The following is a 44,381-nucleotide window of genomic DNA, read 5'->3' as shown; positions in this document are numbered from 1 at the left end:
GGTGCGTCTCCCTCAAACAGACCCCCCCCGGGGCGGGCGGGGGGCCCCGGGGCGGGGGGGCGCCCGCCCCCCCCGGCCCCCCCCGGGGGGGGTCCCCCCCCCGGGGGCGCGGGGGCGGGGTGCCCCCCCCACCACAGCACCGTCCAGCAGACCGTGACGCCCAGGCAGGCCCCGGCCGTCATGGTCAGGTACAGCGGGTCGGTGGAGTGCCGGGCCGCGCTCAGCCGCCCGCCCACGGCGATCACGGCGCCGAAGTACACGAGGTTCAGCGCGAACGCGACGACGCCGTGTCCGGTCTGCTCCAGCAGGGTCAGCGCGGTCAGCGCCAGCGCCGTGCAGCCGAACGACGGCCCGGCCAGCTGGAGGAAGCGCACGGCCTGCCCGGCGGTGGCCGGGTCGTCGGAGAGCCGGGCGGCCAGCGGCGCGCCCGCCGTCCACAGCGCCGCCGTCACGGCGAGGTAGCAGCCCGCGGTCAGCAGGCCGCCGGACCGCACGGCCCGCCGGGCGGCGGTCCGGTCACCGGCCGCGGCCGCCCGGTTGACCAGGATCGCGATCGCGGAGCCGAACCCCACGGCCGGGACGATCACCGCGCTCTGCAGCGTCGAGCCGAGGGTGAACCCGGCCACCGCGCCCGGGCCGAACGGCGAGACCACGCGCAGCAGGGCCAGGTTGACGGCGCAGAGCAGCAGGAACGAGGCAGCGACCGGAACCCCGACGGACAGCGCCGCCGCCCGCACCTCGCCCCGGCTCCCATCGCCCCGGCCCCCGTCGGCCCGGCGCGGCCATGCCGCCCGCAGCAGTCCGGCCCGCAGCAGTCCCGCCCGCCGCAGCAGCACCGCGCCGAGCAGCAGCTCCACCACCCCGGCCACCAGGGCGGAGACCGGCAGCGCGGTCAGCCCCCAGCCCGCCCCGAGCCCCAGCCCGCCGACCCCGGCCAGCAGCAGACCCGCCGAGGTGAGCGTCAGCAGCATCCCCCGTCCGGTCGCGCCGGAGCCCCGCAGCACGGCCGCGCACAGCTCGCCCAGCGCGCCGACGGCGTTCACCGCCACCATCGCGGCCAGCAGGGCGAGGAACGGCGTCCGGTCGGCGGCGGGTACGTCGAGCAGCGCCCCCAGCGGCCCGGCGCCCGCCGCCACGACGGCGCCGCACACCAGGTAGCAGCCCGCGCCGAGCCGGGCCGTGGCGGCGAGGTGGCCGGGCAGTTCGGCACGCCGCCCGCTCCCGGCGGCGCGCGCGGCCACCACCTGGAGCGCGGTCGAGAGGCCGACGTTCAGCGCCACCAGCAGGAAGGCGACGGGCGTGTAGAGCGACCGCAGGTAGAGCGCGTGCCCGCCGGCCGCCCCCAGCATCGCCGCCACCGCGAACTGCGCGCCGAGCGCGATCGCCTCGCTCAGCGCGACGGGTGCGGCGAAGCCCGCGATCCGGCGGACGGTCGGTGGTGGCACGGTCGGTGGTGGCACGGTCGTCTGTGGCATGGCTCCCCCGCCCGTTCGCACGATTCGCACGTCGTCCGCCGACCATGCCAAATTTCCGGCCCCGCACGGAAGCCCGGACGCGCCCGCGGCCCGCCTCCGGAGCGCCCGGCGCCGAGGTGGGAAAAGATGTCGGGAAATCTTGCCGATGGATGTCGAGGCCCGGCGGCCCGCTCCGACCGAGGGGTGAGAGCGCGCCGCGAGGGGCACGCGGGACGGGAGGACACCCGAGATGAAGTACGTCGCCATGATCTACGGCAACCAGGCGAAGTGGGACGCGTTCCCGGCCGAGGAGTGGCCGGCCGCGATCGCCAAGCAGGAGGCGTTCAACACCAAGTACCGGGAGACCGGCGAGCTGTTCGGCGCCTACGGCCTGGCGGACGCCGCCGCCGCCCAGCTGGTGCGGCGCGCGGACGGTCTGCCGGCGGTCACCGACGGGCCGTACCTGGAGACCAAGGAGTACATCGCCAGCTTCTACCTGCTGGACTGCGAGAGCCTGGAGCGCGCCCAGCAGATCGCCGCCGACATGCCGTTCGCGGACGTCGAGCCGGTCGAGCTGTGGCCGATCCTGCACGAGTCCCCGGCCCCCTCGGCGGACGTGTGAACGGCGGCCGACCGCCCGGCCCGGGGGACCTGGAGGGCCTGTTGCGCGATCTCGCGCCACAGGCCCTCGGGGCGTTGGTGCGCCGCCACGGGCGGGGACGTTTCGACGCCTGCGAGGACGCCGTCCAGGAGGCGCTGCTGGCGGCCGCCACCCAGTGGCCGGCCGAGGGGATGCCGGAGAACCCGCGGGGCTGGCTGGTGACGGTCGCCGGACGGCGGCTGACCGACGCCGTGCGCAGCGAGGCGGCCCGTCGCCGCCGCGAGGACGCGCTGGCCCTCGCCACGCCGCAGTCCGCGCTGCTCGGCCCCCCGCCGGACGCGGCGCCCGCCGCCGACCGGGACGACTCGCTGCACCTGCTCTTCCTCTGCTGCCACCCGGACCTGTCCGCACCCAGCCGGATCGCGCTCACCCTGCGGGTCGTCGGCGGCCTCGGCACGGCGCAGATCGCGGCGGCGTTCCTGGTGCCGGAGGCGACGATGGCGCAGCGGATCAGCCGGGCGAAGCAGACCGTCCGGACCGCCGGGCTGCCCGCCGGGCAGCTCGTGGAACGGCTCGCCGAGGTCCGCCAGGTGCTCTACCTGATCTTCAACGAGGGCTACACGGCGAGCAACGGCGACGACCTCACCGCGCCGGAACTCTCCGCCGAGGCGATCCGCCTGACCCGGCTGCTGCTCCGGCTGGTCCCGGACGACGCCGAGACGGCGGGCCTGCTCGCCCTGATGCTGCTCACGGACGCCCGCCGTCCGGCGCGCACGGGGCCGGGCGGGGAGCTGGTGACACTGGCGGAGCAGGACCGCTCGCGGTGGAACCCCGCGCTGATCGAGGAGGGGGTGGCGCTGATCAGCCGTACCCTCCCGCGCGGCCAGGTGGGTCCGTACCAGCTCCAGGCGGCGATCGCGGCCGTCCACGACGAGGCGCCGGACGCCGGGTCGACGGACTGGCCGCAGATCCTGGTGCTCTACGACCTGCTGCTGGCCCGGTTCGGCGAGAACCCCTTCACCGCCCTCAACCGGGTGGTGGCGCTGGCGATGGTCGGGGGACCGGAGGCCGGGCTGGCCGCCCTCGCCCCGCTGGAGGCGGACAAGCGGTTCGCCCGTCACCACCGCCTGTTCGCCACCCGGGCCCACCTCCTGGAACTCCTCGGCGACCCGACGGCGGCGGACGTCTACCGCGAAGCCGCCCGCCGTGCCCCCAGCGCCCCGGAACGCCGCCACCTGACCGAAAACGCCCGCCGGCTGGAGGCCGGCGCAGATCGGAGGAACACATGAGTCAACTACTGCGGGTCCAGAACTTCAACGTCTCGGCCGACGGCATCGGCGCCGGCGAGGACCAGACCCTGGAGCGGCCGTTCGGCCACGTCCGGCCGGAGAGGCTGTTCTCCTGGGCCGGTGCCACGGCGAGCTGGCCGATGCGCACCGACCCGGGCGGCAGCCGGGGGCTGGACGACTACCTGACCCGCGACTACCCCCGCAACATCGGTGCCGAGATCATGGGCCGCAACAAGTTCGGCCCCCAGCGCGGCCCCTGGGAGAACCTGGAGTGGCAGGGCTGGTGGGGGGACGAGCCGCCGTTCCGCACCCCGGTGTTCGTCATGACCCACCACCCGCGGCCCTCGATCACCCTCTCCGACACCACGTTCCACTTCGTCGAGGGCGACCCGGCCACGATCCTGGACCGGGCGAAGGAGGCGGCCCGGGGCAAGGACGTCCGCCTGGGCGGCGGGGTGACCACGATCCGGCAGTTCCTGGACGCCGACCTGGTCGACACCCTGCACGTGGCGGTCTCGCCGGTGGAGCTCGGGACCGGGCTGAAGCTCTGGGAGTCCCCGGACGAGCTGCGCGACCGCTTCCACCTGGACGTCGTGTCCAGCCCGAGCGGGGTGACGCACCACCTGTTCTGGCGGAAGTAGGACGGACGTCGGGGGCCCCGGGCAGTCCGGGGCCCCCGCGCCACCGTGGCCGGCGGGGCGCTACGCCCTCGGGCGGGTGCGCCGGTGGACGCTCCCGCCGGGGACGTACCAGCCGGCCACCTTCCGGACGGTCGGGCTGGGGTCGTGGGCCTGCGCCGAGCGCAGGGCCGCCAGGGCGTCCGCGCTGGTGTGAACGAACTTGCCGACGAGCTCGACGGCCCTGGCCCGGACGTGCGGATCGGGATCGGCGGCCAGATGCCGGATCCCGGGCGCGAGAACCCGGTCCGCGCCCGGCGCACAGGTGTCGCCCTTGCAGCGGTCACAGGCCAGCGCATGGAACGCGGCGATCCGGACGCGGGCGTCGGGATCGTCGGCCATGGTGATCAGCTGGTCCATGGAGTCGACGTCGACCAGGTGGTCGAGGAGCCGGCAGCACCCTTCGCGGACCGCGGCGTCCTCGTGGGAGAGCCCGCCGCGGATCGCGTCGAGCGCGTGGTCGCCGCGGCGCAGCAGTTCCCGGTACGCCGCCACAGTGCGTTGTGCATCGCCCAAGCACGAGACGAGGGCTTCGTTGTCCGTTCTGACGAATCCCAGCATCCCCCCAGGGTGACGACGAACGGTGCTCCCGGCAAAGGGTTTTGGGCCCGCCGGCTTCCTGCGCCGCCACGGCGGGGATAGCGTGATCATCATGACGGAGCTGGAAGAACTGGTCCTGACCCCTGACGAGCGCGCCCGAGGGGTCCGGGTCGACGGCGTGATGTTCGGCATGGACTGGTCCGGGGAGGAGACCCCGGGCGAGCTGGCGGCGTTCGTGGCCGGCCGGGTACGGGCCTTCGGGGTGGATCCGGTGGGCGTCGACACCGGCGGCCTCTACCGCGCGGCCGAGGCCGATCCGACGCCGAGCCGTGGTGACTTCCCGGTCCGCCAGCTCGATCATCTGTCCGCGGTGCTGGCGGAGCTCGGCTGCACGCTCGCGGTGCGGGAGAGCGGCACCGACACCTACGAGCTCCTGGTCGCGGCGACGGGTGAGGGCGAGCTGACCGGGCTGACGCACGAGGACCTCCCGGTGAGGGCCTGGGGCTCGGCGCCCGAGGAGACCCTGATCAGCCTGAACTGCCCGGACTGCGCGCAGATGCTGGTCTGGCAACTGCCGCCGGGCGAGACCCCGGCCGGCGAACACTGCGAGTGCGGGACCCCGCTGTTCGACGCCGTCGGCGGCCCCCTGCCCGGCGTCACGCTCCACGACTGAGCCGGTCCACCCCGACCCGGGCCTACAGCTCCACCCGCCGCCAGCCCTCGCCGGCGCCGTCCGGCTCCACGGGGAGGGCGGCGAAGTCGTAGCGGACGGTCCCGGCGCCGAGGGCCAGCAGCGAGACCGAGGACGAGCCCCAGATCCGGCCGTCCCCGAACTCGCGCCGCTGGACCAGCGCGGCGGGGTCGTCGAGCGCGAGCCCGTCGCCGGTGGCGATCGGCAGCCAGCGGCCCCACGCCTGCTCGGCGCTCGCGGCGCCGGGGTGCGGCTGCGGCCGGGGTTCGGCGGCGAAGCGGGCCCGGAAGTGGGCGGCGCGGGCGGCCATCAGGGTGCGGATCCGCTCGGAGGCGGTGCGGTTCTCGGCCAGCCCCTCCGGCCCGTCGTTGAGGACGACGCTCAGGCCGGTCGGCAGCTCCACCTCGGCGAGCCGGCCGCCGCTCCCGCCCCAGCTCAGCACCCGGGCGCCGGTGGGCCGGACGACCACCAGGTGGAACGGGTCGTAGCGGTCGAGGTCCAGGTCGCCGACCCGGCCGCCCCGGACGGCGAGCAGCGGCAGTTCACCGCGCGACAGCCGCGCCCGCGCCGGTGCCAGGGTGCCGAAACCGTTCAGCAGGCATGCGGCGACGGGCTCCGAACCGCCCGGCCGCACCGCGAGCCAGGTCCCGCCCGCGACCAGGTCCAGCCCGCCGACGGCCGACGGCTGCGCGGGCCAGTGCCGCCCGGGCGGCGCCCACTGCCGCCCGGCGTACTCGTCCCGCACCGACAGCAGCAGCACCGGCACCGCCGCCGCCGGCTCGATGCTCACGAACGCCGTGCACACGTCCCGTCCCCCTGACCTCGTCCGCACCACCCTCCCCGCGATCCTCGCACGCCCGTTCGCCGACCGGGAGTGGTGCGCGCTCTTCCGTCCGGTCGTGCCGGACTCGCCGCCCGCACCCCGGACGTCGGGCCTGAAGTGGCCCATGATTCCGGTGGCCGAACGTACCGGGACAGTGGGCCGCCGGGTTCCTAGGCTGGTGGTCATGACGACGACGAACGACAGCACCGAAACCACCGTGTCGGCCCCGGCGCAGCGGATTTCCCTTCCCGATCTGGCGCCCGAGTACTACAAGGCGATGATCGCCGTGGAGCGCGCCGCCCGGATCGGCCTGGACCCGGTGCTCGCCGAGCTGGTCAAGGTGCACGCGTCGATGATCAACGGCTGCGCGTACTGCATCGACATGCACTCCACCGACGCGCTCAAGAACGGCGAGCAGCAGCACCGGCTGCTCTCCCTCCCCGCGTGGCGCGAGACCTCCTGGTTCACCGCCAAGGAGCGCGCGGCCCTCGCGCTGACCGAGTCGGTCACCCTGCTCACCCAGGGGCACGTGCCGGACGCCGTCTACGCCGAGGCCGCCGCCCACTTCGAGCAGGGCGAGCTGGCCCAGCTGATCGCGATGATCACCACCATCAACGCCTGGAACCGGATCGGCGTGACCTCCAGGCTCAGCCCGGCCGCGAAGTAGGGGCCGCCGCGATGAGCGCCGAACAGCGCGACAAGGCCCGCCGCCTGCACGAACTCCACCGCCCCGGAGCACCGCTGGTGCTCGCGAACGTGTGGGACGCGCTGGGCGCCCACCTGGTCGCGGCCGCCGGGGCGCCGGCCCTCGCCACCGCCAGCGCGAGCGTCAGCTGGGCGCTCGGCTGCGCCGACGGCGACGCCGCCGACCGGGACGCGGTGCTGGCGCAGACCGCGCTGGTGGTCCGCGCGGCCGGGTCGCTGCCGGTCACCGCGGACCTGGAGAGCGGGTTCGCCGACACCGCGGCCGGCGTCGGCGGGACGGTCGCCGAACTGCTGGCCACCGGCGCGGTGGGCGTCAACCTGGAGGACGGCGACCGGCCCGCGGCCGAGGCGGCCGAGCGGATCGCGGCGGCCCGGGCGGCGGCGGACGCGGCCGGCGTGCCGCTGTTCGTCAACGGCCGCACCGATGTCTTCCTGCGGCGGCTCGGCGCGCCGGAGGGGCGTCCGGACGAGGCGGTGGCCCGGCTGCGGGCCTACGTCGAGGCGGGCGCGGACGGTGTGTTCGTGCCGGGGGTGGCCGACCCGGCGGTGATCGCCGCGCTGGTCGAGGCCGTGCCGGCGCCGCTGAACGTGCTGGCGGGCCCGGGCTCGCCGTCGGTGCCGGAGCTGGCGGCGCTGGGCGTGGCCCGGGTCAGTCTGGGGCCGGGCCTGGCGAAGGCGGCGTACGCGGCGGTGCGCCGCGCCGCCGAGGAGGTGTACACGGGCGGGACGTACACCGGGCTCGACGGCGGGCTGGACTACGGGGAGCTGCAGCGGCTCTACGTCACCGGGTGAGCGAGCCCACCGTGCCCGCGACGTGGTCGAGCGCGGTGCCGTCGGCGCAGTGGGTGGGTCCGGCGGCGTGGCTGCCGAGTGCCGGGACGACCGCCACCTCCTGGAGGCAGGTCGCGGCGGCGGTGAAGTCCGGTGCGGGCGCGGGCGTGTCCGCGGGCGCGGAGGCGAACGCGGGCGCCGGCGCGACGGCCAGCGCCAGCGCGCCCAGCACGAGCGCCGCGGGCCGCCGCACGCCGGTCACAAGCCCTGCCCGATCTGGCCGCTGAGGCCCGGGTGGGTCATCTGACCGGTGCCGATGGCCTCGATCTCGGTGGCGGCCTTGCCGACCAGCGGCAGGTCCTTCGCCTTGTGGATGACGAGGTCGGCGGGGGACAGGGTGAGCCCGTTGGACAGGCCGCCGAGCGCGTCGGGGGAGGACGCGGTGGAGGTGGCGGCGGAAGCGGCGGGCGCGGCGGCGGCGAGACCGGCCAGGGTGAGGGCGGCCAGGGTGGCGAGTTTCTTCATGAACCCCCCAACGACCCGGGCCGCCCTCGGTCACTCGGCTGCGACGGGGCTCAGACGGTCACCCGCAGCGTCCGCACGCTGTTGCTGACGAACGAGCCGATCGGCTCCGGCTCCGGCCCGTCCGCGAGCGCCAGCGCGGGGAAGCGCTCGAACAGCAGCCGCAGCGCCGTCTCGGCCTCCAGCCGGGCGAGCCCGGAGCCGAGGCAGAAGTGCGGGCCGTGCCCGAAGGACAGGTGCCGGTTCGGCTGCCGGGTGAGGTCGAAGCGGTCCGCGTCCGGGAAGTGGGCGTCGTCGCGCCCGGCGGCCGCGTAGGAGGCGAGCAGCGCCTCGCCCCGCCGGATCACCGTGTCGCCGACCGGGATGTCCTCGGTCGCGTAGCGGAGCGGGAACTGGCCGACCGGCGAGTCGTAGCGCAGCGTCTCCTCGACGGCCGCCGACCACGGCACCGTGCCGTCCAGCACCAGCCGCAGCTGCTCGGGGTGGGCGAGCAGGGCGCGGACGGCGTTCGTGATCAGGTTGAGCGTGGTCTCGTGGCCGGCCACCAGCATCAGCAGCAGGGTGCCGACCAGCTCGCTCTCGCTGAGCCGGTCGTCGTCCTCGCGGGCGGCGATCAGGGCGGTGGTGAGGTCGTCGCCGGGCTCGGCCCGCTTGGCGGCGACCACCGAGGCGAGCAGCGCGAACAGCGAGCGCTGCGCGGCGACGGCGGCCTCGGGGGTGGCGGAGCTGGAGACCAGGGTGTCGGAGAGCTCGTGCAGCTCGTCCTGCTGCTTGGGCGGCAGGCCGAGCAGCTCGCCTATCACGTGCATCGGCAGCGGGTAGGCGAAGTGCTCGCGCAGATCGAAGCCACCCTCCGTCCCGGCCCCCGACCCGTCGGCAGACCCGCCCACCAGATCGGCGATCCGGTCGAGCAGCGCGGTGGCCCGGGCCTCGACGGCGGGCTGCAGCGCGGCGACCCGGCGCGGGGTGAACGCCTGGGTGACCAGGCCGCGCAGCCGGCGGTGGTCCTCGCCGTCGGCGGTGATCATGCCGGGGACGGTGACGAAGGTGAGCAGCGGCCAGCCCTCGGGCAGCCGCCCCTCCCGGAACGTCGTCCACAGCCGCGGGTCCTTGCCGACCCGGGGGTCGGCGAGCAGCTCCTGCAGGGTGTCGTGGTGGGTCACTGCCCAGACCACCACCCCGCCAGGGAGCTCCACCAGGACCGCCGGACCGGCTTCCCGGAGGCGGGCGTTCTCCCCGTGCTGGTCGCGTCCGAGGGCGTCGAGCCGGACGGGCCCGAACCGGCCGCCGTCTCCTCCACCGAGGCCGGGCCCACCGGGACCGGATCGCTCGGGTCCAGGTCTTCCGGGGGCGGGTACGGCAGCTGCGGCGGTGTCCATGCGGAGGGCCTCTCGGGGGCTGGCGGGCGGGGCGGGGTGAAGGCGCTGTAGAGCACCGGAAGGCTGACCAGGGCGCGCGACCAGGGCGACGGCCGCCAGGCCAGCTCATGGGCCGGTACGGCCAGTTGGAGGTCCGGCAGGCGGTGCAGCAGGGTCTCGACGGCGGTCTCGACGATGATCCGGGCCGGGTGCTGGGCCGGGCAGACGTGCTTGCCCGCGCCCCAGGCCAGGTGCGCCCGGTTGCTGCCGAGCGCGGCGTGCCCGGCCGCCCCGGGAGCCTGGGCGGCCGGGTCGGCGTTGGCAGCGGCCAGGCCGAGCACGAGCATGTCGCCCCGGCTGATGTACTGGCCGCCGAGCACGGTGTCGGCGGTGGCCCAGCGGCCGGGGAAGTTCTGCGTCGGCGGATCGCGCCAGAGCACCTCCTCCAGCGCGTCGGCGACGGTCAGCCGCCCGCCGGTGAGGGTGGCCCGGAACCGGCGGTCGGTGAGCAGCAGCCGCAGCGTGTTGCCGGTCCAGCAGATGGTGGTCTCGTTGCCGGCGACCATCATCACCACCAGGTGGTGCACGGCCTCCTCGTCGGTCAGCGCGGCCGGGTGGGCCAGCAGCCAGGAGGTCAGGTCGGCGCTGGGCGTGGCCCGGCGGCGCCGCACCAGGTCGACCACGATCGCCTGGAACTCCTGGTTGGCGCGCACCGATTCGGCGCCGCTGTCGGCGATGTGGCTGATCAGCCGGATGAGGTGCGGACCGGCGTCGGCGGGCAGGCCGAGCAGCTGGGTGAAGACCAGCAGCGGCAGCCGGCGCGCGTACTGGGTGACCAGGTCGGCGGTGCCGTCCGGACCCCAGCTGTCGATCAGCGCGTTGGCGGAGGCCTCGGTGGTCCCGCGCAGCTGCCGGTGGTCGATCTGGGCGAGCGTGTCGGCGACGGCGGCGCGCAGCCGCTGGTGCTCGGCGCCGTCCAGGTTGAGCAGGGTGGGCCGCCAGGCGGTCATCGGCTGGAGCCGCGAGTCGGGGGACAGCCGGCCCTCGGCGGGCACCCGCCAGCGGCGCGAGTCCTTGGAGAACAGTGCCTCGTTGCGGGTGAGTTCGAGCAGCTCGGGGTAGCCGAGGACGAGCCAGGCCTCCACCCCGGGCTCCAGCTCGATCGGCGCCACCGGGCCGTACTGGGCGCGCAGCCGGGCGTACAGGCCGTGCGGGTCGTCGGCGACGGCGGCGCCGTACAGCGGGGTGAGCGGCACCCCGACGGGCAGCCCGCCGGGCAGCGTCCCGTGGTGGGTCGCCGCGCCGCCGGGGCCGCCCGCGTGGACGGGGCCGCCCGCGTGGGCCGGGCACCCCGGCGGCGGGACGGCGGCCGTGCCGGCGGGCTCGGGAACGGTCATCCGTGCAGCTCCAGTACGGCGGTGCGGTGCAGGTGGTCGACGAAGTCGATCAGCAGGTCGTACGCCGCCCGCCGGTCCCGTGCGTCGCAGTGCAGGATCGGCGCCCCGGGCAGCAGGTCCAGCGCGGCGCGCAGCTCCTCCTCCGGGTAACTGGGCGCGTCGGGGAAGGTGTTGACCGCGACCGCGAACGGGATCTGCTGCTCCTCCAGCCGCCCGAGCACGTCGAAGCTCTCGTCCGGACGGCGCAGGTCGACCATCGCGATCGCGCCGAGCGCGCCGCGCGACAGGTCGTCCCAGAGCGGCCAGAACCGCTGCTGGCCGGGCGTGCCGAACAGGTACAGCGCGAGCCGCCGGTTGAGCGTGATCCGCCCGAAGTCCAGCGCCACCGTGGTGGTGGTCTTGTCGCCGCGCCCGGTCAGGTCGTCCACCCCGGCGCTGGCGGCCGTCATGGTCTCCTCGGTGCGCAGCGGGGTGATCTCGCTGAGCGAGCCGACCAGCGTGGTCTTGCCGACCCCGAAGGGGCCGGTGACCAGGATCTTCACCGCGCCCTGGACGGACGGCGGCAGGTACTGGGGCTCGGCGGGCGGGCCGAAGGGCTCGGCGGCGGGCGGCCCGGCGAGCGCGTCAGCGGAGTTGGCGGAGGCCAACGAGCACCTCTTCCAGGAGAGTGGTGGGCAGGCGCTCGGCCTGCGGGACGGGCGGGAGCACCTGGACGGCGCCGAGGTCCCAGAGGTCGCCGACCAGCACCTTGACGACGCCGAGCGGCAGCCCCAGGTGGGCCGCCACCTCGGCGATCGACAGCAGGCTGCGGCAGAGGTCGACGATCCGCTGGTGCTCGCGGTTGAGCAGGGCGTCCTCGGGCAGTTCGGGCCGCTCCGGTAACGCGCTGACCAGGCTCTCGATCGCGAGCTCGGGGCGGGTGGAGCGGCTGCGGCCGCCGGTGATGACGTAGGGGCGGACCGGGCCGCCGCTCACCGGTGGCCCCCCGCCGCGAGGTCGGCGCGCGGCGGGCTGGTGAGATGGGTGCCGATCCGCTCCACGAGGACCTGCATCTGGTAGGCGACCAGGCCGGCGTCGACGGCCTCGCCGGTCACCACGGCCAGGTGGGCGCCGGCGCCGGCGGCGACGATGAAGAGGTAGCCGCCGCCGTACTCGATGATGATCTGCCGGGTGGAGCTGTGGTGACCGCCGAAGCCCTGGGCGACGCCGCGGGCCAGCGACTGCAGGCCGGAGCAGGCGGCGGCGAGGCGCTCGGCGTCCTCGCGGACGATGCCCTCGCTGCGCCCGATCTCCAGGCCGTCGTTGGACACCACGACGGCGTGCTGGACCTCGGGGACGTTGATGATGTCGGCGAGCAGCCAGCCGAGGTCAGGGTTGGTGGTCATGGAACTCTCCGGAACGCTGGGGAAGCTGGGGGGAAGGGGGAAGGGAAGGGTCGTGCGGGGCCGGGGCCGGGGAGAGGCCCGAGGGATGGACCGGGCCCTGCTCCTGGCCGAACGGGCCGCGGGGGCGGGCCCGGTCCTGCGAGGGGGCTTCGGCCTGGGGCCGGTACGCCGTCTGGGCCTGGGAGTTGGCCCGGGCGGCCGAGCGGCCGCTGGCGGTACCGGCCTGGAACATCGACATGAACGCCTGCGCCTGCTGCGCCGAGCGGTACGGCGGAGCCGGCGGCGTGGCGGCGTTGGCCGCGTGCCGGGTGGCGGCTCGGCCGCGCCGGTGGCTCCGGCGGGGCAGCGGCGGCGGGGTGGTGCCGTACGCGGGGGCGTCGGCGGCCGGCGGGCCGCCCGCCGGGGCCGCGGCGGGCGGGGCGAACGCCGGCGAACCGTCGGCGGCCGGCGGGTGCACGGGCGGGTGGCCGACGGCCTCCGCCGGGTCGTACGGGGCGGTCGCGCCCTGGCCGGGCCGCGCCGGCGGGGCTCCGCGGCCGGCGCCCCGGCCCGGTCCGGCCGGCGGCGGGCCGGGGCGGCGCGGGCCGCCACCGAACACCGCGTCCTCCACGCCGAAACCCGGCACGGTCGGCGGCAGCGGTTCGGTGAGCAGCGCGTTCGGCAGCAGCACCACGACCCGCACCCCGCCGTACGGCGAGGGCGCGGAGCTGAGCGTGACCCGGAACCCGTACTGCTCGGCGAGCCGGCCGACCGCCGCCAGGCCGAGCTGCGGCACCTCGCCGAGCCGGGAGATCTCGACGGTGGAGCCGCCGGCCAGCGCGGCGGAGGCCTTGGCCACGGCCTGCTCGGGCATGCCGACGCCGCCGTCGTCGATCTCGATGACGGCACCGTTGTGCACGGGCATCAGGGTGACGAACACCTGGGTGCTGGGCGGGGAGTAGCGGGTGGCGTTGTCCAGCAGCTCGGCCACCGCGTGGATCAGCGCCTCGGCGGCCGCGCCGACCACCGCGGTCTCGATCCGGCTGCGGATCATCACCCGCTGGAAGGGCAGGATGCGCGACTGGGCGCCGCGCACGACGTCCTCCAGCGAGACCGGCTCCGGCCAGTGGCGGCCGGCCCGGGCGCCGCAGAGCACGGCCAGGGTCTGGGCCAGGCGCGCCTGCTGGGCGGCGGCGTGGTCGGCCTTGAGCAGGCCCTCCAGCAGGGCCGGGTCGTCGTGGGTGCGCTCCATCTCGTCCAGCAGGGCCTGCTGGTCGTGCGCCATCACCAGGATCCGGCGGGCCACGCTGAGGAAGGCCCGCTGGGTGGAGGCGGTGAGCTCCTGTTCGTGCTGGACGGCGGCCAGTTCGGCGCTGCGCCGGGAGAGTTCGGTGGCGAGCCGCTCCCGCAGGGCGGCGTTCTCGCGCTGCTCCCGGCCGACCCGGCGGCGCTGGGTGGCGGCGACCGCGCGGTAGCGGGCGGCGGCCACGAGGGCGAGGACGGCCAGCACGCCTGTTGCCGCCGCGCACCACTGAGTCATCGTCACGCGGCGAATTCTAGGGTGATGATCCTACGAAGGTGTGAACGGATCTCGCCAAGTGACCGGATATCGTCGATATCCCGTCAAGAGCGCGCCAAACCGCACTGCTTCGGGCGCGACCGGACGGTCCGTGGACCTCCGATCGGCGCCCCACCGGTCCCACTAGTGCACAGTGGACAACCGGTGCAACAGCAGCAGCGCCACATCGTCCGGACGCGAACGCCGTTCGATGACGTTCAGGGTGAGCAGATCGGCCAACCTCTCCAGGGCCGGACCGGGCTCCACCCGCACCGGGCCGGCGTTGCGCGCCCACAGCTCAAGACCGCCGAGCATCCGCTGCACCGACTCGTCGTAGTCCTCCTCGCGGTCCTCCACCAGTCCGTCGGTGTAGACGAGCAGCGTCTCGCCGGGTTCCAGCCGCTCCACCGCCAGCGGGTACGGCCGGTCCGGGGCGACGCCCAGCGGCGGGCCGCCGGGCAGCTCCAGCTCCACCGCCTTGGCGTCCTCGGTGACCCTGACCGGGGCCGGGTGACCGGCGCGGGCGGCCCGCAGCGTGCCGTCGGCCGGGTCGAGGGTCAGATACAGGCAGGTGGCGAACAGCTCGGTGTCCAGCTCGGCGAGCAGCCGGCTGGTCCGGGCCAGCGTGGCCGCCGGATCGTGGCCGTCGGTGGCGTACGCGCGCAGCCCGCTGCGCAGCTGGCCCATCACCGCCGTGGCCTCGGCGTTGTGGCCCTGGACGTCGCCGATCACCAGGCCGATCCGGCCGTCCGGCAGCCGCAGCAGGTCGTACCAGTCGCCGCCGATCTGCATGCCCTCGGTGCTCGGCAGGTAGCGGGCGGCGGTGGCGATCCCGGGCAGCCGGGGCAGGCTGCGCGGCAGCATCGCGCGCTGCAGCTCGGTGGCCCGGTGGTGGTGGGTGTCGTAGAGGCGGGCCCGTTCCAGGGACTGCGCGAGGATGCCCGCGAAGGCGGAGTAGAGGGTGCGGTCCTCGCGGCTGAAGATCCGCTCGGTGGCGAAGGTGATCAGGCAGGAGCCGACCTGCCGGCCGGAGGCGACCAGCGGCAGCACCGCCCACGCGGCCGGGGCGAGCGGGCCGCCGCCCCCGGTGCCCGCCTCCCGCGGCCGTCCGCGCTCCGGGGCCCGCCCGCGGCCCCGTCCGCGCCGGGCCGGCTCGCTGAACAGCGGGGTCGAGCGGGCCAGCGCGCGCTGCATCACGCCCTCCGACAGGTCGGCCAGCCGGGTCAGCTCGGTGCGCCGGGGGCCGCCGTAGACGGTGTGCGCGACGGGCAGCAGCCGGCCCTCGTCGACCAGGTCCAGCACGATGCTGGCCGCGCCGAAGGCGGGGCGGGCGACGTCGGTCACGGCCGTGGTGACGTCCCGGACGGTGATCGCCCGGGACAGCGCCCGGGTGAGCGCCAGCAGCAGCGCCGAGCGGGCCCCGGCGGCGGACGTCCCCCCGGCGGCCCCGTCGGCGTTCCCGGCGTTCCCGGCGTTCCCGGTGTTCCCGTCCGACCGGACCCGGCGCCCGGCACGGCGTTCGTCGGGGGCGCGGCCGTGGTCGAGGTCGGCGATCAGCCCGGAGATCCGGACCGGCCGGCGGTGCACGTCCAGCATGACCTCGCCGGTCTCCTCGATCCGGATCACCCCGCCGCCCCGGCGCGGCACCCGGTAGCGGATCCGGTACGGGCCGCCGGTGGAGAGCGCCTCGGCGAGCGCGGCCTGGACGTCCGGCAGGTCCTCGGGGTGGACGACGAGGTCGAGGTTGGGTGCGGGGGCGGGGCCGCCGTCCACCGGCGCGGGCCGGCCGACCAGCCGCAGCGCCTGGGCGTCCCAGTGGGTCTCGCCGGTGACCAGGTCGCGCTCGAAGGCGCCGTGCCCGGCGGCGCGCACGGCGAGCGAGAGCAGCGGGTGGGCCGTCCCGGCGGCCGGGTCGCCGCCCGGGCCGGGGCCGGGGCGCACCCCGTTCGCCGCGCCGCCGCCGGTGCGCGGCGCCCGGGGCGCCCCGGCGTGCTCCAGCAGGTGGGCCAGCCGGTGCGCGCAGGCGTCCGCGAGGGTCTCCAGCACGTCCAGGTCGCGTCGCGGGACGATCCCCCGGTGGGCGAGCGCGAGGACGAGCACGCCGATCGGCTGCTCGTCGACGACCATCGGCAGGGCGACGATGGCGACCATCCCGGTGCCCATGCCGGCGTTGCGGTTGGGGTAGTCGACGCTGGTGCGCTCGGGGCTCAGCAGATAGGGGCGGCGCAGCTTCAGCGCCATCGCGGCGGGCAGCTCACCGGCCGGGTCGACCACGCTGTAGCGCTCGTGGGCCCAGTCGGGCAGGCCGTGGGAGGCGGTGAGCCGGAGCATCCCGCCGGGGTCCAGCAGGTAGAGCGCCGAGCCCTCGCCGGTGATCCAGCCGGGGCCCTCGGCGAGCACGGTGCCGAGCAGTTCGGCGGCGCTGGTGCAGCCGAGCAGTAATCGGACGCAGCGCATGGCACTGCGCGCGGTGGGGCTGCTGCGCGGGTCCACGGGACGGCCGGCCTCTCCGGTTCCTTATGGGGCAGTTAATTCTTAATACCTTATTTCTTAAGTGGGTGAGGCGTGGGGTGAACGGCGCTCTCCGTGGCGTCCGATCGGCAGGTGTACGGGAAGCGGACAGCCGTGTTCGGGCAGCGGGGCGGCCGGTGTACGGGCACCCCCTCCGGGTCCGGTACCCTTCTCCGTACGACGTGCCGCCGGACAGGCGGGTCGGACGGTACGGGGCTATAGCTCAGACGGTTAGAGCGCTTCCCTGATAAGGAAGAGGCCACAGGTTCAAGTCCTGTTAGCCCCACACCATCCCGAAGGGCCCGGAGCGATTCCGCTCCGGGCCCTTCGGCGTTCCCCGGCCCCCGGCCGGCGCCGCTCAGGGGCGGGGCCAGCCGCGCAGACCGGCGGTCAGCACGGTGATCATGCGCTCCTGGGTCTCCCCGAGGTCCTCGGCGAGCTGGAAGGCACCGCCGGTCGACAGCGCGGCGAAGCCGTGGGCCAGCGAGCGGAAGGTGCGGGCGGCGTGGATCGCCTCGGAGCCCTCCAGCCCGTACGCGCGCAGCACCGCGACGATCACCCCGACCAGCCGGCCCGCCGCCGCGACCAGGTCGGCGTCCGGCTGCGGCGCCTGCGGCAGGGCGGCGTAGCGGTGCGGGTGCTCGGTGGCGTACGCGTGGTACGACCGCAGGACGGCGGCGACCGCGGCGTCCCCGCTGCGGCCGAGCGCGGCCTCGGCGAGCCGGTCGGCCAGCTCCGCGGTCACCCGGACGGCCACCAGCCGGCGCAGTTCGGCCAGGCCGCCGCTGACGTGCTTGTACAGCGAGGGGGTGGCGACCCCGGCCCGGGCGGCCACGGCGGCCAGGGTGAGGGCCTCGGGGCCCTGCTCGTCGATGAGGGCGATGGCGTGGCCGACGACCTGCTCGGGGGTCAGTCCGACTCGGGGCACAGCGGTTCTCCTAGCGGGGGGCGGGACGGCCGGTGGCGCTCAGGCCAGGTCGGCGAGGAAGGGCAGCAGGGCGTCGGCGGTCGCCCGCGGGTGGTCGGCCATCGGGTAGTGGCCCGCGCCCTCGATCATCACCTTCCGCGCGTTCAGCGCGGCGGCCTGCCGGTCGGCGACCAGCTCCGGCTTCGAGAAGTCGGGGTCCTTCGAGCCCATCACCACCAGCGCCGGGCAGCGCACGGCGGCGGTCCAGCCGGTCGGCGCCGAGTCGCCGCGCACGTAGCCGCGGGTGGCGGTCCGGCGGCCCGGGGTGCGCATCGCGGCGACCAGCCCGGCCACGTACTCCTCGTGGTCGGCCGGCTTGGGGCCCGGGTAGGCGGCCTTGCGGTGGTAGAGGCCCCAGAACGCGGGCGAGCGCACCAGCAGTGCGCCCATCGCGCCGACCACCAGGCGCTGCAGCGCGCCCGGCGGCACGTTCTCGACGAAGGCGTCGATCAGGACGACGCCGGCGACCCGCCCGGGGGCGTCCCCGGCCGCCTTGACGACGCTGGCTCCGGTGTAGGAGTTGCCCGCCAGCACGGCCCGGTCGACGCCCAGGTGGTCCAGCAGGGCGAGGACGTCACCGGCTATCGAGGCGGGGGAGTAGTCGTCCCAGAGGATCGAGGACTCGCCGAAGCCGCGCAGGTCCATGGTGATCACCCGGCGGCCGGCGGCGGCCAGCAGCGGGCGCAGGTGGCGGTAGGCGGCCCGGCTGTCGAGCATCCCGGGGAGCAGGACGACCGGGACGCCCTCGCCGTGCTCGGTGTCGTCGAAGGCGATCCGGCCGCCGGGCAGGTCGAGGTGGTGGGTGACGGGGGCGAGGGTGCCGTTCATGGGGAGCCTCCTGGGGCGGGATCGTCGGCGAGGCGCCGATGGCCATAAAGCTAAGGCTAATAGCCTTAGCCGTCAAGCTATCGGTCGTTCTCCGTGTGACCGGCCCCGCCGGTGGAGACCGGTCAGACGCCTTCCACCTTGAACGGGTCGTGCTCGGTCAGCAGCTTGTCCAGCCGCGCCTGGTCGACCCGGGTCACCAGCTCGGAGGTCTCCTGCCGGTCCCGGACCACCTTGGAGAGGGTGAACGTCGAGGTGATCGTGTAGAGCAGGCCGAGGGCGAGGAACGCCCGGGTCCACGGCTCCACCGGGAGGAAGGCGATCCCGACGCCGAGGGTGGTGCCGGAGAGGGCGAAGGACAGCACGGCCTGGATGTAGTACGCAGGCGTGGTGCGGGACTGCATCGGTGCGCTCATGGCGTCAGGATGGCCGCGCGGAGCCCGGCCGCACATGAGTAGGCGTACTCAAGTGAGGGGCCGTTCGTTGACGTCCTGACACGTTCGGTAGTGTCAGTTGTCATCAAACGTCCCAAATCGCCCACCGGACCGCGTGGTGTCCGGTCCGTATCGGTCGTCACCAACGGATGGCTTGGAATCGGGGGCCTCTCGGATTAACGTTTGATAACGCAGCGCGGTCGCAACGCCGTACCCAGACGGCACCGTGCGCCGTCGCCTAATCCCACCGGCCGGCCTTCGGGCAGGCCAGGGAGCCGGGGAACCACGTTCCTTGGGGTGAATCGGCCGGGCCCAGGCCCAGCCGTAGGAGACCTTCCTGCTCCGAACCCGTCAGCTAACCCGGTAGGCGCGAAGGAAGGAAAGGAGCGCGCCTCCGTGGCGTCGACGCACACCCCGGCACATCCGTCCGGTTCCTCGGCCGGTACCCAGCTGCTCGACCACCCCGGCCCGTTCACCGGGCAGGGCCCGTTCGGCGGCCCCGCCGACGAGACCGCTCCGCCGGCCGCCGAGACCAGCCGGCACCGGATGCCCCGGCAGGGCCGCGGCACCGCTCCGCTGCTCGGCGTCACCGCCGTCGCCGCCACCCTGGGCGCCACCGGCTTCGCCTCCGCCACCCCGGCCGCCGCTCCCGCCGTCGAGACGCCCGACGAACTGCCGGTCGCGCTCTCCGCCGACCCCGGCCTCGCGCTCGCCGCCCGCATCCAGCAGCAGGCCGACAGCCAGCGCACCGCGGCCGAGGAGAGCGCCCGCGTCCAGGCCGCCCAGGAGGCCGAGGCCAAGCGCGCCGCCCAGGTCGCCCAGCAGGAGGAGGCCAGGCGGGCCGCCGAGGAGGCCGAGAAGGCCAAGCTCGCCGCCATCAAGCTGCCGGTGCGGGACTACAACCTCTCGGCCCACTACGGCCAGAGCGCCCGCTACTGGGCCCACCTGCACACCGGCCTGGACTTCGCCGCCGACACCGGCACCCCGGTCTACGCGGTCGGCCAGGGCACCATCACCTCAGCCGGCTGGGCGGGCGCCTACGGCTACCGGATCGTCGAGACCCTGCCCGACGGCACCGAGATCTGGTACTGCCACCTCTCCTCGATCATCAAGGGCTCGGGCAAGGTCGTCCCCGGCCAGCAGATCGGCAAGGTCGGCGCGACCGGCAACGTCACCGGCCCGCACCTGCACGTCGAGGTCCGCCCCGGTGGCGGCGCCCCCGTCGACCCGGAGAGCTGGTTCGAGCAGCGCGGCGTCACCCCCTGACGCCGCCCCGGACACCCTGAGCACCCCGCCCCGCCGGACGTGATCCGGCGGGGCGGGGCGCTGTCGGGGATCGGATCAGCAGGTGACGGGCGCGGTGACGGTCGCGGTCGCCCCGTAGCCCCAGGTGGTGGTCGTGAGGGTGGCCGTGACGGTGGAGCCGCACGGCGCGGTGGCCGCCAGGTAGCCGAAGCCGCGCCCGCCGGGCGGGAGGATGCCGCTCCCGGTGTCGGTGCCGAGCGAGGCGCCGCCGACGACGCCGAGGGTCAGGGTGTACGAGGCGGACTGCGCGGTCCAGTCGGAACGGGTCGGCGAAGTGTAGCCGCCGGCCGTCACGCCGGTGCCGTCGATCGTGACGCAGACCTGGCTCCGGAGTGCACCGACGGGGCCGTCGGCACAGGTGGTGGTCGCGGTGGTCGTGGTGCCCGCCGTCGTGCCGGTGGTCTGCGCGGTGGCCTGGGCGGCACCCGCGAAACCGAGCGAGGACAGCGCGGTACCGGCCGCCAGGACCGCGACGAAACGCTTCATCAGGGTTTCTCTCCTTCGAAAACGGTGGCAGGAGGAGCAGTGGAGCGCGTGTGATATGTCACGCTTCACATGGCGGATGATTCCACCGCACCCGATCCATCACTCCTGACCGGCCCCGAATCCCTTGAGGAGTACCGGAATTGACCGCTCGGTGGCTCGAATCCACGGCCGTGCCCTGCCGCCGCTACTCCGCCTCGGGCCCCTCGTACCCCTCCGGCCCCTCGTGGTCCCCGTGCTCCTCGTATCCCTCGTACTCCTCGTATCCTTCGGGGTCCTCCGCCGGCTCCAGCCCGGCCAGGTAGGCGTCGATCTCCGCCTGCCCCGGCTCCGGCGCCAGCTCCGGGAACTCCTCCACGAGCAGCCGCGGCAGCCCCGGCACCGTCCACCCGCCGGCCAGCTCCAGCGCCACCTCGACCGCGGCCTCCTCGAACGCCCCGAAGTCCCCGGCCAGCTCCTCCGGCATCGGCCGGCCCAGCGCCGTCAGCTCCGCCAGGTTCCGGTAGCTGCGCTGCATCAGCCCCTGCTCCAGCAGCCGTCGCGCGCCGTCGGTGGCCATCCCGACCGCCAGCGCCCGGGCCCCGCCGTCCCAGCCCCCGTCGTCCACCGGGTCCAGCAGCCCGTCCGCCTCCAGCGCCGCGAAGGCCGCCGACCGCTCCTGCGGCGCCAGCTCCCGGAACCCCTCCAGCCAGGCCCGCACCGCCGGCTCGTCGCCGGTGTCCACCCCGTCCGCGCGCAGCAGCAGCGTGTACAGCCGGGGCCAGGTCACCAGGTCCGCCCGGCGCAGCAGCCCGGCCGCCACCTCGCCCTGCCACTCGGCCTCGGCGTGCAGCCGCTCCTGCCGCTTGGCGTTCAGCCGCTTCGCCGCCCGCTGGTGGTCGACCAGCAGCCGCACCGCCGCGCCGTACGCCAGCGGGTCCTGCCCCGGCTCCGGCTGGACGTACAGGTACAGCCGCTCGTACAGCAGGTGCTCCACCGCGGCGGAGGTCAGTTCGGGCCAGCCGTCGTGCATCCTGCCCCCGCCCAGCTCCAGCAGCGCCAGCACCGCCCGCAGCGGGGCCTCGGCGACCGGCCGGTGGCCCGCCGCCTCCGCCCAGGCGAGCAGTTCGGCGGCCTTGGTGCGCGGGGCGAGCCGCAGGTCTTCGTCTTCCATAACCACGAACCGTAACCGCTGGTCGGGGGTAGGGTCGGGAGCCATGGTCCCCGTCCGACTCACCGGTCCCCGGCTGGCCGTCCGCGAGTTCCACCACACCCCGGAGGACGTGGACGCGCTGCACGCGGTGTTCGGCGACCCGGAGGCCACCCGTTACCTCCCCTTCGCGCCGTGGGATCCGGAGACCTGCGCCGACCAGGTCGCCCAGTTCGTGGAGGAGGCGGAGAAGGAGCACCGGGAGGTCTACCGGCTGGCCGTCACCCGGCTCGCCGACGCCGACGACCCGGCCCGCGCCGTCCCGATCGGCAACGCCGCGCTCGGCCTCGTCCCCCACCACGCCGCCCACCTCGGCTACGCCCTGCGCCGTGACGTCTGGGGGCTCGGTTACGCGGGCGAGCTGGTCGGCCTGCTGCGCGGCCTCGCCTTCGGCCCGCTCGGCCTGCACCGGCTGGAGGCCCGGGTGGACGTCGACAACGCCGCCTCGATCCGGGTACTGACCAGGGCGGGCTTCCGGCTGGAGGGCCGGGTCCGGCACGACTACCGCCGCCGGGACGGCTGGCGCGACGCCTACCAGTACGCGCTCCTCGCCGACGACGAGCCGGTGACCGGGGGATAACCCCACCCCCGGTTCGCCGGGGAGCCGGATGTTCCGCCGCCGCGCGCTCTGACAGGCTCGGGGAGTCAGCAGGACAGACCCCACGAGCCCGAACCGAGACCGACCCGAGGGACCGAGAGCCGGCCATGAGCACCCACAGCATGCAGCGCGACGAGTACGACGCGTACGACGGCCGTGACGGCGGCGACCGCCGCACCGTCGCCCGCCGCATCGAGGAGCCGCCGTACGCCTGGCGGGCCCCGTTCACCTCCTACTTCTACCGCGAGATCGGCTACACGCTGACCGGCCTGCCGCTGGCGGTCGTCGGCTTCGCCGTCGCCGTCGCGCTGTTCTCGCTCGGCCTCGGCACCGTCGTCACCGTGCTCGGCCTGCCGGTGCTGGCCGCGCTGACCGCCACCGCCCGCGGCTTCGGCGGGCTGGAGCGGGCCCGGGTGCGCGGCCTGCTCGCGCTGGACGTGCCCGCCCCGGCGCCGGTCCGCGCCGTCCGGCCGGGCGCCTGGGGCGCGATCACCGCCCGCATCGCGGACGCGGCCGGCTGGAAGGCCGTGCTCCACCAGGTGGTGATGCTGCCGTGGGCGATCCTCAGCATGGCGGTGTCGCTGGTCTTCCTCTGCGTCGGCTGGACGCTCGCGCTCTACCCCGTCTACCACTGGGTGTTCCCGCGCTACGTCGACTGGCCCGGCTACCGGCTCTTCGACTTCACCGGCGACGACGGCGTCCGGCACGAGTACTACATCGAGTCGCCGCTGCAGATCGCCGGAGTCTGCCTGGTCGGCATGCTGTTCGTCTTCCTGACCCCGCAGCTGGTGCGCGGCCTGACCAACGTCAACCGCTTCGCCGCCCGCGGCCTGCTCGGCCGCTGACCCACCCGCCCCCGGCCCCGCACCCGACGCCCGCCCCCGGCCCCGCACCCGACGCCCGCCCCCGGCCCCGCACCCGACGCCCGCACCCGACGCCCGCACCCGACGCCCGCGCCCGGCCCCGCGCCCCGCCCGGACGGCTCCGGGTGCGGGCGTCGACGGCCCGTGGTCGGATGGCGGCGATGGCCGACCGGACCGCCCGCGCCCCGGCCGCGGTCCCGTCCGCACCCCTGGTGACCTCCCGCCCGCTGGACGAGTACTGCGGCCTCTTCGGCCTCACCCGCGCCCGGATCGCCGCCCTGCCGGGCCCGCTGCTGGACTGCCCCGGCGGCGCTGCCGCCCTGGTCGCCGAGGCCCGCCCGCTCGGCTGCCGGGTGATCGCCGCCGACCCGGTGTACGCCCGGCCGGCCGACGAGATCACCGCCCGCGCCCTGGCCGCCCGGGCCGCGATGGCCGCCGCGATGGCGGCCCGCCCGGACCTCTACCCGGCCCGCCGGCACCGTCGGCCCGAGCACTACCTGCGCGGCTGGGACCGGGCCCGCCGGCTCTTCGCCGCCGACCGCGCCGCCCACCCCGGCCAGTACGTCGCGGCCGAGCTGCCCCGGCTCCCCTTCGCGGACGGTACCTTCGCCCTCACCCTGAGCGGCTACCTGGTCTTCGCCTACCCCGAGCTGTTCGGACCGGAGCGGCAGCTGGCCGCGCTGCTCGAACTGGTCCGGGTCACCGCCCCCGGCGGCGAGGTCCGGGTCCACCCGCTGTACGACGGCGAGGGGCGCCGCACCGCCGGGCTGGACGCCGCCCGCCATGCGCTCGGCGAGCGCCGGATCGCCAGCGAGATCCGGGTGGTGCCACCCGTCGACCGGGGCGGCCGGGCCCAGCGGGTGCTGGTGCTGCACCGGGTCGCCCCCCGGGTAATGGTCACCTGATAGGTTCACCCCTATACTGAACGGCCATGACCGAAATGATGATCAAGCCGGCCGAGGCCTCGGACGCCGACCGGCTCACCGCCCTGATCCAGGACTGCTCCGCCTACCGGGGCGCCTACGCGCCGATGATCGCCGGCTACCGGGTGACGCCCGAGTACCTGGCCCGGCACGAGGTCCACCTCGCGGTCCGCGCCGCCGACGACCACCTGCTCGGCTTCTACGCGCTGATCACCGACCCCGCCGAACTCGACCTCATGTTCGTCGCCGACGCCGCGCAGGGTCTCGGCGTCGGCCGCCGGCTCATCACCCACCTGCTCGACCGTGCCCGCGCCCTCGGCGTCGACGGCGGCGTCCGGGTGGTCTCCCACCCGCCCGCCGAGGCCTTCTACCTGCGGATGGGCGCCGAGCGGGTCGGCACCTTCCCGGCCCGGCCGCCGATCGGCTGGGACCGGCCCGAGCTCCGCTTCCCGCTGTAGGCCCGGTCAGTCCCGCAGCTCCCCGGCCTCCGCCGCCGGTGCCGTCGCCTTGGCCGCGGCCGGCGCCTGGGCCCGTACCGGGAGCGTTCCGCCCGGTTGGCGAGGCACGAGCCCGGGAGCCTCCAGGCCCGAGAGGATCTTCTCCGCCAGCCAGCTCCGGTCCGAGCCGTACGGGATCCCGTCCGGCGCCATCAGCCGCCCCGCCACCGCGTCCCGCAGCCGCCCGGCCTCCTCGGCCGGCAGCCCGGACATCAGCCCGCGCGCCGCCAGCAGCGCGTGGTACTGCTCGAACCCGGAGCGCGGGTGCTCGATCGCCTCCAGCACGCTCGGCAGGTCGGCCAGCGCCGGATCGCCCTGCATCAGGGCCAGCGCCTGGATCCGCCGTCCCTCCGAGCCGTCCGCGAACAGCTCCCGCACCCGGGACGCCGTCAGCGCCGACCGCCGGGCCGTCGACCGCACCTCGGCCACCACCCGCTCCGGCCCGGTCACCCGGTCCGCCGGCAGCATCGAGCCGGGCAGGTCGTCCGGCTTCCCGGGGCTGGTGCCGACCAGGCCCAGGTGCTGCATCGCCCGCATCCGCAGGTCGTCGGCGCCCACCTTGTCGCCCTTGCGGTCCTGGTCCTGCCCGGCGAGGAAGAGGTCCAGTGCCTGGTCGGCGTCGGAGAGCACCCGCGGCAGCGCCAGCCGGGTCAGCAGCCAGCCCGCCAGGAAGCCGAGCAGCAGGAAGTAGAGGACCAGCGCGGCCGCGAACGGGGCCGTGCCCGCGCCGCCGCCCAGCGCCGGGGCGAGCGCCGTCCCGAGCCGGTCCAGGCGCTCGCCGAGCGAGCCGAGCTGGGTCAGCCCGACGCCCAGCAGCACCTTGGTGAGCCAGTCCGAGACCTGCTCCAGGTTGGTGTTAGGCGCGTACGAGCCGTGCGGTTCACCGGCCCCGGCGGCTCCCGCGCCGCCCGAGCCGCCGCGCACCCGGGGCACCCCGAACAGGAACCCCAGCGCGCCGCCGACCAGGGTCGCCGCGCAGGCCACCACCAGTCCGCCGCCCAGTGCCTGCCAGGGGTGCGGCCGCCCCAGTGAGAACAGCACCAGGCCCACCAGGCCCGAGCCCAGCAGCATCCCGCCCGCCGCCCGCTGTGCCGTCCGCACGACCGCCGCGCCGCCGGTCCGCCGATTCGCCGTCGCCATCGCCCACCACCCCCAGTGCCCGCACCCCGCCCCTGCGGAGCGCGCGCCGACTCTAGCGGGGATGCCCCCGACATCGGGGGCATCCCCGCTGGGAGTGCGGAGACACCCGCACGGGACCGGTGCGGTGGAACCGTCCGGGAACGCAGACGGCCCGCGGGCTGCTCCGCGGCGGCCGTGCCCACGACGAGGGGCATCGGGCGCCGAGGCACCGGGGATGTACCGGTGAGCCCGCGGGCCGGGTGACTGCTTGGGATTTCGCCTGCCGGAGGCCTGGGGCCTCGCCCTGCGCAGGCAGGGGCGGCTCTAGCGAGCAGCCACCTCACGCATCCTGATGGAACTCAATTCAGGATCACCTCCTTTCAGTGTGCCGCCACCATAGGCAGGCCACCGGACGGAGGGCAACGGATTTATCCGGCGTGCTTCCCGGTGCCGGATCAGGCCGCCGTGGCCTGGGACTTGAACTTCGAGTAGTCGATGACCTGGTCGGCCGGCGGGGCCTGGATGGTCAGCGGCTTGTTGATCTCGGTGAAGTCCGCCTGGCCGCCCCCCTTGCCGGTCTTCTCGATCCGCAGCGGGTACGGGGTGCCCTCGGTGGCGACGTGCAGGACCATCTCGTCGCCGCCGCTGTTCTTCGACTTGATGCTGAAGGTCTTCGCGCCGTTGACGGTGCCGGCCGAGCCCTTGGTCAGGTCGGTGGACTTGCCGTCCTCCAGGAAGCTCTTGGTGAGGTCCTTGAGGTTGCAGGCGGTGGTGAGCTCCTTCATCTCGGGGTCGTCCTGGACGCCCGCGATGTAGCGGCCCTTGAGCAGCTCGGCGGCCTGGGCGCCCTCCGCGCCGCCCCCGGCGACGTTGCCGATGAACTCGGCGTCGGGCTTCAGGTAGACCTGCTTGCCGTCGCCCAGCAGCTCGAACTTGCCCATCCCGGGCATGGAGATGGAGCCCTTGCACTTCCCCTCGGTGTCGACCGCCAGGTCCACGGTCATCTTCTCGGCGGCGTTGCTGATGGAGCCCACGACCTTGACCGAGGTGGCACCGGCCAGGGCGTCCTTGGCCTTCTTCTGGATCTCCTCGGCACTGAGCTTGGCGGTGTCCAGCTTGGTGGCGGAGGCCTTGTCGTCGCCGCAGGCGGTCGCCCCGGCGGCCAGCAGCAGACAGATCGCGGCGGTGCTGGCAAGGCGCTTCGACAGCATGAGTCTTCCTAACCCGGACATGACGGTACGCGTCCGAACAAGTGATTTTCCCGCTCAGTATGATCGAAAGATCATTTAACTGATCTTGACTCGCCGCGCCGTTACAGCTTCGTGGCAGGACCGTGCCGCGCCCGGGACGCCGGGCATGACGAAGGGCCCGGAGGAAGAATCCTCCGGGCCCTTCGGCTACTGAGTAGCGGGGACAGGATTTGAACCTGCGACCTCTGGGTTATGAGCCCAGCGAGCTACCGAGCTGCTCCACCCCGCGTCGGTGAACACAACCATACGGGGAAGTCGCCCGAATGGGAAATCGGTTCCACATCCGTCCCCGCGCACCCCCGCGCACCCCCGCCCGCCACGCGGCGCACCGTCCCTCATCGTTCCCGTGCGGTGTGCCGCCCGGCTCGGGTCCGGGCCCAGGCGGAGAAGCAGACCAGCGCCGCGAAGCACGGCACCATCAGCACCGCGTACACCAGCAGGAAGCCGCGGGTGCCGAGGTCGGCGGCGGCGTTCCAGGTGCCGTGCAGGGCCATCGACAGGACCAGCCCGGTCGGCGCCGCCAGCCGGGCCAGCCGGCGGCGCCCGGTGGTGAGGGTGAGCGCCAGCCCCAGCCCGGTCAGCGCGGTGAACAGCGGGTGGGCGAACGGCGAGAGCAGGCCGCGCAGCACGAAGGTCTGCACCGTGCTGTCGAAGTCCCGCAGGCTCGGCGGCTCGCCGAGGCCGATGCTGTCCAGCCGCTGCTGCTGGTCGTCGGTGAACGCCCGCCCCAGGTAGAGCGCGTTCTCGGTGAAGGCGAAGCCGCAGGCGGTGATCCCGCCGAGCACCACCCCGGCGGCCAGGACGCGCGGCCGGGACCGGGCCCGCCGGTGGCCGGGGCGCGGGCCGGGCAACGGGCCGGGCAGCGGGTGGAGCAGCGGGCGCGGGTAGGGGCGCAGCCGTAGTCGGCCGCGGGCGTGCGGCAGGGCGAGCCGGCGCTCGTACCCGCGCGGGCGCCGGGGGCCGGGCAGCCGGTGCGCCGGGCCCGCGCCGGGCTGTCCGCCCCGCCCCGTGCCGGGCCCCGTGCCGGGCCGGGCCGCGCAGCGCAGCCGCCGGCCGAGCGGCAGCAGCAGGACGAGCAGGGCGGCGCCCTTCGCGCTCTCCTCGATCAGTGGGGTGACCACGTCGGCGCCCAGCGCCTGGCCGAGGCTGCCCTGGTGGGCGGTCAGGTAGCTGCTGGTCCAGCTGTTGGCCAGGATGGCCACCGTGGTGGCGGCGCAGGCCCCCCAGCCGAGGCAGAAGACGGTGTGCCGCAGCGGCACCCGGGCGGTCTGGTTGAGCCAGGCGAGCCCGCCGAGCACGAAGGGCAGCGGGACCATCGCCAGGCCGAGGCCGACCAGCAGCCCGGCGGTGCCGGTCTGGCGGCGGACCAGGTGGAGGATCAGCACGCCGCAGCCCGCCAGGGCCAGGACGACCGCCGCGGTCACCGAGGAGAACGCGACCGAGCGCAGCGCACGGGCGGCGGCGCCTGCGGGGCGAGTGGTGCCGGCGGGGCGAGCGGTGCCGGCGGGGCGAGCGGTGCCGGCGGGGTCGGCCGGGGGCGGAACGTCCGGGCCGGCGGGTTCGGCACCTCGGCGCGGCCGGGACACGAGGGCGGGCACGAGCCGGTGCGCCCGGCGCCTCCGGGGCCCCGGGATGGTCCGGGTGCCGGCGGTGGGCGTGGGCATCTCTCGGTCGTCGGCGGCCCGCACGGTGATCTCGTACCCGCCGCCGGACGGGGTGCTCACGCGCCACAGGGTAGGCCACGCCACCCGGCGGCCGGGAGGAGTCGGGGCGGGCGCCCCGCACCGGTCCCGTCCGCCGGCGGCCACCGGGGCCGGCGGGGTTCGCCGGGTCGAACGCCCGGCGGAGGCTCAGCGGCGGCGGAACAGCAGGTCGTGCACCACGTGGCCCTTGGCGATGCCGGCCCGTTCGAACTTGGTGACCGGGCGCCACGCCGGTCGCGGCGCGTAGCCGGGGACGGAGCCGTCCGGGTGGTCGGCCGGCTCCAGCCAGCCGGTGCCGTCGCCCTCGGGGTGCAGGTTCTCCAGCTCCGGCGAGGCGGACAGCACGTCGAGCATCTGCTCGGCGTACGGCTCCCAGTCGGTGGCGCAGTGCACCAGCGCGCCGGGGGCCAGCCGGGGGAGGACCAGTTCCAGGAAGGAGGGCTGGATCAGACGGCGCTTGTGGTGCTTGGGCTTGGGCCACGGGTCGGCGAAGTAGACCCGCAGACCGGCCAGCGAGGCGTCGGACAGCATGTCGCGCAGCAGGATCACGGCGTCACCGGCGGCCGGGCGGACGTTGGTGCTGCCGTCGCGCTCCAGCAGGCCGAGCAGGTTGCCGTGGCCGGGGGTGTGGACGTCGGCGGCCAGGATGCCCGTCGCGGGGTCGGCGGCGGCCATCGCGGCGGTGGTCTCGCCCATGCCGAAGCCGATCTCCAGGGTGACCGGCAGGCCGTCGAACAGCGCGGGCAGGTCGAGCGGGGTGCCGTCGATCGCTATGCCGTACTTCTCCCAGCCCCGGTCCAGCGCGCCCGCCTGGGCGTTGGTCATCCGGCCCCGGCGCGGCTGGAAGCTGCGGATGCGCCGCTCGCTGTGCTGGGCCTCGGTGGCCTTGTGCGGGTACATCGGCGCGGGGTACGCGGCGGGCGCCGCGGAGAGCCGGGCGGAGGGCGATGGCTGGGGGATCGGGGCGGTGGCAGTCACAATCACCCGAGTCTACGGGGCCGTCGGGCGCGGGCCGCAGGCCCTGTGACGGTCCCCACGTCCGCCCTCACGTCCGCCGGGTCCGCCGTCGCCGCGGCCGCCCTCAGCCGCCCGCCTCCAGCGCGGCCAGCGCCCGGCGGGCCACCTCCCGGCCGATCGGCAGCGAGGCGGTCGCCGCCGGGGAGGGCGCGTTCAGCACGTGCACCAGGCGGCGGGTGGAGCGCGGGTCGTCCGGGTCGAAGCCGGCGAAGGCGAAGTCGTCCAGCAGCGAGCCGTCCCGGGCCACCGCCTGGGCGCGGACGCCGGCCCCGGCCCGGACCAGGTCGGCCGCCGTGACGGCCGGCAGCAGTCGCCGGACGGCGGCGGTGAACGCCCGCTTGGACAGCGAGCGGTGCAGTTCGCCCACCTCGTAGCGCCAGTGCCGGCGGGCTATCTGCCAGGTGCCGGGGAAGGCGACCGTTCCGGCGAGGTCGCGCGGGCGCACGGTGCGCCAGTCGTAGCCCTCGCGGGCCAGCGCCGGCACCGCGTTGGGGCCGACGTGCACGTCCCCGTGCACGCCGCGGGTCAGGTGGACACCCAGGAACGGGAAGGCCGGGTCGGGTACCGGATAGACCAGCCCCCGGACCAACTCCCGCCGCTCCTTGACGAGTTCGTAGTACTCGCCGCGGAACGGCACGATCCGCACCCCGGGGTCGTCGCCGGCCAGCCGGGCGATCCGGTCGCTGTGCAGGCCCGCGCAGTTCACCAGGACCCGGCAGCGCAGCTCGCCCGCCGAGGTCTGCACGGTGACGCCGTCGGCCCGTCGGGCGACCGCCCGCAGCTCGGCCCCGGTGCGGATCTCCGCCCCGGCCTCGCGGGCCAGCCGCGCGTAGGCGGCGGCCACGGCCGGGAAGTCGCAGATGCCGGTGGTCCCGATGTGCAGCCCGGCGATGCCGGTGACCTGCGGCTCGTGGGCGGCGATGCCCCGGCGGTCCAGTTCGGTGACCGGGATGCCGTTGGCCCGGCCGCGTTCGGCCAGGGTGCGCAGCCGGTCCAGTTCGGCGGGCCCGGTGGCGACGATCAGCTTCCCGGTGACCTCGTGCGGGATGGCGTGGGCGCGGCAGAACTCCACCATCTCGGCGGCGCCGGCCACCGCGTAGCGGGCCTTGAGGGAACCCGGCCGGTAGTAGACGCCGCTGTGGATCACCCCGCTGTTGTGCCCGGTCTGGTGGGCGGCCAGGCCGGGCTCCTTCTCCAGGACGGTGAGCCGCAGCCCGGGCCGGGCCACGGTCAGCGCGTACGCCGTGCCGAGCCCGACGATCCCGCCCCCCACCACCAGTACGTCGACGTCGTACCGCACGGCCCGCTCCTCGCCTCGCCTCGTCCGACCGTCCCCGTCCGTCCGCGATGCTGCCATGCCGGCGGGGGCCGGTCGAGGGGGCGAGGCCCTCGGCGGGGGCATCGGCGGGGCTCTCGGCCGGGCCGACGGTCACGCCGACGGTCAGGCCGGGGCGACGATCACCGCGCGGGCCCGTTCGGTCAACTCGCGGACGCGGCGCTCGCCCTGGAACGGCTCCAGCCGGCGCAGCATCTCCACCACGTACTCGCGGCTGCGCTGCGAGGAGATCCGCCCGGCCACGTCGACGGCGCGCTCGCCCGCCGCGACCGCCGCGTCGAGGTTGCCCGCCTCGGCCTCGGCCATCGCGGAGACCACCAGCCGCAGGCCGTGCGAGCGGACGAACCCCTCGGTGGGCCGGGCCAGCGCCTCGCGGGTGAACTGGCGGACCTTGGAGGGCACACCGAGGTCGCGGAAGCACTCGGCGGCGTCGGCGGCGAGCCGGTCGTAGGCGTAGAAGTCGATCCACGCCGGATCGGGATCCCCGGCGCGCGCCCGCTCCAGCGCGCTCTCCGCCGCCCCGAGCGCCGTCGCGCACGCCGCCGCGTTCCGCGCCTTGGCCTGGGCCCGTGCCTCGACCAGGTGGAAGAAGCTCATCGTCCGGGCGGTGGCCAGGCCCCGGTTGCGCTCCAGGGCGGCCTGGGCGAGGTCCACGGCCTCCTCGGCGAAGCCCCGGTACCCGGCCTGCAGGCTCATCGAGGCCAGCACGTAGCCGCCGAGCGGGACGTCCGCGGCGGCCCGGGCGAGCCGCAGGGCCTGGATGTAGTAGCGCTGGGCGGCCTCGTGCTGGCCGGTGTCGAAGGCCATCCACCCGGCCAGCCGGGTGAGTTCGGCCGTCGCGCCGAACAGCGCCCGGCCCACCGCGTCGCTGTACGAGGCCAGCAGCAGCGGTGCCGCCTCGACCCGCAGGCACTCCGGCACCATCGACGAACGCCAGTCCCCGCCACCGTACTTGGAGTCCCAGCGGCGGGCCTCCTGGGCGGCCTCGCGGAGCTTGGCGGCGTCCGAGTGGCCGACCCGGTACGAGCCGGCCTCGGCGGGGGAGCGCGGCACGTCGCGGGCCACCGAGCCGTCGGCGGGGGTGATCAGCCAGCGGGAGACCGGGGTCGCGTACGCGGCGACCGAGAAGGTGCCGGCCAGGCTGTCGCTCCAGCGCCCGCCGCCGGGGCCGCGCCGCAGGTCGAGGTCGACCCGCCAGAGGTCGGTGGCGGAGCGCACCGCGTCGGGGACCTCACGCGGGAAGGCGAGGCCGAGTTCGGGCGCCGGGTCGGTGTCGCCGAGGCCGATCTCCTCCAGCGGTACCGGCCGGCCGAGCTTGCCGCCGATGGCGGTGGCGATCAGGTGCGGGACGGGCCCCTGCGGCACCATGCCCTTGCTGACCCAGCGGGCCACCGAGGTCTTGTCGTAGCGGAGCGTCAACCCGCGTTGTGCGCCGAGGTCGTTGACGCGGCGGGCCAGCCCCGCGTTGCTGATCTGGGCGAGCGTCAGGAGCGTGCCGAGCCGTTCGTTCGGTCCTCGTGGGCTGACGGTCATGGTGGCGGGGGCACCTCCTGCGGCCTTGTGCGCGGGGCCCGGGCGGCACCGGGCCGTAGCTGCTGTACCTAGAGTAGTCGGACGCGTTCCGACGGTTAAGAGGCCGCATTCCGGATGGCGGGATCGCGCGCCCGGGCCCGGCACCCGGGCGGTCCGGCGGCTCGGTGCGGACCGCCCGGATCCGGCCGTCCGGGGGTGTCCGGGCGGCGCGCCGGAGCGTCGTGCTCCGGTCCCGTGTCGATGTGCGCCCGGCCGTGCCCCCTGGCCCGACCGGCTGGTCGGCGATTCGCTGGTGGTCGTGGGTCGGCCCGCCGTCGAGGACCCGGCGGGCCGGGGGATGCCACCGCCTACATCCCCGCGGGCGGTGGCGCCGTCCGGGAGGGCATGCGGATGCCCTCCCGGGCCGAGCGGCGTCTTTCGGCCATTTCGCGATGGCCATGACAGGGCGTCGCGGAGGGCGGTCCGGGCCGAGGAGGGGGAGGCCCGGCCCGCCCCAACAGGGCGGCCCGTCCGGGGTGTTGTCCGGGGGGCGTCCGGGTCTCGTCCGGGCGTTCGACGCCGCGTGCCGGACGGCGCACCCGCCCGCCCGGGGGCGTACCGGAAACGACAACTCCGGTCACCGGGAGCGCGACCGGTGGCACCATGTCTTCTGACGGTGCGCCACGGGCCGACCAGGGGGACCGCCCGCTGACGGGCGCACCGCGCGGTGCTGGTCCTCGTGCGGTGGAGGCGCGATGCGGTGGCTGACGGGCTGGTGCACGGGCGCGCCCCGACCGGGTGCGCCGGCGCACCAGCCGCCCGGTGCGGTCGCTCCGATCGCCGCGCGCCCCCTGTGGAGCGGACCCGACCCGCTCTGGGCCGTCGGCGACTGGCGGCCCGAGGAGATCCGCCTGGTCACCCTCAGACCCGGCGCCCCCGCCGTCGTCACCACCGGCCCCACCGGCCCGGACCCGGTCGAGGCCGGCCCCGCCGTGCTGCGGCTCGCCGTCCTGGGCCACTGCGGCGCCACCGACGCCGAGCTCGCCGCCGGCCTGGCCGCCGCCCGCGGCGGCGCCGTCCGCCACCTCACCGCCTGGCCCGGCGGCTACACCGTGGTGCTGCGCAGCGGCACCCGCTCCACGGTGCTGCTCACCGACCTGGCCGGCGCCCGGCCGGTCTTCCACACCCCCTGGGGCGGCGGCACCGCGTACGCCACCGCCGCCCTGCCGCTCGCCGACCTGATCGGCGCACCGCTGGACACCGGCCACCTCGCCGCCCGGCTGGCCTGCCCCGAGGCACCGGAGGCACTCGGCACCGGCACGCCCTACCTCGGCGTGCAGCGGGTGCCGCCCGGGCACGCGCTGGGACTGCGCGACGGGCGGCCGTACCTCTCCGGGTACGACGAGCCGGGTGCCGGCGGGGCGCGCGGGCGCGGCGAGGCGGCGGCCGTCCGGGAACTCACCCGGGCGCTGCTGGAATCGGTCCGCTTCCGGGTCCGCAGCAGCCCGGCCGGGCCGCCGGGGCGGGCCCGGCTCGGCGTCGACCTCTCGTACGGGCCGGCGTCGGCCACCGTCGCCCTGCTCGCCGCCGCCGTCCCGCTCGCCGCCGGCGTCCCGCGGCAGCCCGGGCCGCCGCCCGCCGAGTCCGGACCGGCGGCGCCGCCGGGGCCGGACGCCGAGCCGGGGCCGGACGCCGGCCGGCCGACGGTCGTGCGCACCGGGGCCGTGAAGGGCTCCTGGGCCCGCGCCGCCGGCCGACCGCGGACCGCGCCCGAGCCGGTCGCCGCCATCACCTCCGGCGACACCGCCGCCCCCGCCGCCCCGGACGTGCCGCGACTGCGCCACATCGTGCTCGCCACCGGCCCGGACACCCTCCCCTACGCGGACCTGCGCGCCGACCCGACGGCCGGGCGGCTCACCGACGAGCCCGGGCCGGAACTCGTCGCCGCGGCCTGGGCCGGGGCCCGGTTCGAGGCGGGCGGCACCGAGCACCTCACCGGCCACGGCGCCCGGCACGTCCTGGACGGGCACCCGGCCCGGCTGGCCGACCTCGTCCGGGCCGGCCGGGCGCGCGAACTCCTTTCCCCGGTGGCCGCGTTGGCGGGCGCCGACCGGGCCACCGCCGGTGTCCTCGCGGGCGCGCTGCGGACCCCGCTCACCGTGCTGCGCGCCGCTCACCGGCTCGCCCGCAGCCGGTACGCGGACGCGCTCGACGACACGGCCGTGAAGCTGACCCTGCGCCGCAGCCCCGACGGCGGCGGTACGGCGGGCACCCGCTCGGCGGACGACCTCGCCTGGGTGGTCCCGGGGCCGGCCGCCCGCTGGCTGTCCGACGAGGCGCTCTCCGCCGTCGCACTGCGGCTGCGTCTGGCGGCGCGCGAACCGGCGCCCGGGGAACACCCAGGCGCGTACCGGGCCCGGCACGCCCTCCACCGGCACGCGCGCGGCTTCCGCACGCTGGTGCACGCCACCGAACAGCCCGGGCAGCGCCTGCACGCGCCCTTCCTCGACAACCAGGTGGTGCGCGCCGCCCGGCTGCTCCCGGACGACGTCCGCCTCCAGCCCGGAGCCCGGCACGCGCTGCTGCGATCCGTCCTGGCCGGCACCGGGCGCACCGACCTGCCGCCCGACTGGGGACGCGGGCCCCGCCCCGACCGCGCCGCCCCCGCCCGGGCGGGTCTACGGCTCGCCGCCGACGGCCTGGCCGAACTCTTCGACGCCCCCCTGCTCGCGGAGGCCGGCCTGATCGACCTCCCCGCCGTCCGCGCCGCCCTCACCCGCGCCGCCGACCAGGCCGCCCCCCTCCCGCCGGCCACCCTCGCCGGCCTCGCCGACCTGGTCGCCACCGAACTCTGGCTCCGCCGCATCCGCGCCCGCCGCCACGGCGCCTGCTGGACCGGCCTCCCCCACCCCACCCATCCCGCCCTCACCCCCACCCGCTTTCCCTGACCCCCGAAATATGCCGACCGGATATGCCGACCGGTCCACTGAGTTCCGGTGCCCGGCCCCGCGCGTGCGGAGTGGGAAGTCGGCCGGTCCGACTTCCTGTGCGGCCGGTGCGTTGCGTCGTGCCTCGCGGGTTCGTTCGGCGCGGCTCGGGGTGGGGCGGGGGTCGGGCGGCGATCATGGCGGGGCGTTCCGTCCCTTCCCCTCTCCCGCATCCACGGAGGTCCTGGTGACCAGTGCCAGTCCGGATCCGTCCGTCCCCGTCGTGCTCCCGGTGCTCGGGCGGCCGCCGACGGGGCGCCCGCCGGGAGTGCTCGCGGCGTGCGACGGGTCGGACGGTTCGCTCTGGGCGCTGGAACGGGCGATGACCGAGGCCGAGGCGCACGGCCTGCCCCTGTACGTGCTCGCCGTGGTCAACCCGGCGCCCGCCGGCTACCCGCCGGGGATGGCCGAGCTGGTCCAGGAGAGCGTGGAGACCCTGGTCGAGTCGATGGCCGACGGCGTGCGCCGCTCGGTGACCGCCGTCCAGCGGGCCCGCCCCCACCCGTGCACCGCCGAGATGTCGCTGCACGTGGTGCTCGGCAACGTGATCGAGGTGCTGCTGGCCGCCTCGGCCCGCCAGCACACCCTGGTGCTGGGCACCCGGGGCAACGGCGGCTTCACCCGCCTCCTCCTCGGTTCGGTCGGCAGCGCCGTCGTCCACCACGCCGCCTGCCCCGTGCTGGTCGTCCCCGCCCCGCCCGAGAGCTGAGCGCCGGGAGCCGCCGGACGCCGGGAATGCCCCGAGATGGTTCACCGTTCACCAATTTCGGACCGTACTCCCTCCCCACTTCCTGGAGCCCCCGTCATGAAGGTCGAGATCTACTCCGACATCGCCTGCCCCTGGTGCTACATCGGCAAGCGCCGCTTCGAGCAGGCGCTCGACGGCTTCGCGGGCAAGGAGAACGTCGAGGTGGTCTACCGGCCGTACCAGCTGGTGCCGGACGCGCCGGCCACCGCCGGCCCGCACCGGGAGTGGCTGGCCGAGCGCTACGGCCCGCAGTCGGTCGCGATGGACGCCCGGGTGGCCGAGCTGGGCCGCACCGAGGGCATCACCTACGACTTCGACGCCGCCCTGCACGCCAACACCTTCCTCGGCCACCGCCTGCTGCACCTCGCCGAGACCGAGTACGGCGCGGCCGCCCAGGGCCGTCTCAAGGAGGCCCTGCTCAAGGCGCACTTCACCGACGGCGTGGACGTCGGCGACCGTGACGCGCTCACCGAGGTCGCCGTCGGGGCGGGTCTGGAGCGCGACCGGGTGGCCGCCTACCTCGCGGGGGACGAGGGCGCCGCCGAGGTCCGCGCGCAGCTGGCCGAGGCCCGCGAGCTGGGCATCACCGCCGTGCCGACCTTCGTCTTCGAGGGCAAGTGGGCCGTCCAGGGCGGTCAGGAGGCCGAGACCTTCCGCCGGGTGCTGGAGCAGGTCGCCACCGAGATCGGCGAGCGCCGGCCCGCGCCGGTGCAGGTCGCCCCGGCCGGCGAGGCCTGCGCGGACGGCTCCTGCGCCATCTGAGCCGCCCGCATCCATCCGGGCGGCCCCGGCCGGGCCGCCCCCGAGGCCCGCTTCAGACGGTCAGACGCACCTGAAGCGGGCCTCGGCCCAGTCGGCCATGTTCAGCGCCGACCAGATGCCGTTCACCGGCGTCACCACCAGCTTGATCGACTTCTGTCCGTCCAGCGGCACGTGCACCGGCACCGCCGCATCGCCCGCCCACAGCGTGCGCGAACTCCACAGCGTCCGCCCGTCGTCGCCCTGGACCGAGAACACCACGCCGCCGAGGGTCACGCTCAGGTCGTCCATCCCGGCCACCGCGTCGAAGGACGTGCAGATGCGGTTGAGGTCGATCAGCGTGGCCGCCGGGGCGTGCACGGAGAGGCCGTGCCGGTGCTCGGTGCCCCCGATCGACACGTCGTCCCGCTGCCAGAACCAGTCGCTCCCCTTCTGCCGGATGCTCGGCTGCGGCGGGGGCACCCGGTTGTTGCCGGGCTTGAACACCGGCAGGCCGTCGGCCCAGAAGTCGGCCGGTGGCGGCGGAGTCGTGGGGACCACCGTCGGCACGTTCGCCGTGGGGCTGGGCGTCGGGATCACCGGCGGCTGGGGCGTCGGGATGACCGGTGGTTCGGGCGTGGGCAGCGGCGGCAGGCTCGGCTGCGGGATCACCAGGACCGGGCTCTGCGACGGGCTCGGCGCCGGGGTCGGCGAGAGCGCCGACGTCGGCGTCGGGGTGGGTGTGGCCGTCGTGCGCGCGGTCGTCGGCGAGGCCGCCGCCGGACCGGCCGACGGCGTGCCTGATGCGGCCGGCGGGGCGGGCCTGGGCGTCGTGCCGGGTGCCGCGGACGCGGACGCGGACGGCGAGGGGGCGGGCTCCTGCGCGGGCTCCTGCACGGAGCCCGGCTCGGGGCCGGCCGGGTCCGGCTGCGGCGCCGGTTCCTGGGCCGCCGCCCCGGGCGCGGGGGCCGACGGCGCGGGCGCGGCCGGGGCGGACGCCGGGGGAGCGGCCACCGGGGGCTTGGGCTCGGGCGAGCCGGTGAGCGCGTACGCGGCGACGGCCGCGGCGGCCACCGCGATCGCGGCGACGACACCGGCCTTGGCCGCGGTGCCCAGGCCCTCCCCGGCCGCACCGGCACCCGCGCCCGCGCCCGCACCGCCGCCACCGGCGGCCCCGGCTCCACCCGCGGCCCCACCCGCAGCCCCACCCGCGCTTCCCGCCGCACCCGCGGCGGCACCGCTCGTCGCTCCCGTCGTCGCCGTGCCGCCCGCCGTGGCGGCCGCGGTTCCGGCGGCCGCGCCGCCGACCACCGCCGCCCCGCCCACGGCGGCCGCGGCGGCACCGGCACCGCCCACGCCGATCCAGACCAGCACCCCACCGGGCAGCAGCGCGCGCAGCCCGTGGTTGATCTCGGACAGCTCCAGGCAGGCGGCCGTGCACCGGTCGCACTCCTTGAGGTGCCGCCCGACCTCCGCCGAGGCGCGCTTGCGCAGCGAGCCGCGCGCGTACGCGCCGAGCCGGTTGGCGTACGCCTCGCAGTCCCGGGCCTGGCTGCCCGAGACGTGGGCCTGCAGGAAGCCGGCGGCGAGCCGGTCGCGGGCCCGGTGGGCCTGGACGGCGGTCGCGTTGGCGGTCTTTCCGAGCATCACCGACACGGTCTTCGGCGACTCCCGCTCGACCTCGGTGTGCCAGAGCACCATCCGGTCGTCCTCGGGGAGTTCGGCGTAGGCCTGCATCACCATGCGCTGGTCGGCCATCGCCATCGCCCAGGCGTCGGCGCCCGGGTCGGCCAGGTCGAGGTCGACGACGGCGGCCGAGGTCTGCGCGAACACGCTGAAGTCGTCGACGAGTTGCTCGCGCCGCTCGCTGCGGGTCCAGGCCGCGGCGACGTTCCGCACGGCGGTCAGCAGGTAGGCGCGGACGGCGAACTCCGGCCCCTTGCCCGCCTTCAGCGCCTGCAGGGTGCGCGCGAACACCTCGCCGGCCAGGTCCTCGGCGGTGAAGCTGTCGCGGCAGCAGGTCCGGGCGTAGCGGCGCACCGAGTCGACGTGCCGGCGGTAGATCTCCTCGTACGCGCTGTCGTCGCCGGCCCGCACGAGCGCGGTCAACTCGGCATCGGAGGGCGGCCGTTCACCGTCGACCGGATCGGCGGGCGCGGGCACGGTGGGGCGCGTCGGGGCACCGGGACCGACGAAGGCCTCCGGGGTGACGCCGCCGCGCCCGGCGGGGGCCTGCCCGGGGACGCGGCCCTGGGGGAACGCGGCGGCGGAGGCGGAGAGGGTCTCACGGCTGGGCATCCCGGCCTGGTCGGGCACCTGGCCCGCCGGCAGCCCGGAGTGGGCCTGACCCGAGTGGACCTGCCCCGACTGCACCTGTCCCGATTGCATCTGTCCGGACGCCGGCGAACCGGCCGCCGATCCGCCGCCGGGGCCTCCGGCATCGGTGCCCGGACCGCTGGACCTCCAGTCGGCCCCCCGGTCGGGCCCGGTCCCGGCGGACCGGCCGAAGTCGAGGCCGTATCCGTAGTCGTTCTGTTCCTCGGCGCTCACAACGGACCCCAGATTCCACGACAGCCCCCGTAGTGTGGCAGGGCGCGCGGGAGTGCGTGGGCGCACGAGCTCCTGCTGCACGGCGCCGAGGGCACGCGAACGGCGCGCATCGGGACATTGGCTCCAACCACGGGCAAAGGATGGCATAGGGCAGAGTTGGGCGGTAGCCGGACCGGCCGTGACCCACTCTTCCGTGGGGCCGTCGCGGATGTGTTCGCCTGCCGCGCGGCATCCTGGGGGACATTGCTCACGCCGGGCGCGCGACCCTGTTCCACGCGCCGCCCGGTTCCCCAACCTCCTTGCCCGCAGCGGACGGTGGCTGTCCGGCGGGGTGACGTTCAGCGGGCCCGCAGGCCGTCGAGCAGGATCTGCAGCAGCCGGTCCGACGGGCCTTCGACGGGTTGACCGTCCGTCTGCCCACCAACGGCCGGCTGAAGTGCCTCCCCGGCCGCCGGGCCCACCGCACCCGGGCCGACGGCCCCCGGGACCGTCCCGGCCCCGGCACCGCCCGCCGGGGCGCCGCGCCACGCGTGCACCGGCACGGACGCCGTCAGCACCAGCACCACGTCCGCGACGGTGACCCCGGGCCGCAGCTCACCGGCCGCACCCGCCCGCGCGACCAGCGCCGCGAGTAACTGCAGCAGCAGCCTCGGGTCGGCGTCGGCCACCAGCGCCGCGGCCTCGGCCTCGCTCGCCCGGACCCCGGAGTCCGGGAACCCGCGGGACGCCGCCGTCTCGCCGCGCAGCGGCTCGTACAGCACGGCGCCGAACCCGCCGATCGACCCGACCGACTCGACCGACCCGACGGAGCCCACCGGCCCCACCGGTTCCGGCGAACGCTGCTCGGGCACCCGCCCCAGCTCCTCGGCGTACCGGAACGCCTCCGGCGGCAGCAGCCGCCCGGCCCCGGTGGACACCGCGCGCGCCAGGTACCCGGCCAGCGCCTCCCACGCGCCGGAGCCGCCGTACAGCGACTCGCGCGCCTGGGCGGTCAGCCAGGCGACCTCCTCGGCCGCGATCCGCTGGACCAGCACCTCCTTGCTCGGGAAGCGCCGGTACACCGTGCCCACGCCGACCCCGGCCCGCCGCGCCACCTCCTCCATCGGCGCGCCGTAGCCGAACTCGCCGAACACCTCACGCGCCGCACGCAGCACGCTCTCCAGGTTCCGGCGGGCGTCGACCCGCAGCCGCGCACCCGACGGGGGTCCGCCGGCCTGCGTCGTCTCGCCGCCCCGGTACGGGACCGCCGTGTAAGCCGTCCCGGCCGGCCCGGGGACGTCGGCCGCACCGGAACCTCCGGGTGGCTCGGCCGGCCCGCGTTGCTCCGGCACCACGCCCTGGACGGGGTGTGCCGCACCCGCTCGCCCCAACAGTCGCTCCTGTTCCATCATCCCAACTCTCCCCCGCAGGCGTCCGGTTCCGGACCCTGTCGTCGCCCGCCCCTGCACCCCCCGGTGCAGCTACGCCTGAAAGAAATGACCGATGACCCATCGCTCGTGCCGTTGGTGGTGCCGCCCGGGGACGCCCGACCGCGGGTGCGGCCACGCGCAGAACACCCGGACCCCGATCCGGCGGGCGCCGCCGGCCCGATCGAGGCGATCGGACACGGCGTGTCGGCGCCCGTCCGGGGCCTTGTCCGGGAACTACCCTTCCCCGGATCACGGTCCCGCAGTCGGGTTCTCCCGCCAACACTAGAACTGGCCGTAATGGCCGCTCCACGGTGCGTCGCCGCCGGTTGACATGGCAGTGGCCGCGCCGCCACACAATCCGACCATAGTTCACGCCCGTTCGAGGCCGAAAGTGCGTCAGAAACTCACCCCGGCAGTACATCTGTCCCCGCCGGACCCCAGCGGCCCCATCCGTCACGGTACGGACGGTGGACAAGACGGCGCCGACGGTCCTTTATTGGGGGGCGTGATGGGGGCATGCCCGATCGAAGGCGGGCACCGGGCCCCATCGACAGGAGGTGCGCCATCAGGATCCTGATCGTCGGCGGCGGCTGCGCGGGCATGGCCGCGGCGCTGCACCTCCAGCGCGGCCTGCGCGAGCGGCTGCGCCGGGGCGAGGTCCACCTCACCGTGGTCGAGCCACAGGCCTACCTCACCTACCATCCGCTGCTCGCGGAGGTCGCCGCCGGCAGCATCGACCCCCGGCACGTGGTGGTGCCGCTGCGCCGCGAGCTCACCGAGTGCAAGGTGCTGACCGCCCGGATCACCCGGATCGAGCACGCCACCCGCCGGGCCTGGGCCGACGCCGCCGGCCGGGGCGAACCGCCCGCGCCGGTCGAACTCGACTACGACGTCCTGGTGCTCGCCCCCGGTGCGGTCTCCCGCACCGCGCCCGTCCCCGGGCTGGCCGAGCACGGCCGGGGCTTCTCCACCGTGCGCGAGGCCGTCGGGCTGCGCAACCACGTCCTGGAGCAGCTCGACCTGGCCGCCACCACCCGCGACCCGGGGCTCCGCCAGGCCGCGCTCACCTTCGTGTTCGTCGGGGCCGGCTACGCGGGGGTCGGCGCGCTGGCCGAGCTGGAGGACATGGCCCGGTACGCCGTCCGCGGCCACCACAACATCGCTCCCGAGGATCTGCGCTGGGTACTGGTCGAGGCCACCGACCGGATCCTCGCCGAGGAGTCGCCCGAACTCGCCGACCACACCCTGGACCAACTGCGCGAGCGCAGCGTCGACGTCCGACTGCGCACCACCCTGGAGTCGGCGGCCGGCGGGGTCATGGCGCTCTCCGACGGCAGCCGGTTCGCCGCCCGCACCCTGGTCTGGACGGCCGGGGTCCGCCCGAACCCGGTGCTGCGCGACACCGATCTGCCGCTGGACACCGCCGGCCGGATCCGCTGTCTGCCCACCCTCCAGGTGCTGGGCCCGGACGGCCGCGCGCTGCCGGGAGCGTGGGCCGCCGGGGACTGCGCCGCCGTGCCCGACCCGCACGCGGACGGGGCGCCGTGCGCGCCGAACGCCCAGCACGCCTTCGCGCAGGCCGGACTGCTGGCCGCCAATGTGCTGGTCGCCCTGGAAGGCGGCCCGCACGCGCCCGGCATCACCGAGTACCGGCCCGAGGCCCCGGCCTGTTCCACCTCGCTGGGCCTGGGCCGGGCGGTCGCCCACACCCGGCGCGGCGGACGGCTCACCGGGCGCCGCGCCTGGTGGCTGCACCGGGCCCGCCATCTGCGCCGGTTGCCGAGCAGCGAGCGGCGGGTGCGGGTCCTGGTGGACTGGGTGCTGGCCGGGTTCTTCCCCCGCGAGGTCGTCCCGCTCGGCCGGCCCGAGCGGGCGGCCCCGGCCGACGAGCGTCCGGCGTGAGCCGCCCGGAGGGCCCGCCCGGCGCGGACGACTTCCGGAATCGGGCCTCCGCCTGACAGGATCTGCCCGACCGAGTCATTACCCCGTGTGCTGACGAGTGCACGAAAAGTGATGATATGTCTGGAACCCGAGGAAGCGGCCGTCGTTTGAACCTCATGCGCTGGAGCGCCCGGCTCACCGGAGTCCCGTGGCGTGCCACCCCGCCGTCCGGGGCCGGCACCGACCGCGGCACGCCGTCCGGCGACGCCGTCGTGGTGCCCGGCCCCCGCGACCCCACCGGTCCCGCCGGACAAGCCGACACCACCGACACCGCCGACGCCCTCGACCCCACCGGCGTGCTCGACCCCCACCGGCCCCAGGACCTCCGCGAGGTGCTCAACCGCATCCCGGCCCCGGTCGCGGTCACCTACGGCCCGCTGCACCAGCTCGGCTACGCCAACCGCGCCTACCGCGAACTCTTCGGCGAGCGCCCCACCGGCCTGCCCGCCTGCGACGCGCTGCCCGAGCTCGGCACCCTCGGCGTCCTGCCCCTGATGGACCAGGTGATCCGCGGCGGCAGCCCGCGCAGCGTCAAGGCCCGCTGCATCCTCGGCCTCACCGGCAACCGCTACTACAACGTCTCCTGCGTCCCCCTCACCCGCGACCCGGGCCGTGCGGGCTCCGACGGCCGCCCCGCACTTTCCACTCCAACGAGCGACGACCCGACCTCCGGCGTCCTCGTCTTCGCCGCCGAGGTCACCGACCAGGTGCTGGCCGCCGCCCGGCTGCGCGAATCCGAACGCCGCCACCGCGAGGCCGCCGTCACCCTCCAGCGCAGCCTCCTCCCGCAGAAGCTCGACCAGCCGGCCGACCTCCGGGTCGCCGCCACCTACCAGCCCGGCGGAGCCGAGGCAGCGGTCGGCGGTGACTGGTACGACGTCATCGCCATCGCCGGCGGCCGTACCGCCCTCGTCATCGGCGACGTCATGGGCCGGGGCCTGCGCGCCGCCGCCGTCATGGGCCAGCTCCGCACCGCCGTCCGCGCCTACGCCCGGCTCGACCTCCCCCCGCACAAGGTGATGACCCTGCTCGACGGCCTCGCCATGGAGATCGACGCCAACCAGATCGCCACCTGCGCCTACGCCGTCTGGGACCCGCAGCGCCGCACCCTCGGCTACGCCTCCGCCGGCCACCTCCCGATCCTGCTGCGCTGCCCGGACGGCACCGTCCTGCGCGGCGAGGAGCAGAACGGCCCGCCGCTGGGGACCGGGGGAGGCGTCCACGTCTCGCACACCCTCCGACTGCTGCCCGGCACCACCGGCGTCCTCTACACGGACGGCCTGGTCGAACGCCGTGACGAGGACATCGACCAGGGCCTCGACCAGCTCGCCCGCACCCTCGCCGGCGCGGTCGGAACGCCCGAGGTGGTCTGCGCCCGTCTGCTGCGGGCCATGGGGGTCACCTCCGAGCACGACGACGACGTCGCCGTGCTGGTCTTCCAGCTGCCGGACGACGAGCAGTCCCCCGAAGGAAGACCGGCGCTTGACTCGGCCGCCCGAGAGGTCTAGTGTTCTTCGAGCTGCCTGGCAGGGAGCACCGGACACGCATCGGCGCGGACGGTCCCGGGGCAGCCAATCCTCTGAAACACCACCTCTTCCCGGTTACGGGCCGAGGCGTGTCGTTATTTTTTTGACGCGTTCCGGCTCAGGGTTTATTTGGTGTGCCTGTTTTTGGGGATTGCGGCTGGATTCGCTTTTCGGAGCGGGGATCGGTTAGAGTTTGGAAC

40 protein-coding genes, 2 tRNA genes, 1 pseudogene and 1 riboswitch are annotated in these 44,381 nt (G+C 75.7%); of the genes and pseudogenes, 17 read left to right on the top strand and 26 right to left on the bottom strand.

The window, feature by feature from the left end:
• Window positions 1–1,475, bottom strand: a 1,475-nt coding sequence (locus ACFU9E_RS33565) for an MATE family efflux transporter (protein WP_380715611.1), incomplete at its 3' end; no start/stop codon positions are given.
• Window positions 1,476–1,704: 229 nt separating this feature from the next.
• Here ACFU9E_RS33565 and ACFU9E_RS33560 point away from each other — a divergent pair.
• From ACFU9E_RS33560 to ACFU9E_RS33550, 3 genes are read left to right on the top strand one after another with little or no spacing between them, the layout of a single operon-like run.
• Window positions 1,705–2,076, top strand: a complete 372-nt coding sequence (locus ACFU9E_RS33560; protein WP_355366863.1) for a YciI family protein — start codon at window positions 1,705–1,707, stop codon at window positions 2,074–2,076.
• Window positions 2,077–2,117: 41 nt separating this feature from the next.
• Window positions 2,118–3,344, top strand: a complete 1,227-nt coding sequence (locus tag ACFU9E_RS33555; protein ID WP_380686241.1) for an RNA polymerase sigma factor — start codon at window positions 2,118–2,120, stop codon at window positions 3,342–3,344.
• Window positions 3,341–3,985, top strand: a complete 645-nt coding sequence (locus ACFU9E_RS33550) for a dihydrofolate reductase family protein (protein ID WP_380686239.1) — start codon at window positions 3,341–3,343, stop codon at window positions 3,983–3,985. Before ACFU9E_RS33555 ends, ACFU9E_RS33550 begins: the two co-directional genes overlap by 4 nt.
• A 60-nt stretch (window positions 3,986–4,045) precedes the next feature.
• On the opposite strand, the gene ACFU9E_RS33545 is transcribed toward ACFU9E_RS33550, so the two are convergent.
• Window positions 4,046–4,516 carry a HEAT repeat domain-containing protein gene (locus ACFU9E_RS33545; protein ID WP_380686237.1) on the bottom strand — a complete coding sequence of 157 codons (471 nt, stop codon included), beginning with the start codon at window positions 4,514–4,516 and terminating at the stop codon, window positions 4,046–4,048.
• 157 nt (window positions 4,517–4,673) lie between these two features.
• Here ACFU9E_RS33545 and ACFU9E_RS33540 point away from each other — a divergent pair, with 157 nt between their 5' ends.
• On the top strand, window positions 4,674–5,234 hold the full coding sequence (locus ACFU9E_RS33540; RefSeq protein ID WP_380686234.1) for a hypothetical protein: 561 nt from the start codon (window positions 4,674–4,676) through the stop codon (window positions 5,232–5,234).
• Window positions 5,235–5,256: 22 nt separating this feature from the next.
• Here ACFU9E_RS33540 and ACFU9E_RS33535 read toward each other — a convergent pair whose 3' ends face one another.
• Window positions 5,257–6,042 carry an NRDE family protein gene (locus tag ACFU9E_RS33535; protein ID WP_380686232.1) on the bottom strand — a complete coding sequence of 262 codons (786 nt, stop codon included), beginning with the start codon at window positions 6,040–6,042 and terminating at the stop codon, window positions 5,257–5,259.
• Between the two features lie 217 nt (window positions 6,043–6,259).
• Between ACFU9E_RS33535 and ACFU9E_RS33530 the strand changes: the two genes are divergently transcribed.
• Entirely contained in the window at window positions 6,260–6,742 is a 483-nt protein-coding gene (locus ACFU9E_RS33530) for a carboxymuconolactone decarboxylase family protein (RefSeq protein ID WP_380686230.1), read from the top strand.
• 11 nt (window positions 6,743–6,753) lie between these two features.
• Window positions 6,754–7,572 (top strand): isocitrate lyase/phosphoenolpyruvate mutase family protein, encoded by an 819-nt coding sequence (locus tag ACFU9E_RS33525; protein WP_380686228.1) that lies wholly within the window; start codon window positions 6,754–6,756, stop codon window positions 7,570–7,572.
• On the opposite strand, the gene ACFU9E_RS33520 is transcribed toward ACFU9E_RS33525, so the two are convergent.
• The 9 genes from ACFU9E_RS33520 to ACFU9E_RS33480 all read right to left on the bottom strand — a co-directional run bounded on the left by ACFU9E_RS33520 (window position 7,562) and on the right by ACFU9E_RS33480 (window position 16,243).
• Complete coding sequence (locus tag ACFU9E_RS33520; protein WP_380715609.1) at window positions 7,562–7,804, bottom strand: hypothetical protein; 243 nt, start codon at window positions 7,802–7,804, stop codon at window positions 7,562–7,564. The genes ACFU9E_RS33525 and ACFU9E_RS33520 overlap by 11 nt on opposite strands.
• A gap of 5 nt (window positions 7,805–7,809) precedes the next feature.
• Window positions 7,810–8,076 carry a hypothetical protein gene (locus ACFU9E_RS33515; RefSeq protein WP_380686224.1) on the bottom strand — a complete coding sequence of 89 codons (267 nt, stop codon included), beginning with the start codon at window positions 8,074–8,076 and terminating at the stop codon, window positions 7,810–7,812.
• A 50-nt stretch (window positions 8,077–8,126) separates the two neighbouring features.
• Window positions 8,127–9,236 carry a cytochrome P450 gene (locus ACFU9E_RS33510; protein ID WP_380715607.1) on the bottom strand — a complete coding sequence of 370 codons (1,110 nt, stop codon included), beginning with the start codon at window positions 9,234–9,236 and terminating at the stop codon, window positions 8,127–8,129.
• Window positions 9,233–10,828 (bottom strand): cytochrome P450, encoded by a 1,596-nt coding sequence (locus ACFU9E_RS33505; protein WP_380689214.1) that lies wholly within the window; start codon window positions 10,826–10,828, stop codon window positions 9,233–9,235. The genes ACFU9E_RS33510 and ACFU9E_RS33505 overlap by 4 nt, the downstream gene beginning before the upstream one ends.
• Window positions 10,825–11,394 (bottom strand): ATP/GTP-binding protein, encoded by a 570-nt coding sequence (locus ACFU9E_RS33500; RefSeq protein WP_380689218.1) that lies wholly within the window; start codon window positions 11,392–11,394, stop codon window positions 10,825–10,827. The genes ACFU9E_RS33505 and ACFU9E_RS33500 overlap by 4 nt, the downstream gene beginning before the upstream one ends.
• A gap of 58 nt (window positions 11,395–11,452) precedes the next feature.
• Window positions 11,453–11,803 carry a DUF742 domain-containing protein gene (locus tag ACFU9E_RS33495; protein ID WP_380689216.1) on the bottom strand — a complete coding sequence of 117 codons (351 nt, stop codon included), beginning with the start codon at window positions 11,801–11,803 and terminating at the stop codon, window positions 11,453–11,455.
• Window positions 11,800–12,213 (bottom strand): roadblock/LC7 domain-containing protein, encoded by a 414-nt coding sequence (locus ACFU9E_RS33490; RefSeq protein WP_355366824.1) that lies wholly within the window; start codon window positions 12,211–12,213, stop codon window positions 11,800–11,802. The genes ACFU9E_RS33495 and ACFU9E_RS33490 overlap by 4 nt, the downstream gene beginning before the upstream one ends.
• The gene (locus tag ACFU9E_RS33485; RefSeq protein WP_380715613.1) at window positions 12,197–13,732 is read right to left on the bottom strand and encodes a sensor histidine kinase; all 1,536 of its coding nucleotides are present in this window, start codon (window positions 13,730–13,732) and stop codon (window positions 12,197–12,199) included. The genes ACFU9E_RS33490 and ACFU9E_RS33485 overlap by 17 nt, the downstream gene beginning before the upstream one ends.
• A 162-nt stretch (window positions 13,733–13,894) precedes the next feature.
• Complete coding sequence (locus tag ACFU9E_RS33480; protein WP_380715605.1) at window positions 13,895–16,243, bottom strand: SpoIIE family protein phosphatase; 2,349 nt, start codon at window positions 16,241–16,243, stop codon at window positions 13,895–13,897.
• A gap of 230 nt (window positions 16,244–16,473) precedes the next feature.
• On the opposite strand from ACFU9E_RS33480, the gene ACFU9E_RS33475 reads away from it, so the two are divergent.
• Window positions 16,474–16,547, top strand: a tRNA-Ile gene (locus tag ACFU9E_RS33475).
• Between the two features lie 72 nt (window positions 16,548–16,619).
• On the opposite strand, the gene ACFU9E_RS33470 is transcribed toward ACFU9E_RS33475, so the two are convergent.
• The 3 genes from ACFU9E_RS33470 to ACFU9E_RS33460 all read right to left on the bottom strand — a co-directional run bounded on the left by ACFU9E_RS33470 (window position 16,620) and on the right by ACFU9E_RS33460 (window position 18,469).
• Window positions 16,620–17,189 carry a TetR/AcrR family transcriptional regulator gene (locus ACFU9E_RS33470; RefSeq protein ID WP_380689660.1) on the bottom strand — a complete coding sequence of 190 codons (570 nt, stop codon included), beginning with the start codon at window positions 17,187–17,189 and terminating at the stop codon, window positions 16,620–16,622.
• Between the two features lie 39 nt (window positions 17,190–17,228).
• Complete coding sequence (locus tag ACFU9E_RS33465; protein ID WP_380689658.1) at window positions 17,229–18,056, bottom strand: alpha/beta fold hydrolase; 828 nt, start codon at window positions 18,054–18,056, stop codon at window positions 17,229–17,231.
• Window positions 18,057–18,178: 122 nt separating this feature from the next.
• Complete coding sequence (locus ACFU9E_RS33460) at window positions 18,179–18,469, bottom strand: YiaA/YiaB family inner membrane protein (protein ID WP_380689656.1); 291 nt, start codon at window positions 18,467–18,469, stop codon at window positions 18,179–18,181.
• A gap of 243 nt (window positions 18,470–18,712) precedes the next feature.
• A riboswitch (cyclic di-AMP (ydaO/yuaA leader) is annotated at window positions 18,713–18,871 on the top strand.
• A 12-nt stretch (window positions 18,872–18,883) separates the two neighbouring features.
• Between ACFU9E_RS33460 and ACFU9E_RS33455 the strand changes: the two genes are divergently transcribed.
• Entirely contained in the window at window positions 18,884–19,753 is an 870-nt protein-coding gene (locus tag ACFU9E_RS33455; protein ID WP_380689654.1) for a M23 family metallopeptidase, read from the top strand.
• Between the two features lie 75 nt (window positions 19,754–19,828).
• Here ACFU9E_RS33455 and ACFU9E_RS33450 read toward each other — a convergent pair whose 3' ends face one another.
• Both ACFU9E_RS33450 and ACFU9E_RS33445 read right to left on the bottom strand, forming a co-directional pair.
• The gene (locus tag ACFU9E_RS33450; RefSeq protein ID WP_380684435.1) at window positions 19,829–20,278 is read right to left on the bottom strand and encodes a hypothetical protein; all 450 of its coding nucleotides are present in this window, start codon (window positions 20,276–20,278) and stop codon (window positions 19,829–19,831) included.
• Between the two features lie 184 nt (window positions 20,279–20,462).
• Complete coding sequence (locus tag ACFU9E_RS33445; protein WP_380684436.1) at window positions 20,463–21,428, bottom strand: hypothetical protein; 966 nt, start codon at window positions 21,426–21,428, stop codon at window positions 20,463–20,465.
• Between the two features lie 43 nt (window positions 21,429–21,471).
• On the opposite strand from ACFU9E_RS33445, the gene ACFU9E_RS33440 reads away from it, so the two are divergent.
• From ACFU9E_RS33440 to ACFU9E_RS33425, 4 genes are all read left to right on the top strand, one after another.
• The gene (locus ACFU9E_RS33440) at window positions 21,472–22,044 is read left to right on the top strand and encodes a GNAT family N-acetyltransferase (RefSeq protein WP_380684437.1); all 573 of its coding nucleotides are present in this window, start codon (window positions 21,472–21,474) and stop codon (window positions 22,042–22,044) included.
• 125 nt (window positions 22,045–22,169) lie between these two features.
• Complete coding sequence (locus tag ACFU9E_RS33435) at window positions 22,170–22,907, top strand: sensor domain-containing protein (protein WP_380684438.1); 738 nt, start codon at window positions 22,170–22,172, stop codon at window positions 22,905–22,907.
• A 179-nt stretch (window positions 22,908–23,086) separates the two neighbouring features.
• A complete protein-coding gene (locus ACFU9E_RS33430; RefSeq protein ID WP_380684439.1) occupies window positions 23,087–23,830 on the top strand; it encodes a hypothetical protein in 744 nt (247 codons plus the stop codon).
• A gap of 26 nt (window positions 23,831–23,856) precedes the next feature.
• Entirely contained in the window at window positions 23,857–24,306 is a 450-nt protein-coding gene (locus tag ACFU9E_RS33425; RefSeq protein ID WP_380684440.1) for a GNAT family N-acetyltransferase, read from the top strand.
• 6 nt (window positions 24,307–24,312) lie between these two features.
• Here ACFU9E_RS33425 and ACFU9E_RS33420 read toward each other — a convergent pair whose 3' ends face one another.
• The 7 genes from ACFU9E_RS33420 to ACFU9E_RS33390 form a co-directional block, all read right to left on the bottom strand.
• Window positions 24,313–25,485: a hypothetical protein gene (locus ACFU9E_RS33420; protein WP_380684441.1), complete on the bottom strand. Its 1,173-nt coding sequence runs from the start codon at window positions 25,483–25,485 to the stop codon at window positions 24,313–24,315.
• Between the two features lie 434 nt (window positions 25,486–25,919).
• Window positions 25,920–26,675: a hypothetical protein gene (locus tag ACFU9E_RS33415; protein ID WP_380684442.1), complete on the bottom strand. Its 756-nt coding sequence runs from the start codon at window positions 26,673–26,675 to the stop codon at window positions 25,920–25,922.
• A 194-nt stretch (window positions 26,676–26,869) separates the two neighbouring features.
• Window positions 26,870–26,943: transfer RNA gene (locus ACFU9E_RS33410), tRNA-Met, on the bottom strand.
• A 106-nt stretch (window positions 26,944–27,049) separates the two neighbouring features.
• Window positions 27,050–28,438 carry a PrsW family intramembrane metalloprotease gene (locus ACFU9E_RS33405; protein ID WP_380684443.1) on the bottom strand — a complete coding sequence of 463 codons (1,389 nt, stop codon included), beginning with the start codon at window positions 28,436–28,438 and terminating at the stop codon, window positions 27,050–27,052.
• 126 nt (window positions 28,439–28,564) lie between these two features.
• Window positions 28,565–29,395 carry a tRNA (guanosine(46)-N7)-methyltransferase TrmB gene (gene trmB / locus ACFU9E_RS33400; RefSeq protein WP_380684447.1) on the bottom strand — a complete coding sequence of 277 codons (831 nt, stop codon included), beginning with the start codon at window positions 29,393–29,395 and terminating at the stop codon, window positions 28,565–28,567.
• Window positions 29,396–29,498: 103 nt separating this feature from the next.
• Window positions 29,499–30,734: an L-2-hydroxyglutarate oxidase gene (gene lhgO / locus ACFU9E_RS33395; RefSeq protein WP_380684444.1), complete on the bottom strand. Its 1,236-nt coding sequence runs from the start codon at window positions 30,732–30,734 to the stop codon at window positions 29,499–29,501.
• Between the two features lie 141 nt (window positions 30,735–30,875).
• A complete protein-coding gene (locus tag ACFU9E_RS33390; RefSeq protein WP_380684445.1) occupies window positions 30,876–32,303 on the bottom strand; it encodes an MFS transporter in 1,428 nt (475 codons plus the stop codon).
• 734 nt (window positions 32,304–33,037) lie between these two features.
• On the opposite strand from ACFU9E_RS33390, the gene ACFU9E_RS33385 reads away from it, so the two are divergent.
• The 3 genes from ACFU9E_RS33385 to ACFU9E_RS33375 all read left to right on the top strand — a co-directional run bounded on the left by ACFU9E_RS33385 (window position 33,038) and on the right by ACFU9E_RS33375 (window position 36,779).
• Window positions 33,038–35,230 carry an asparagine synthase-related protein gene (locus ACFU9E_RS33385; RefSeq protein ID WP_380688406.1) on the top strand — a complete coding sequence of 731 codons (2,193 nt, stop codon included), beginning with the start codon at window positions 33,038–33,040 and terminating at the stop codon, window positions 35,228–35,230.
• Window positions 35,231–35,456: 226 nt separating this feature from the next.
• Window positions 35,457–35,978 carry a universal stress protein gene (locus ACFU9E_RS33380; protein WP_380688408.1) on the top strand — a complete coding sequence of 174 codons (522 nt, stop codon included), beginning with the start codon at window positions 35,457–35,459 and terminating at the stop codon, window positions 35,976–35,978.
• 96 nt (window positions 35,979–36,074) lie between these two features.
• Window positions 36,075–36,779: a DsbA family oxidoreductase gene (locus tag ACFU9E_RS33375; protein WP_380688410.1), complete on the top strand. Its 705-nt coding sequence runs from the start codon at window positions 36,075–36,077 to the stop codon at window positions 36,777–36,779.
• Between the two features lie 60 nt (window positions 36,780–36,839).
• Here ACFU9E_RS33375 and ACFU9E_RS33370 read toward each other — a convergent pair whose 3' ends face one another.
• Both ACFU9E_RS33370 and ACFU9E_RS33365 read right to left on the bottom strand, forming a co-directional pair.
• Window positions 36,840–39,128 (bottom strand): sigma-70 family RNA polymerase sigma factor, encoded by a 2,289-nt coding sequence (locus tag ACFU9E_RS33370; RefSeq protein WP_380715604.1) that lies wholly within the window; start codon window positions 39,126–39,128, stop codon window positions 36,840–36,842.
• Between the two features lie 515 nt (window positions 39,129–39,643).
• Window positions 39,644–40,696, bottom strand: coding sequence for a TetR/AcrR family transcriptional regulator (locus tag ACFU9E_RS33365; protein WP_380715601.1), 1,053 nt, complete (start codon window positions 40,694–40,696; stop codon window positions 39,644–39,646).
• Window positions 40,697–41,230: 534 nt separating this feature from the next.
• Here ACFU9E_RS33365 and ACFU9E_RS33360 point away from each other — a divergent pair.
• Window positions 41,231–42,616 (top strand): NAD(P)/FAD-dependent oxidoreductase, encoded by a 1,386-nt coding sequence (locus ACFU9E_RS33360; protein WP_380687734.1) that lies wholly within the window; start codon window positions 41,231–41,233, stop codon window positions 42,614–42,616.
• A gap of 146 nt (window positions 42,617–42,762) precedes the next feature.
• Window positions 42,763–44,103, top strand: a pseudogene (locus tag ACFU9E_RS33355) (PP2C family protein-serine/threonine phosphatase); the annotation flags it as partial.
• Between the last annotated feature and the right edge of the window lie 278 nt (window positions 44,104–44,381).

Origin of the sequence: Kitasatospora sp. NPDC057595, assembly GCF_042800875.1 — a bacterium.
GTDB lineage: Bacteria > Actinomycetota > Actinomycetes > Streptomycetales > Streptomycetaceae > Kitasatospora.
This window is presented reverse-complemented; position numbering and strand designations above follow the sequence as displayed.

What these genes read in the sequence shown, in the direction of transcription:
- ACFU9E_RS33560 (WP_355366863.1), top strand. Translation starts at nt 1,705, where the DNA reads ATGAAGTACGTCGCCATGATCTACGGCAACCAGGCGAAGTGGGACGCG.
- ACFU9E_RS33550 (WP_380686239.1), top strand. Translation starts at nt 3,341, where the DNA reads ATGAGTCAACTACTGCGGGTCCAGAACTTCAACGTCTCGGCCGACGGC.
- ACFU9E_RS33540 (WP_380686234.1), top strand. Translation starts at nt 4,674, where the DNA reads ATGACGGAGCTGGAAGAACTGGTCCTGACCCCTGACGAGCGCGCCCGA.
- ACFU9E_RS33530 (WP_380686230.1), top strand. Translation starts at nt 6,260, where the DNA reads ATGACGACGACGAACGACAGCACCGAAACCACCGTGTCGGCCCCGGCG.
- ACFU9E_RS33525 (WP_380686228.1), top strand. Translation starts at nt 6,754, where the DNA reads ATGAGCGCCGAACAGCGCGACAAGGCCCGCCGCCTGCACGAACTCCAC.
- ACFU9E_RS33515 (WP_380686224.1), bottom strand. Translation starts at nt 8,076, where the DNA reads ATGAAGAAACTCGCCACCCTGGCCGCCCTCACCCTGGCCGGTCTCGCC.
- ACFU9E_RS33505 (WP_380689214.1), bottom strand. Translation starts at nt 10,828, where the DNA reads ATGACCGTTCCCGAGCCCGCCGGCACGGCCGCCGTCCCGCCGCCGGGG.
- ACFU9E_RS33490 (WP_355366824.1), bottom strand. Translation starts at nt 12,213, where the DNA reads ATGACCACCAACCCTGACCTCGGCTGGCTGCTCGCCGACATCATCAAC.
- ACFU9E_RS33485 (WP_380715613.1), bottom strand. Translation starts at nt 13,732, where the DNA reads ATGACTCAGTGGTGCGCGGCGGCAACAGGCGTGCTGGCCGTCCTCGCC.
- ACFU9E_RS33465 (WP_380689658.1), bottom strand. Translation starts at nt 18,056, where the DNA reads ATGAACGGCACCCTCGCCCCCGTCACCCACCACCTCGACCTGCCCGGC.
- ACFU9E_RS33460 (WP_380689656.1), bottom strand. Translation starts at nt 18,469, where the DNA reads ATGAGCGCACCGATGCAGTCCCGCACCACGCCTGCGTACTACATCCAG.
- ACFU9E_RS33450 (WP_380684435.1), bottom strand. Translation starts at nt 20,278, where the DNA reads ATGAAGCGTTTCGTCGCGGTCCTGGCGGCCGGTACCGCGCTGTCCTCG.
- ACFU9E_RS33445 (WP_380684436.1), bottom strand. Translation starts at nt 21,428, where the DNA reads ATGGAAGACGAAGACCTGCGGCTCGCCCCGCGCACCAAGGCCGCCGAA.
- ACFU9E_RS33440 (WP_380684437.1), top strand. Translation starts at nt 21,472, where the DNA reads ATGGTCCCCGTCCGACTCACCGGTCCCCGGCTGGCCGTCCGCGAGTTC.
- ACFU9E_RS33435 (WP_380684438.1), top strand. Translation starts at nt 22,170, where the DNA reads ATGAGCACCCACAGCATGCAGCGCGACGAGTACGACGCGTACGACGGC.
- ACFU9E_RS33430 (WP_380684439.1), top strand. Translation starts at nt 23,087, where the DNA reads ATGGCCGACCGGACCGCCCGCGCCCCGGCCGCGGTCCCGTCCGCACCC.
- ACFU9E_RS33425 (WP_380684440.1), top strand. Translation starts at nt 23,857, where the DNA reads ATGACCGAAATGATGATCAAGCCGGCCGAGGCCTCGGACGCCGACCGG.
- ACFU9E_RS33420 (WP_380684441.1), bottom strand. Translation starts at nt 25,485, where the DNA reads ATGGCGACGGCGAATCGGCGGACCGGCGGCGCGGCGGTCGTGCGGACG.
- ACFU9E_RS33415 (WP_380684442.1), bottom strand. Translation starts at nt 26,675, where the DNA reads ATGCTGTCGAAGCGCCTTGCCAGCACCGCCGCGATCTGTCTGCTGCTG.
- ACFU9E_RS33390 (WP_380684445.1), bottom strand. Translation starts at nt 32,303, where the DNA reads ATGACCGTCAGCCCACGAGGACCGAACGAACGGCTCGGCACGCTCCTG.
- ACFU9E_RS33385 (WP_380688406.1), top strand. Translation starts at nt 33,038, where the DNA reads ATGCGGTGGCTGACGGGCTGGTGCACGGGCGCGCCCCGACCGGGTGCG.
- ACFU9E_RS33375 (WP_380688410.1), top strand. Translation starts at nt 36,075, where the DNA reads ATGAAGGTCGAGATCTACTCCGACATCGCCTGCCCCTGGTGCTACATC.
- ACFU9E_RS33365 (WP_380715601.1), bottom strand. Translation starts at nt 40,696, where the DNA reads ATGATGGAACAGGAGCGACTGTTGGGGCGAGCGGGTGCGGCACACCCC.
- ACFU9E_RS33360 (WP_380687734.1), top strand. Translation starts at nt 41,231, where the DNA reads ATGCCCGATCGAAGGCGGGCACCGGGCCCCATCGACAGGAGGTGCGCC.